Genomic DNA, 55,745 nt, shown 5'->3' with positions numbered 1-55,745 from the left:
GCTGCATAGCCGCATCTGGCAAGGGGGAAAGCTCAAGCCTGCGGCACCGGCTACGGATGGTTGGCAACAGCCGCCCCGGTGCGGAACTGGTCAGAAACAGCACAGTGGCGGGCGGCGGCTCCTCCAGAATTTTCAGCACAGCGTTAGCCGCGCTGCGGTTCATCCATTCCGCGCCATCCACAATAACAACACGCCAGCCCCCTTCGGCTGCCGTCCGGCGCAAAAAAGCGTTAATCGGGCGCACATCATCGGCAACAATTTCCTGCCGGTAGCGTTGCTTTTTTTCATCATACCCGCGCTCCACCACCAGCAGATCGGCATGACTGGCGGCAGAAATACGGCGGGCAACCGGGTTTTCCGCTTCCATGCCACCCAGCAGGATACGGGCCAGGGTAAAAGCAAACGTAGCCTTGCCAACACCGGGCGGCCCGCTCACCAACCAGGCGTGGGGCATACGGCCTTTGGCAAGAGCCCCCCTGAACAATGCCAGTTCAGCCTCATGCCCCTGCAACTGAAGCGAAGCTATGCGGGGGGACAGGCCGGACGCATCAGACATGGGGCAATCTGGGCAAAATTTCCTTCATGATCAGGCTGCTCACGGCCTCCTGACTATGATTGGCGGTTGTAATGCACTTTACGCGCTCAGGCTGCTGATCCGCTATTGCCATAAACCCTGCGGCAATACGGGCGTGGAAGGCTTCATCCGCCTTTTCGTAGCGGTCTGTGGGCACTCCGCGTACGGCCAGCCTCTGCCGTGTGATCTCCCTTGGTGCCTGCAGCAGAAAGGTCATATCCGGCATCAGCCCCAACTGGGCCTGCAACGCGGCAATCAGGTCCAGAATAGCAGGCTGCCCCTCCGCCCGGCCGTAGCCCTGATACGCCATGGTCGAGTCCGTAAAACGGTCACACAGCACAATCTGCCCTTCTGCCAGAGCAGGGCGGATAACCGTATCCACATGGTCAAACCGTGCAGCAAAATGCGTCAGTATCTCGGCACGGAGGGACAGGGGGTTTTTGCCAAACAGCAGTAGCTGCCGCAAGTCTTCCGCACCCGCGGAACCGCCCGGTTCCCGCGTAGCCAGCACCCTATACCCGTGCGATTGCAGGGCATCCCTGAGCAGGCGGAGCTGCGTGGACTTGCCAACGCCCTCCCCGCCCTCAAGCGTTATGAACAGACCAGACTGCATGGCTTAAAGGTGCAGCCGTCGGGCCGCCCGGCCGAGCAGTCCAAGCGCAGGCACCGCCTGCCCTGCCACAAGCGGAATACTGGCTTTTCTACCGCCGGGCAGAACCACGCTCAACTGCCCGACAACCTGCCCTTCGCTCACAGGGGCAATAAGTGGGCTGTCATAGTCTATGGCCACATGCGTGCTGTTCTTCCAGCCATGTGGCAACAGCATCTTGAACTCCTGAGCAGCAACCAGAGGCACGGTCTGGCTCGCCCCCATCCAGACAGGGGCCTGCTCTACAATCTCACCTTTGTTGATGATCTGGGCGGTTTCAAAATTCGCAAATGCCCAGCCCATCAGGCGCTCGCCTTCGCGCCCGCGGGCGCCATCACTCGGCAGGCCGTTAATAGCCATGACAACCCGCCGCCCATCCCGCTCGGAAGAGGCGCACAGACCAAACCCACCAGCATCCGTGTGGCCGGTCTTAAGGCCATCAGCCAGACCTTTGACCACCAGACTGTTGCGATTTTCCTGATGAATTTTGTTAAAGACGAACTCTTTTTCCGAAAAGAAATGATAATATTCGGGAAAATCATGGATCAGGCGCAACGCCAGATACGCCACATCCCGCGCGGACATGTAATGATTTTCCGCAGGCCATCCGGTTGCATTCATGAAGTGCGAATTGGTCAGCCCCAGCTTGGCTGCCGTATCATTCATCAGCGCAACAAACTGTTCCTGAGAACCGGAAATCCCTTCGGAGAGCACAATACACGCATCATTGCCGGACTGGATAACCATGCCCTGAATAAGGTCCTGCACCGCAACGCTCTGCCCCAGCGGGACGAACATTTTGGACCCCTGCATGCGCCACGCGCGCTCGCTAACCGGCAGCATCTGGTCGAGCTTGAGCCGCCCTGCGCGCAGCATGCCAAATGTGACATAAGCCGTCATCATCTTGGTCAGGGAAGAAGGCGGCATGCGCTCATCCGCATTTTTTTCCAGCACGGCAGCACCGCTGCCATAATCCAGAATACAGGCCCAGCGCGCCATTGTATCCACCGGCCCTACGGGCGTGGTGGCTGGCGTTTCGGGCACGGTCGCGGCGGGTGCCTCGGGCGCAGCCGAAGGGGCAGCCCCGTGCCGGGGGCGCGCCACCGCACCCCCTACAAAGCTACCAGAAAAAAGGGCAGCGCCCCCTGCGAGTAAAAACCGTCGAGTCTGCAAAGCTATTCCCTATTCGACGACGATGTGAGAACCATTAAAACCATTTGCCAGCGCCCGCTTAAGGGCTGCGTCTGCGGCACTTATAGTCGCAAACGGCCCCTGACGGACAGCCCACATCATGCTTTGGCCAGACATAACGGGCCTGACCACACCACCATGGCCGCCAGCCTGCATGACCGCAGCGGAGCGGGATGTAAAATCCATTGTCTCTACCCAAAGCATGCCCGGAGCCGCATAACCCTGCGCATAAGCCACCGGCAGATCCACCAGCTTTACGCCGGTGGATTCAGGGGTACTCTCTACCCCACCACCTACGGCCACGACCGAAACACCGCCATTCCCGCCAAGGCTGGACTGAACAACCTGCTCGCGTGGCGCTGCCGCAATTTGCAGGGCAACCCCACCGGGCAGGGTTTCCGCCAACTGGCGGCTGGCAACTTCATCTTCCACAATCCGAACCTGTGCTGGCCCTGCCCCCATGCCAAGCAGATTGGCCGCCTGCGTGGACAAAGCCAGCGCACGGCCCATTTGCGCAGGGCCACGGTCGTTTACCCTTACACGCACCTGCCGCCCGTTTTCCAGATTGGTCACGGTAACAATGGCAGGCAACTGGAGTGTGGGGTGGCTGGCCGTCATTGTGGCCATGCTGCGCACCTCACCATCGGCGGTCAGCTCCCCTTCACGCCCATCCTGACGTATGGCAAGGCCGGTTCCCTGCCAGGCAAACTCCTCCCGCGGGTAAAACCACTGGCCCGGCACATGCCATGCGGCCCCAACCGTATAATGCACATCCGAATGGGGTATAGGTGCCGGAGTACACGACGCCAGCAGCAGACAGCCCCAGAAAACGACTTTTTTCACGTTATGGCATCACCCAGAAGCCCTACGGCCAATGCATAAAAATCTGATGGATTGTACCGTCGGATCACGTTGAAATTGTGGTAAACAATAAAGGCCTCGCCCCCCGGCCCATCAGGGCGGATCACCGCCCCCTCCTGCACGGAGGCATCAAACTCTCCAGCACGGGGCCTTACTCCGTGCTGCTCCCACCATGCAAGCGGTCTTACGTGGTTGCGGCCAAGAAGGGACTGCTCCAGAGCATCGGGCAGTACAACGCCCTCCCCCCATGGTTGCCCGGCCTGCCAGCCACACCGGGCCAGATAGTTGGCAATGGAGGCAAAAACATCGCCCTCATTATGCCAGATATCCGCCCGCCCACCTGCGGGGTAACTGGCCGCGTAACGCATATAGGCACTGGGCATAAACTGCGGCTGTCCCATGGCCCCCGCATAACTGCCGAGCATATGGGCCGGGGCCACTCCGGCCTGTTCCACCACATGGAGCGCCTTGAGCAGTTCGGTGCGGAAAAAGCTGGCGCGGCGGCCATCATACGCCAGCGTTGCCAGCGCATCGATCACCGAGAACTTACCCATGCGGGTGCCATATGCGGATTCCAGCCCCCATATGCCCGCAATGGCGCCCTGAGCAACACCGTAAAGCCGGCTGATCCGCCCCAGCAGCTCTGCGCGCTGCTGAATGGCGGCCAGACCATCATTCAGTTTTTTCTCGCTCAGAACGCGGTCTTTATACTGCGCCCATGTCAGGGTGAATTCCGGCTGGTGCCTGTCCGCCTGCAAAACCTTGGGGTTCGGGACATGCAACGGTGCCAGTGCCTGCGCAACCACGGAGGCAGAAACACCCTGCCCCACAGCTTCCCGCCTGACCCCGGCCAAAAACGCAGCATAGCTGCCGGTCGCACCCTGCGCTGCATTGCGCGCACAAACAGGTGAGGCCACCAGCAAAGCGCCCCCCCCAAGCAAAAGTTTTCTACGTAACATGAGGCACGATCCGCTTTGCAGACGACACAGGCAAACACACTATCCTGCTTTTGCATGCCTGTCAGGCCGTGTTGTCCGCTTTAATCCATGCCAGAACTCCGGCTAACCATATGCAATGCCGGTTTTTATACGCATCTCCCCAAAACTTGACAGGAGACGCTTAAAAGAGCCTGTTGCCGCAGGTTCTGTGCGCAAGCCGGACCATATCTGCCGTGTTGGAGAGCAGGCTCCGTTGTGCTTGACCATTTTCTGGAACTGACTGCCACACAACCTCTTTTGCAGGTTCTGATTGTTATTCTGGCAACTTTTGTGCTGGAGGACGCGGCAACCGTTGTTACGGCTATTCAGGTTCATCTCCATACAATCAGTATTCCCGTGGCCCTGGGCGCCCTGTACGCGGGCATTGTTCTGGGCGATGTGGGGCTTTACGCTCTGGGCGCGTTAGCCGCCAAATGGCCCCCCGCACAGCGTTGGGTTAACGTTCCCTCCGCCCAGACACAGCAGGCATGGCTGAGCAGGAACCTGTTTGTAGTTGTATTTGTCAGCCGTTTTATTCCGGGCACACGCCTGCCCCTTTATACGGCCTGTGGTTTTTTCCGGGCTGGGCTGGCTGTTTTTACGGCAGCCACCTTCTGCGCCACCCTGTTGTGGACAACAGCACTCTTTATGCTCTCCCTGCGTGTGGGGGGAGCGCTTCTGGCCCATCTTGGCGCATGGCGCTGGGTTGGCGTGGCCGGCTTTGTGGCCGCCATCATTCTGGTGGGGCGGCTTGTTGCGCGCACCCAAAAACACAAGATATGACCTTATCCATGCCCCCCTCCCAGCAAGACAAGCAACCTAACCCTCTCTCACTCTTCGAGTTCTGGCCGCGCTGGGTATTTTACACACCCGTTGTGGCTTACTGGATCCTGCTTGGCCTGCGCTACAGGGATGTCACACTCCCCACCGCCGCCAACCCCCGCATAACCACCGGAGGCCTGTGCGGGGAAAAGAAAAGCGACCTGCTGGACATGGCTGGCCCATATGCCACCCAATGGATTGCGCCATACGCAACGTTAACCACTGGCGAGAACGATCTGGCCAAGGCCACGCAGGCCATGCACGCCAAGGAGCTGGCATTCCCTGTTGTTGTCAAACCCGACATCGGGTGCAACGGCACGGGGGTCAAGCTGGTACATACGCAGGAGGAACTGGCACAGGTCTGTGCGTCATTCCCGCGCAATGTGGAACTTGTTATTCAAAAACTGATCACATGGCCGCATGAAGCCGGGCTGTTTTACATCCGCCACCCGGATGAACCGACAGGCCGCCTGACATCCCTGACATACAAGGACATCCCCTTCCTGATCGGTAATGGCAGGAATACCGTTCTGGAACTGCTCAAACAGGACGCCCGCACCAGCAAGGTACTGCATATTTACACCCCACGCCTGCAGCACCGCCTGCACACCATTCCCGAGCAGGGAGAAAGGATTGATCTGGTTTTTGCAGGCAATCACTGCAAAGGGGCGGTTTTTCGCAATGGCATAGCCGACATTACGCCGGAGCTGACTCAGCAGATCGACCAGATTATGCAGGATATTCCCGACTTTTATTTCGGGCGCATTGACCTGAAATTCCGGTGTGAGGAAGACCTCGCCCGCGGCGAGAATTTTGAGATTATAGAAATCAACGGTGTTGGCGCGGAAGCCATCCATATCTGGGATGCCAGAACGACCCTGCGCGAGGCCTATGCAGCACAGTTCCTGCATTACGGCGAAAGCTACCGCATAGGGGCCAAAAACAAGGCCGCAGGCTGGAAACCCACAAACCTGTGGTACGGATTACGCCTGTGGCGCGAACAGAAAAAACTACTGGCGTCCTACCCGCTTAATGACTGAGCGCATCCTGCGCCATTGCAGCCCGATGCTCCTGCGCCAGACGGGAATGACGCCGCCCGTAAAAGCGGTAGCACCCCCACCCACATAGCGCATAAACCGCCAGCAGCAGAGCAGGCACGGGGTCTCCCCCCATAAGGGACAACACCATTTCCCAACAGAGCGGGGCAACCATAAACCCGCAGAACACCATGCCGAGCAACGGCACATACCCAACCCATACGCCGCGCAGCACAAACCCGCCAAACGGCACAACAAAAGCGCGCTTATAGTCCGGAGCCGTATTGCGCATCCATATTACGGTAAAGCAGACAATGCCAAACGCTGTTGCCGTGCCCAGACTGACCAGATCACCAATAATATCAATTGGTAGAACGGCAGTCGCCAGAGCGACCACACTCCCCAGCATGATGCTGCCAAGCCATGGCGTGTGGTAACGCGTGTGCAAACGCGCAAAAACGGAAAACAGCAGGCCATCTTCAGCCATGGCAAAAAAGATTCGGCTCTGGGCATATAACAGACCCATCAGTACCGAACACAGGCCAACGACCGCGCCAATTTTAACAAACAGAGCAAGCCATGGCTGATGCATGGCATTAACCGCAATAGCCAGTGGGTCCGCCACATCCAGCGTCTGCCATGGCACAACACCTATCAGCACGGCAGCCACCACCATATATACCGCCGTGCACACCACCAGTGACAGCACAATCCCCACCGGCACGTCCCGCCTGGGGTTTTTGGCTTCGGCCGCTGCGGTAGAAACGGCCTCAAACCCGACATAAGCAAAAAAGATAACCGACGCCGCCCGGAAAATACCGGGAACACCGTAACGAAAACCACCCTGATACGCCGGAATGAACGGCGTCCAGTAGGCCGGGTGCATTTGCCACACACCCAGAGCCACAAAAACCGCCAGCACACCCACCTTAAGCACCACAATGAGTGAATTGATTTTAAAGGATTCCCGCACACCCACGACCAGAAGCCCGGTCACGATCGCAATGGACAAGGCTCCCAGCAGGTCACATTGCCAATGGCCTGCAATATGCCGGTTAAGCCCCAGCGAAACCACTTCCAGAGTTGTGGTGTGCAAAGCAGGTGGAACATGCACCCCCAGATCTTCCAGCAGACTGGCAGCATACCCTGAAAAACCGGCCGCAACACCCGCGCAGGAAATGCCGTATTCCATCAACAGCAGCCAGCCAACGCCCCATGCCCACCCTTCCCCCATGGATACGTAGGCATACGTGTAGGCTGACCCCGATACCGGCATAACAGATGCCAGCTCCGCATAGGACAGAGCCGTAAAAAGGCAGGCAATACCCGCAATAATAAAAGACAGCAGAATGGAGGGGCCAGCGTAATTGGCAGCGGCAGTCCCGGTCATGACGTAAATGCCCGCACCAATGGTTGAGCCCACGCCCAGCATGGTCAACTGCAATGGTCCTAGCGTTTTTTTCAGGCGCTGCTGCCCGTTTTCCAGCTCTATTCTGGCCAGTGACTTGCGCAGCAAGGGAGCACGCACCCGTTTCATCCCGCCCACCACTTACCGTGCGAAATGGAAGATCAGAAACGCAGTCCCGCCAACCACCATGCAGTACCATGCAAAAGGTGACATCGCCCAACTGTCATGCTTACGGAAATAGCGCATCAGAAAAGCCGTACTCGCCAGAGCAGTTACCCCCGACACAACCGCCGCCAACAGGGCAATATGCATCTGGGCCGGGTCAATGGGGGTATGACGCATTTTAAAGGCTTCGCGCACTGTTGCGGCAATAATAACCGGCTGAGCCATAAGGAACGAAAAACGCGCCGCGGCATCATGGTGCAGTCCGCGCAGCAGCCCCCCGCAAATGGTTGCGCCCGAGCGCGACAGACCGGGGAAAAAGGCAAAGCACTGAAAAAAACCAATAAACAGCGCATCGCGCGATGTCAGGCTGGCCAGATACCGGACATCCTTGCGGACGACACGGTTCCGCAGTTTTTCAACCACCAGCAGCAGTACCCCGTTAAGGAACAGGAATAATGCGGCAGAGGAAGCGGAGCCAAACACACTGCGCAACCAGTGCTCGAACAGACCACCAACAATAACCGCAGGCACAGTTGCCAGACAGATCAGCCACAGGATATGCAGGCTTTCCAGCTGGATACGGTGCCCGAACGCCCCAAACGCCCCTTTGCCCAAGGCCAGCCAGTCCTGCCAGAAAAAAATCAGCAGGGCGACGGATGTCCCCATATGCAGCATGACCAGAAATGGCAGAAAGGTCGGGTCATGCAGATCATACGACCAGTGCAGCAAAGACGGCAGGACAACAGCATGCCCAAGACTGCTGACAGGAAAAAGCTCTGTAGCGCCCTGTAGCAGCGCCATGATAAGTGCCTGAAAAAGGGACATGTAAGTTTAGCGTTCCAAACGGTCTGTTATCTGACTGCTGTCCTTGCACCATGCGCCTAAGTGCTGCAAGGATTTCGTCCTGTTTAACTTTTTGCGCAAGCACACTTTTTGATAAGGGCCTGAGCCAACCATGAGCCGACAAAACCACATAGGCGCTATTATTTGCAGCACTCTGGTTCTGGCTGCGGCAGCAGGGTTTGGCATGTACGCGATCAATACCCAGAAAACACCGGGCAAATCATCCTACGAGCTTACAGCCCGCTTTGTTTCTGCCAACGGTCTGGCACGCGGGGCAGATGTGGATATTGCCGGGGTCAAGGTTGGTCGCGTGTCCAGCATTGTGCTCGACCCTGCCTCCCAGATGGCCATTGTCCGCTTCCGGCTGGATAGCGCACTCCACCTGCCAACCGACAGCACCCTGACCATTGGCAGCGGCACCCTCTCCTCCGAAAATGCGCTGATGATCGAGCCGGGAAAAGCGACAACCCTCGCCCAGACCGGGCAGGTAATGACCCACACACTTGAACCCTCAAGCCTTGAACAGCAGGTAAGCAACTACATTTTTGGCGCGGGCAATCTGGAGCAGTAAGCCAATTGCCTCCAACCAATCAGTTTTTTCAAAAAAATCTGACAAGATGGATTGACGCCCCCCCCGGGAACAGATACATAACCGCCACCAACCAATGGCGGCGTAGCTCAGTGGTAGAGCAGGGGAATCATAATCCCTTGGTCGGAGGTTCAAATCCTTCCGCCGCTACCAAATTCCCTAAAAATCAAAGCGTTAACTTTACCTTTTGGTCAAACAGACCAAACAGGCATTGTTATACCTGTGCGTGGCATCTGCACACGGAAGCACACCTGCTCCACCCTGCTCCACATCCGTGGTCAGCAGGGCGAATGCAGGATAGCGAAGCGCCGGATTAACCTTCGGACAGTTCGGGCTGCGGCTCGCTCGACAGATCCTTGACCTCGGCCACAGCTTCATTCTCGGCTTCTGCCTGATCGTCTTCCTCGTCCTCGGACGCATTGGACGTAACACGCTGCTGGCGGGCAGCCTGCCGTTCTGCACGCTCCTGCTGGCTTTGCTGCGCAGCCTGCGCCATGGCGTTCAGAATACGGAAATAATGTTCGGCATGCTGGAAATAGGCTTCAGCCGCCACGCGGTCACCGCTGCCCGTCGCATCACGGCCGAGCTGGAGATATTTTTCAAAAAGCTGCTGTGCTGTGCCTCTGACCCGTACATCGGGGCCATGACTGTCAAAAACATGATTCCGGTTCATTGGAATCTGGCCATTCAACTGCCTGGACGCTCCATTGCTCCCGTTGGAGCGATGGTGTCTGGTACGCATCCGTTTTACATTCATGGGTTTATCACAGTGCTTTCCTGTTCATGGCACTTTGCATGAAGAAACAGTCCGATACAAAAGGCATGTTCCTGAATGAAGGCCGAATTGTTTTTTCGGAATGGGCTTTTGGCGGCAATCTGTTTTTATTGCCGGAAGAAAGGCCCTTACCGCTCATCCACCGAGGCAGATCTGGCTAATCTGAATACTGCCGCAGGACTGAGCCAGATGACAATAACAACGCACAACCACAAAGCCAACCGGTTTTTTTATATTCCGGCTTATGGCAGCCCTTAACGCAGCACAACACAGCGGGCTATTCCGGCCAGATCGGCCAGTACACGCACCACACCCAACCCGTTCTGGGCGGCTATGTCCCGCAGGGCCTGCTCCTGCCCTATCCCGATTTCAAAAATACCAACCCCGCCATCACGCAGCAACAAAGGTAGTCGGGCACACAGGTCGCGGTAGGCGTCCAGGCCATCACTCCCGCCATCCAATGCCCGCACGGGCTCATGCGCCCTTACCTCTTCCATCAGCCCGTCAAGGTCTGGTGTGGGAATGTAGGGCGGATTGCTGAACACAACATCAAACCGGGTCTGGGGGGCCAGCGCATCTCCCCACCGGGCTGCCATAACCAGCGCACGATCAGCCATATTGCAGCGTCGGGCATTGGCATGGGCCAAACTGGCAGCAGCCGGATTAACATCCACCCCAATACCCCAAGCCTGCCGGTACTCCGCCAGAGCCGCTAACAGAATGCAGCCAGACCCCGTTCCCAAGTCCAGAAACGACAAAGGCGCATTGCGGTCCGGGTGAGCGTCCAGCAGGGCGGTAATCAGGGTTTCCGTGTCCCCCCTTGGCACAAGGGACGCCGGAGAGACTGCCAGATCAAGGCTCCAGAACCCTTTGCTACCCGTAATATAGGCAAACGGCTCGTGCCTTGCCCGGCGGGCAACCCAGCCCAAAAACGGTTCGGTAGCCACCTCTTCACGCGGGGAAAGACCCAACAGCGTCTCGGGCGTTATACCCAGAGCATGCTGCAAGAGCAGACGTGCTTCCCGCCGGGGGTTTTCCACCCCCGCGTCACGCAAAAGTTGCGCACCACTGGCCAGCAGGTCGTGTAGAGACTGGTGGTGTGAGGTTTTTTCTGCTTTGCTCGAACACGTCATTTCAACAAATCACCCGACCCAATATCCATGTCTGTTTCACGCTTTTCATTCACTCTCCCGACCGCTGTGCTGCTGAGCGCCATAAGCCTGCTGGCTGTGGCGGTGCCCTTGCGCCCGGCTCTGGCTGGCGAGTTTACGGTAACGGATGAAAAAGCTGACATGGAAATTTCCGAAGTCTCACGCATTTATCTGGACGGCAAGCTCGTATCCGAGTTCCGGCTTGATGATGCCACGCGTTACAAAACCGTGCGCATCCCTACCCCACTGGGCCGTGTGGACCACACCTATACGTTGTGCGGGGAAATTACCATTCGCACCGCGGATGGCCGGGCAGAAACGCACGAAGTGAGCAGTAGCGGCCTTTTGCACAACCCCGATGGCCACCATTTTGATGCTTTGGGGTCCGACGGATTTAAGGATTTCTTTCTGGTAGACCCACAGGCTCCGCAGGCCGCAGAGCGGCTCCCCGGTCGGGGCGAAGTATGCTCCGCCCCGATTAGCTGAAAACGCTAGAACCCCGCATCCGCCAGAAGAGCGGCCTGCTCTTCCTGCGCAAGCGCATCCACAAACTCATCCAGTTCGCCCAGCATAACGCGATCAATTTTATACAGGGTCAGGTTGATCCGGTGGTCCGTAACCCGCCCTTGCGGAAAGTTGTACGTGCGTATCCGCTCGGACCGATCCCCCGTACCAACCTGAGAGCGCCGGTCCGCCGCACGACTGGCATGAGCCTGCTCCCGCTCGCGCTCGTACAGGCGGGCACGCAGGATCTTCATCGCCTTGGCACGGTTCTTGTGCTGGCTTTTTTCCTCCTGCATGGACACAACAATGTTGGTCGGCAGATGGGTAATCCGCACCGCACTTTCAGTTTTATTAACGTGCTGCCCACCGGCCCCTGACGCCCGAAAAACGTCTATGCGCAGTTCGCTTTCGTTAATGGTTACATCCACCTCTTCCGCCTCTGGCAGGACGGCCACCGTAACCGTGGATGTGTGAATACGCCCCTGCGCTTCTGTTGCAGGAACGCGCTGCACCCTGTGCACACCGGATTCGTATTTAAGCCGCGCAAAAACACTTTTGCCGTTAATTTCGGCAATGCCGCAGCGCAGGCCGCCGAGTTCGCTCTCGTCATAATCCATAACGGTAAAGCGCCACCCCTTGAGGTCCGCATACCGCCGGTACAGATCAAACAATTCAGCCGCAAACAGAGCCGCTTCATCCCCACCAGCGGCGGGGCGCACTTCCAAAATGGCGCTGCGCTCGTCCGCTACGTCCTTGGGGAGCAGTGCCAGCCGCACTTCACGCTGCAACCTTGGCAACTGCTCACGCAGTTCTGCCAGTTCTTCCCCCGCCAGTTCCTGCATTTCCGGGTCGGCCATAAGGGCCTCTGCCTGAGCAATACCCTTTTCTGTTGCACGCAGGCCGTTAATGCAGCTTACAACCGGCTCAATTTCCGCATATTCGCGCGATGCCTGAGTAAAGGCATCCCCACTCAGGCCACTCGCCAGAAGCGCTTCCAGTTCAAGCGCGCGACTGGCAATCCGGTCCAGCCGTTCATCAAGATTCATTACGCAAAAATGCTCCGCGCATCAGAGAGAAGCGTCTGTGTCGCCACTTCGTTTTCCTGCCCGGTTTCCATGCTTTTGACACGGAACACACCGCGGGCCAGTTCATCCTCGCCCAGAAACAGCACATGGCTTGCGTTCTGCTTACCTGCCCGTTCCATACGCTTACGCAGCGAGCCCTTGTAGCCGATTTCGGTCCGCACGCCCTGCTGGCGCAATGCCTGCAAAATCTGGCACACGGCTTTTTCATCCGGCGAGCCTACCGGAATCAGTACCACGGAACGCGGAGCCAAAGGAGCTTCTTCAAGCAGCATGGCAAGGCGTTCCACCCCGGCGGCCCAACCAATTGCGGGCACTTCCGGCCCACCCATCTGCTTGACCAGACCATCATACCGCCCACCGGCCAGCACCGTACCCTGCGAGCCAAGGCGGTTGGTTACAAATTCAAACGTCGTGTGGTTGTAGTAATCCAACCCGCGGACAATGGCAGGGTTAACCGTGTAAGCAATGCCAAAGAGATCGAGCTGGTGGCGCAGTTCCTCCCAGAATGTCCGGGCCTCTGGGGTCAGAAACTCTTCCATCAGGGGCGCGTTGACCACGAGCTCACGATCGCCCTGATCTTTGCTGTCGAGAATACGCAGCGGGTTTTTTTCAAGCCGGATGCGGCTATCTTCAGACAGTCTGGCGCTATGGGCGGAAAAATACGTTACCAGCGCCTGCCGCCACGCATCCCTGCTGGCGGCATCACCCAGCGTATTCAACTCAAGTGTTACGTACTGGGCAACACCCAGTGCTTCAAGCACCGCATAACCCAGAGCAATAGCTTCCGCATCAGCCAGAGGTTCGGCCGCGCCCAGCAGTTCTGCACCAATCTGGTGGAACTGGCGGTAACGCCCTTTTTGTGGCCGCTCATGCCGGAACATGGGCCCCGTATAAAACACCTTCTGGGGGAGTGACTGGGTGAGCGCATTGGTCACCAGCGCACGGCAGACGGCAGCCGTACCTTCTGGCCGCAGGGTCAGGCTATCCCCATCACGGTCATTGAAGGAATACATTTCCTTGGAAACCACGTCCGATGTATCGCCCAAAGAGCGAGAGAATACGCGGGTTTCTTCAAAAATGGGGGTAGACCACTCATCAAACCCGTAGAGCCCGGCAATATGGCGTGCGGTATTGACCACGCGCGCATGGCGGCGTTGCTCTTCTCCAATAAGATCGTGCGTTCCTCTTACGGGCTGAATGCTGCTCACGGCCTGTTTTTCCTGATTGAAGCGGCACCTTGCGGGCTGCTCCCTGATCTTTGTCTATTGGGCAAATAAAACCCGCCACAGCCCCGAACATGCCCGGAGCGCGTGGCGGGTGATAGGCGAACTTAGTTGGCGGACGCCATATCCGGCAGTTCTGGGGTAGCCCCTTCCTGCTTTGCGCGGGCTTCTTCTGCCTCAATGGCAGCCACGCGCTCTTCAACCAGATCAACAACATGGTTGATCATGTCATCCGCAGCAATTGTATGGTCCTGCTTACCGGCGGAATAAACCATGTGGCGGCCAGAACCGCCCCCGGTCACCCCAAGGTCGGTCATAAGGGCTTCACCCGGACCATTGACCACGCAACCGATGATGGAAAGCGTAAGCGGGGTTTTGATATGGGCCAGACGATCTTCAAGAGTCTGCACCGTTTCCACCACATTAAAGCCCTGGCGTGCGCAGGACGGGCAGGAAATAATTTTAACCCCACGGTGCCGCAGGCCAAGGGATTTAAGAATATCCCACCCGACCAGCACTTCTTCTTCCGGGGCGGCAGACAGGGAAACACGCATGGTGTCGCCCACGCCAGCCCAGAGCAGGTTACCCAGCCCGATGGAGGACTTAACCGTACCTGCGCGCTTGCTACCTGCTTCGGTAATGCCAATGTGCAGCGGGTAATCGCACGCATCTGCCAGTTGCTGATAAGCCGCAACAGCCATGAACACGTCCGATGCTTTTACGCTGATCTTGAATTCACGGAAGTCATGATCTTCCAGAATCTTGGCGTGTTCGAGCGCGCTTTCCACCAGTGCTTCGGGGTTGGGCTCACCATACTTTTCCAGAAGGTGCTTTTCCAGCGATCCGGCATTAACGCCAATACGAATGGAACAGCCGTAATCCTTGGCTGCCTGAACCACCTCACGCACACGCTCGGCACTGCCGATATTGCCCGGGTTAATACGCAGGCAGGCAGCCCCGGCCTTGGCGGCCTCAATGGCGCGTTTGTAGTGGAAGTGAATATCGGCCACGATCGGCACGTTCACTTCCCTTACGATTTCCGCCAGTGCTGCCGTGCTATCCTCATCCGGGCAGGAAACACGAACAATATCCACCCCGGCCAGTTCGGCACGACGAATCTGCTCGATGGTCGCCTGTGCATCGCTGGTCAGGGTATTGGTCATGGTCTGGACGGAAATCGGGGCATCACCACCGACGGCTACCTTGCCGACGTGGATCTGCCGAGATTTCCGACGCTCGATATGCTGGTAAGGCCGGTAGCCGCTCATCTTGCATCCTTTTGTCGAAACGACAGTTGGGGGAGGTCTGGCCGCAGTTCGGCGCTGCGGTGTCTCCCGCTCTAGGTTTGGTGCTTTCCTGCCAAAATCAAGTCCGGTTGGCTACACATAAAGCATGGAAAGAGCCATTCAGTGCGCGCCAGCCCCATTCAACTGGCGGGCATTCAGGTCATCCGCACTTGGTTCGGCAGGCGGTGGGGCCTCACGGTGCGGTGGTGGTTTGGCCACATCGAGCGCAGGCTGGGCAACATGCCCTGCCCCATTTTCTGGTGCTACGGGCGCATCAGCCGCAGGCATTGCAACCGTGCTGGTTCTGGTAGGCACAGCCGCCCGGGCAGGTGACGGCACAACCGCTGGTGCTCCTGTGGCATTCACTCCCCCACCGGCCCGGACCTGCTGAACCACTTCCGGCGTTAAGGCAATGTGCCGCAGAACCGCGCCATTCCGCCCCAATGGCGGGGTTGTCATGTCCCCTTGGGCAAAAGCTACGCCGCCTGCATTGCCAACAGTCAGGCTGTACGGCCCGTTATCGACAGGAACAGTCCAGACATCACCGGGTTGCAGAATATGGTCGTACACGACCTTACCGGCCGCATTCCTGACCTGCACCCAGCTTGGAGCCTGCGCCTTGAGCATAAGAGGCGCATCCGCACTGGCACTGGCACTGGCACTGGCACTGGCACTGGCACTGGCCGTTTCTGGCACACTGGCAGCAGGCTGCTCAACCGCAGGAGGTACGGCGGGCGCTTCTCCTGCAACCGGCTTATCCGGTTGTGGTGGCACCGGTGCGTCCACCACACCGGGCGCATTAACTGGTGCGGGTGCATCTGCCCCTGTGGGCACCACTGGGGTGCTCTGTGCCGGTGCAAGCTGGGCCGCCGGCAAGGGAGGAAGCTGCGCCATGTTATGATCGGGCAGGATGGAAGCAACCTGTGGCGAGGGCGCATTCTTTGCACTCTCACCGGGCATCAGGGTTGCAACGGGCGGCACGCGTTCGGGTACAGGTGGAGCATGGCCCACAAAACAATACCACCCCACATAGCTTGCCAGAATAACGGCCAACCCAAGGGAAATGCTAACGGCAGGCGGCAGGCGGCGGTCTGGCGGCGGATCGGGAAAATCCAGATCCGGCTTGCGCGTACCCAGCCGCCCTTCCTGACGATAAAGCTTGAGCATCTGGTCGGGATTGAACCCGAGAGCCTGCCCATATGCCCGCAAAAAGCCCAGAGCATAGACCTCTGCTGGTAATACGCTGGCATTCCCATTTTCCAGCGCTTCCAGATAAACGCTGCGAATCCGCAGCCAGGCCGCAACATCCCCGATGCTCCAGCCAAGCTGCTCGCGGCGTTTACGCAAAGCTTCGCCTACCCCCAGCACCTCCACATCGGGAAGCGGAGGCAAAGGCGAGCCTTGCTCTTGATCGGAACCTTGGGCGTATTCAGCCATCCGCATCCATACGACGTTGTTGACGTACCAAAGCCACAGTCGCCTGTTCCACCAGATCGTCAATGATCTGCGCCACAGGCTGGACTGACGTTACCATACCAACAGACTGGCCTGCCATAACAGACCCCTGTTCAACATCGCCGTCAATAACCGCACGGCGCAGCGCACCAGCCCAGAAATGTTCAATTTCCAGCTGGGCAGCCTCACGCGTGAGTTCCCCCGACTGAAAGCGGCGGATCACATCGGCCTGATGGGTAACAAACTGCCGCCCACCCTCGTTACCAAGGGCACGTACGGGAATAACCGGAAAACGGTCATCCAGCTGCACGGACGTTACGGCATCCCGCGCGGCGGCACGCACGAACGCTTTTTTGAACTTTTCGTGAGCAATGCTTTCTTCCGCCGCAGCAAAGCGGGTCCCCAGCTGCCCACCCGAAGCCCCAAGCTCCAGATAAGACACCAGAGCATCCCCACGCCCCAGACCACCGGCCACAAAAACCGGAACACTCTGGATATGCGGCAGAATTTCCTGCGCCAGAACGGTCAGCGAAACAGGGCCAACATGCCCGCCTGCTTCCGCCCCTTCAATTACCAGCGCGTCCACGCCCATTTTGACCAGACGCTTAGCCAGAACCAACGCCGGAGAGAAGGCAATAACCTTTGCCCCGCCGTCCTTGATGGCCTTGATGGCCGCACCGGGTGGAATGCCACCAGCCAGCACAATATGGCCAACGCCTGCATCCAGACAGACCTGTACCAGCTCGGTCAGCTGCGGGTGCATGGTTATCAGGTTTACGCCAAACGGGCGGTCGGTCAGGGCGCGGGTTGCCTGAATTTCCTCCGCCAGACGCGCAGGTTCCATAGCCCCGCAGGCAATAACGCCAAACCCGCCTGCGTTGGAAATGGCGGACACAAGATTGCGCTCGCTCACCCAGGACATGGCCCCGCCAAGAATGGCGTACTGCGTTCCCAAAAAGTCGGTCCCACGCCGCCACAACGCCTCCAGCCGCTTGCGCGCGCGTTGCAGTTCGGGCTGGGTGGGGGCGTCGGTCACGGCAACCGTGTTGTTCTGCTCAGACATTATCCAGCCCATATGCGGTATGTAGGGCCCGCACGGCAAGCTCTGCGTATTCCGCCGCCACCAGCACCGAAATCTTGATTTCGCTGGTGGAAATGGCCTGAATATTAATGGAGCGTTCCGAAAGTGTGCGGAACATGGTGCTGGCCACACCGGCATGCGAGCGCATACCCGTGCCAACAACACTGATCTTAACAATATCCGGGTCTGTTGCCAGTTCTTCGTACTGCACGGAGTCCCGAACACTTTCCAGCACATTGATCGCCTGCGGCAGGTCGCTCTTGCTGGTTGTGAAGGTCATGTTGGTGGTGCCGTCTGCGCCTGTGCTCTGCACAATCATGTCCACATTCACATGCGCTTCGCTCATGGGGCCAAAAATTGCTGCGGCAATGCCAGGGCGGTCCGGAATGCGCCGGACCGACAGCTTGGCTTCATCACGCGAGTAGGCAATGCCGGTAACCAGTTTCTTTTCCACGATTTCGTCCTCATCCACCACCAAAGACCCGGGAAGGTGCCCTTCCATAACTGCCGGACCATCCGCAAAGCTGGAAAGCACCTGCACCCGCACCCCTTCGCGCATGGCAAGCCCTACGCTGCGGGTTTGCAGCACCTTGGCACCGACTGATGCCAGTTCCAGCATTTCCTCATAGGTAATTTTATCAAGCTTGCGCGCTTTGGGCACAATACGGGGGTCGGTTGTGTAAATCCCGTCCACGTCCGTATAAATATCGCACCGATCCGCCTTGATTGCGGCGGCAAGAGCTACGGCCGAGGTATCGGACCCGCCACGCCCAAGGGTGGAAACACGCCCGTCTGGCGCAACGCCCTGAAAGCCTGCAACAACCGGCACCATACCCTCGGCCATGCAGCCAAGCAGCTTTGTGCCATCAATTGTATCCAGACTGGCCTTGCCATGTGCCGAATCGGTCAGAATGGGAACCTGCCACCCCGCGAACGAGCGTGAGGGCACACCCAGCTTTTGCAGCGCAATGGCCAGCAGGCCGCTGGTCACCTGCTCACCCGTGGCCACGATGGAATCGTATTCCTTGGGGTCATGCAGGGGAGAGAGGGACTGGCAGAAACCGACAAGCCTGTTTGTCTCCCCCGCCATGGCGGAAACGACAACAAGAACATCACATCCTGCGTCTTTCTGTTTTTTGACGCGCTCGGCCACGGCTCGAATACGATCAAGGTCGCCGACAGACGTTCCGCCGAATTTCATGACAATCCGGGGTGCGGAACCGGACATAGCTTTATTCTCCACCAGACAAGCCGCAGAACATGCCACCAGCTCCAGTTCGACCCCAGCTTTGCCAGAAAAGACGAACAGGAATGGTTGCACAGCTTTACAAGGCGCGTCACATAACCTTCCCGGCCCCCTTTCGTCCAGCGGGGAGACCAGCAGGAAAGGATTTTGTTGCATGAACGCCACCACTCCACACGCGTCCTCATCCGTCTCTGATGAAGAAATCGCACGGTTTAGCGCCCTTGCGGAGCAGTGGTGGAATCCTTCCGGCCCCATGCGCCCACTGCACGCCATGAATGCATTGCGCATAGACTGGGCAAGCCGCCACCTGCCCCTGCGTGGCCGCACCACACGCCGCGCAAAAATTCTGGACATCGGATGTGGCGCGGGGCTTGCGAGTGAAGCTCTGGCCAAAGCAGGCTATGACGTGCTGGGGCTGGATGCCTCAGCCAACGGCATTGCCGCCGCCAAGGAGCATCTGGCCACCTGCCCGCTGCCCGAACATGCGGGGCCACTGCACTACCGCAATGGCAGTGCCGAAGACCTTGTGGCTGAAGGCTGCGAGTTTGATGCGGTTGTGGCGTTAGAAATTATCGAGCATGTCACTGATTCTGCGGCATTTATGGACATGCTGGCCCAGCTTGCAGGGCCAAAGGGCACGGTCATTGTTTCCACCATGAACCGCACCCTGCGCTCCCTTGCGGTTGGCAAGATTGGTGCCGAGTATATTCTGCGGCTGCTCCCCGTAGGCACACATGAATGGCGCAAGTTCATCCAGCCATCCGAACTGGGCCAGTATGCCCGTGCGGCGGGCCTGCGCATGACCGCCATAGCAGGCATGGCACCCGGCCCAATGGGCTGGAAGGAAACCCGCGACCTCGGCATCAACTACATCGCGGCGTTTACAAAATACTGATTTTAAAGTTTTTTATGGTCTGGAGGCTTACAGTCACTCCAGACCACCCCCCTATTTGACTGAATCGGGAATTTTGCACACAGGCCCCATGGCTGGGCCATTGTAGCGGGTCCATGTCTGGGTTTCGCCAAAAATAGGCAGCCCTATATAGCCACGCAGCTTGAGCACATCAGGTTGCGCCAGCCAGATTTGAGAATCATAGAGGTGCCCCGTATCGGGGTCCAGAATATGCCCGGCCCAGCGCCCTGCATTACTTTCGCCCATGGGACGAAAATCCGTTAACATCAGCAGGTTACACTCGGATTTGCCATCATGCCCACGGGGTACATCCGTACCATCGTAACGCAGGCCAACCAGATGGCCGCACAGATTTTGCCCGCAGTGGTCAATTTTAAACACGCCGTCATGGTCCTGACTAAGCCAGTACCCCGTTAAGGTGGCAGCGTTCGACACCGGCGGTTCTGCGGCAGATAAAGGTACAGCGTGCGCACCAGCCAGCAAAATCGCCAGCAGGGCAGCAAACCCCACCTTGGCTTTATGCACTGCGCCGCACGTTCCGTTCTTTGTCATATCTGCCTCTCCCTCAAGCGGGCGGCGGTCTGGCTTGCCCGCCTAGCCCTCCAAGATGTGGGGGATCACCTTCTTACCCACCACCCCCATTTGTATATGGTCAGCCCAGACATTCAACTATCCGTATCCCGCACCCAGGGCACGTTTTGGAACGCAACCCCTTCTTCTTCCAGCTCTTCTCTCTGGGACTGGGACATTTCACCGTAAATCCCGCGTTCGGGGGCTTCGCCATAATGAATGCGCAAGGCTTCATCGGCAAATCGGTTGCCCATGTTTTCACAATTCTCTTCAATTGTGCGCCGTACGTCACGCAGGGCACTCAGCATGGCATCCGGCAGGCCGGGGGGCATCTGGCCTGCCGCGGGCGCCGGGGGCGCTGCCATATCTGGTGTGGGGGGGGGATCACTTTGTGGCAAACGCTCAGGCGCACGCCCCACAATGGCCGGAGCCATGGGGGCCTGATCCACACTGGACGTGCCACATTCGGGGCAGTTTAAAAGGTTCTTCTGCCTGAGCATGGCAAATGTACTGCTGTCTTTGTACCAGCCTTCAAACACATGGTCATGGGCGCAACGCAGACGATAGCAGATCATAGTGTATTACCCTAGCAGATACCCTTTGGTCGTTATGAATACTCAGCCTAGCCCAAGCAGGCCATTCAGCTGGCCCGTGCGTTCAAGCCGCATCAAGTCATCACACCCGCCAAGGGCTTTGCCATCCACAAAGGTCTGGGGCACGGTTGTCTGCCCACCGGACAGGTTTATGGCCTCGTCCCGCTCGGGCGTGCCACGTGGGGCGTTGATCTCGGTAAACGGAATTTTTTTGCTCTCCAGCAGGGCAACTGCACGCATGCAGTAGGGGCAACCGGGCTGGGTATAGATTTTGATTTCAGGCATAGATTGTCCTTACTGGTTCCGGGTTATGGATTCAATCAGCTTTTGCCGGGCCATGTTATGGGCTTCATGCGCCTTGTCTAGCCGGGTTGGTCAATATCCACCTCCGGGCGGGCAGGCACGACCCCAGCCACCAGCAGGCTGACACTGCGTGCACCCGCCTGTAACAGGGCATTGGTGCAGGCTGTAGCAGTCGCACCTGTTGTAAGCAGGTCATCGACCAGCACAATATCACGCCCCCGCACCCTGTGTGCACGCGTGCGACGCACACTCATGGCCTGAGCAACCTCATCCCGCCGCGCCTGACGGGAAAAAGACGCCAGAGGCACCGTGGAGCGGACACGAACCAGAGCATCGGGCAGGCAATGCAGGCCGCCCAGTTTGGCCACGCCATGCGCCAGCAATGCTGCCTGATTATAACGCCGCCTGAACAACCGCCAGCGATGCACGGGTACGGGCACCACCAGCGCATCACCACACACAATGTCTTGCCCTATCCGCACCATCTGCTGGGCCAGAAAAGATGTGTTTTCCGTCTGATCGGCATATTTAAGCTTTAAAATCAGCTCTCTTGCCACGCTTTCGTACACAAAGGCCGCACGCGCCTGCCCCCATACGGGAGGATGCCGCTCGCATGCCGGGCACAGATCATTCACTCCCAGCATTGCGGCACTTACCTGCGGTACAGCACACGCCTTGCAAAATGGCGCAACAACAACCCGCACATGCGCAAAACAGGCGGCGCAAAGCAGGCCATGCTGCGCAACATCCGCTCCACAATGCAGGCAGGCGGGCGGGTAAAGAACCCCCAACCCCATTTGCCCAAGGGTGCGCAGTTGCGCCACAGCGCGCGCGCCTAGCATAAACACAGGTTTGTCATGGCTGGCGGCTTGGCAAAAAGTGTGGATACGCGCACATCTGCCTTTATGGATACACCCGTTATTTTTGACCGCAAAGCCGTCAGGCAGCACAGGGACCGTGCGGCACGCAGGCTGGATGGCATTATGCCCGTGCTGGACATTACCGCCGACCTGCTGCTCGACCGACTGGACGATATGGTGCGCAGTTTTTCCGCGGCACTGGATATAGGCGGGCGTGGTGCCATTAGCCCGCGCCTTGCTGTGCGGGGCATTGCCACTACCAGCATGGACCTCTCCCCCAGACTCGTCACCCGCTCCGGAGAAATGCGTGTTTGTGCGGATGAGGAATGGCTGCCGTTTGCCCCGCATAGCTTTGATCTGGTCATTGCCAATCTGTCTCTACACTGGGTGAACGACCTGCCCGGTGTTTTTGCCCAGATCCGGCATGTTCTGCGGCCCGATGGGCTTTTTCTGGCCAGCATGCCCATACTCCCCACATTGCGCCCCCTGCGCACGGCGCTGGAAGCTGCCGAACTGGCAGTGTGCGATGGCGTATCGCCCCGTGTATCGCCTTTTCCCACGCAGCAGAGCTGTGCGCAGCTTATGCAGCGGGCCGGATTTGCCCTACCTGTTATTGATACCGAACGTCTGGACCTGCGCTACCGCTCGCTCAGCGCGCTTATGGCCGACCTGCGTGCTGCGGGTGAGACAAATGCCCTGACCCAGCGTACACGCACCATACCACCACGCATGATGTTTGCTGCTGCCGCAGCCGAGCTGGAAAAAAAGGGGCCAGACAGCTTTGCCATGCCCCTGCATATGGCTGTTTTATCCGGCTGGGCACCGGCTCCAACCCAACCTGTACCCTTACAGCCCGGCCAGTTCCAGCACTCCCTGCATGATGCCCTGAACCCGCAGGAACCACCCGCTTAATCTAGCCCCCACAACCCAACCGGGCCGAGGTTAGCCCCCGGTTACGCTCATATGCCTTTGCGGGCCGGATACAGCACCTGTTTGTCCATCCAGCAGAAAATCATGCCCTACGGGTTTGCGGGCTATGGCCTGCTGTATGGCCACTTCCAGTGCAGCATCTGTTGCCCCCTCGCGCATGAGGTGGCGCAGGTCCACCCCCTCCTCCTGCCCAAGACAGGTATAAAGCTGCCCGGTGCAGGAAAGGCGGACGCGGTTGCAGGTCGCGCAAAAATTGTGGCTCATGGGCGTAATAAAGCCCAGACGCTGCCCGGTTTGCGCCACCCGCACGTAACGCGCGGGCCCTCCGGTCTGGTAGGCCAGAGGTTCTAACGTCCAGCGTTGAGACAGGCTCCGCCGTACCGCGTCGAGCGAGAGGTACTGCGCGGCACGGTCTTCCCCTGTTTCCCCCATCGGCATGGTTTCTATCAGACAGAGGTCGGCCCCGATTTCTCCACACCAGGCGAGCAGGGCATCAAACTCATCATCATTCACACCCGCCATGGCCACGGTGTTAATACGCACGGCCAGCCCTTCCGCACGGGCAGCGCGGATACCTTCCAGCGTTGCGGCTAGCCTGCCACGGCGGGTCAGCTTGGCAAAACGCTGCTCGTCCAGAGAATCCAGACTGACATTCACACGCCGGACCCCAGCCTGTGCCAGAATGGGAGCGTAATGCGCCAACTGGCTGCCATTGGTGGTTAATGTCAGCTCATCCAGCCGCCCCGCCTGCTCTGGGTGGCGCAGCCATGTCCCAAGTTCCTTGAAGAAAAGCCCGATGTCGCGCCGTACAAGAGGCTCCCCCCCCGTAATGCGCAGCCTGCGCACACCGTGAAGCACAAAGACCCGGCTCAGACGCAGAAGTTCCTCAAAATCCAGAACATCCGCCCGTGGCAAAAACGACATCTGTTCGGACATGCAGTACACACACCGCATGTCGCATCTGTCGGTTACAGAAAGACGGAGGTAGGAAATCCGCCTTCCGGCGGGGTCCGTTAAAGAGGACAACATAGGTACACTTTATATCAGAAACCTCGACGGCTTTAAATGCAAAAGAGCACCCCGGCGCAGCAGAAACAGCACCCTGCCCTTAAAAAACATACGGCCCGCTTTAAGCGGGCCGTATGCAGCAGGCAAGTTGAAAAAACGGAGGTTAGTGCCCCGCGTTGTTACCTGAAAAGTCAGGCTTGGAGAGGCCGGAGTGCTCAAGCTGCTCCACCAGAGCATCCTTCAGCCGTTCCAGTCCTGCGCTATCGCGCCCTTCTGCACGGGCAACCAGCACCGCCTGCGTATTGGATGCGCGCAGCAGCCACCAGCCATCGGTTGTGTTAACACGCACGCCATCAATTTCGGACACGTCAGCGCCAGCTTTACGCAGGCGTTCGGCAACTTCCTCAATCACCTTGAACTTGCGGTGGTCATCACAGTCAAAGCGGACTTCCGGCGTGGAAAGCGTTGCAGGCAGGGCCTCACGGAATGCGGCAAGCGATTCTGAGGACCGCGCTACAATGCCAAGCATACGCACACCGGCGTAAAGTGCATCATCAAACCCGTACCATTTATCGGCAAAGAAGATGTGCCCGGACATTTCGCCCGCCAGCGGGGAGCCGGTTTCCGCCATTTTGGACTTGATGAGCGAATGCCCCGTACGCCACATGAGCGGCTTGCCGCCAGCGCGTGCGACCTCATCAAACAGCACCTGACTGGCTTTGACATCAGCAATAATGGTTGCCCCGGAATGGCTTTTGAGCACATCCCGCGCCAGCAGGACCAGAATCTGGTCGCCCCACAAAATCTCGCCCTTATTGTCCACCAGCCCGATTCGGTCTGCATCCCCATCAAAGGCAATGCCCAGATCGGCATGGTTGTCCTTTACCGCGGCAATAAGCTGCTCAAGGTTTTTGGCAACCGTGGGGTCCGGATGGTGGGCAGGGAATGTGCCATCAATGGCGGCATTGAGCACAATATGCTCGCCCGGTAGGGCCGCGACCATTTTTTCCAGCACTTCGCCTGCGGAGCTGTTACCGTTGTCCCAGACAATTTTGAGCTTACGCGTACCGCCGTCATAATCCTTTACAAGGCGTTTGACGTAGTCATCACGCACATCAATCGTGCGCACGGTGCCCTGTTCTGCTGCGACCACATTCCCCTTGGCCGACAGATCCCCAAGTTCACGGATCTGGGCACCAAAGAACGGCTTGCCCGCCAGCATCATTTTAAAGCCATTATAGTTGGGCGGGTTGTGGCTGCCCGTCACCATAATGGCACCATCCGCATTAAGCGTGGCTGATGCATAATACAGCATGGGGGTAGGCCCACGCCCAACGCGGGTTACATCCAGACCACACTCCAGAGCTCCTTTTACAAGGGCTTCTTCCAGCATGGGGGAAGACAGGCGGCCATCATACCCGACCACCAGCGTTTTGCCGCCATTACGGCGGACAAGGCTGCCAAATGTGCGGCCGATGGCAAACGCATCTTCAGCGCTCAGTGTTTTGCCAACAATGCCGCGAATATCGTATTCCCGCAGGCTTGTTGCTTCAAAGTCATGCGCAAAAGACATTAGTTCTGCCCCTCATACTTCTTGAGGAATTCGCGCACGCCTTCGGCCAGTTCAGGGCGTTCGAGCGCAAAGGCGATCTGGGCTTCCAGAAAGCCGAGCTTGTTACCGCAATCGTAACGCACGCCTTCATACCGCAGACCGTTAAACGGCACATGGCCAATGGTTTTGGCCATGGCGTCTGTCAGCTGCACTTCACCGCCGGCACCTTTTTCCAGCTTGGCCAGATGCGGCATGACATCAGGGGTCAGGATATAACGCCCGATAATGGACAGGTTGGACGGCGCATCCTCGGGTTTGGGTTTTTCAACCAGCCCCTTAACTTCCACAAGGCGGCCATCATCCTTGCCAATGTCCAGAATACCGTAGCGGTTGGTATGCTCACGCGGCACTTCGGACACGGCAACCACGTTGCCCCCGGTTTCGTAATAGGCTTCGGCCAGCTGCTTCAGGCAGCCTTTCTGCGACATCACCATGTCGTCCGGCAGCAGGATGGCAAACGGATCGTTGCCAATAAAGGAGCGTGCACACCAGATGGCATGCCCAAGCCCCAGCGGCTCCTGCTGGCGCACGGCAATAAGCGAGCCAGCCTGGATGCTGCTGGGCTCCAGCGCCTCCAGACAATCAACCTTGTTGCGTTCCTTGAGCGTGCTTTCCAGCTCATAGGCAATATCGAAATAGTCGATCAGGGAATCTTTGCCGCGGCCGGTAATCAGGCAGAATTCCTCAATACCTGCGGCGCGTGCTTCATCAATTGCGTACTGGATAAGGGGTTTGTCCACGACCGGCAGCATTTCTTTTGGCATGGCCTTGGTGGCAGGCAAAAAGCGCGTTCCCAGCCCCGCAACTGGCAGGACTGCTTTACGTAAAGGCTTGGGATTGGACACGAATATAACACCTTTAAATCAAGTTAAACCTGAGACCATCCGACCTGACCTGGCCAAAGCATGGAGGCATCCACCCCAATACCCGCCTGCGCCGGAAAAAAGATCAAGGCGGCCGACAGTGCTAGCTGACATTGTGCCTTGTATCCGTGGCCGATTGCATAGTCTTTTTTACATAATCACAACCATGCTTCTACACCGCAACAGACCGCAAAAGAACGGCGTGAATATGACAACTTCCGCCTAATTTGCAGAAAAAACGCGTGCAAACGAAAAAAAACGGCTCAAGGCGTTAGCCTTTTGCCGTCCATAACATAACATTTTGTCATGAAAGAAAATGGTGCGGTCGAGAAGACTCGAACTTCCACGAGGTTTCCCCCACAAGCACCTCAAGCTTGCGCGTCTACCATTCCGCCACGACCGCACGTGACAAACGGTATCAAAAAAAGCGATACCGTGTGTTAGGAAGCCCTATAACCGAACCATAAGCAGGCGGCAATGACCAAAGAACAAATTTTATGGGAAATAAGCAAAAAACTGGTGCCTTACCCTGCGGCCCTGAGCAGAATGGAACAGATTGCCAAAGACATAAGGGCGGGAGAGGCCGCCGAGCGCGTATGGCTGCTTGAACACCCCCCCCTGTACACATCCGGCACATCTGCCAAGGCGGAGGACCTGTTCAACCCTGCGGGATACCCCACCTACCATGCTGGCCGGGGCGGACAGTGGACCTACCACGGGCCGGGCCAACGCACGGCCTACGTCATGCTTGACCTGCAACGCCCCCATGGCAACACCCCCGCGCGCGACCTGCGGGCCTATGTGCAGGCGCTGGAAGCGTGGATTATTACCGCACTCGCCAGTTTTGGCCTGCGTGGAGAAGTGCGGGAAGGCCGGGTGGGCGTGTGGGTTACCAACCCGCAGACAGGGGGAGAAGAAAAAATTGCGGCCATAGGTGTCCGTGTCTCCCGCTGGGTAAGCTGGCATGGCGTAGCCATTAATCTGGCCCCTGCCCTGCCTGACTTTGAGGGCATTGTACCTTGCGGGATTCGGGAATACGGCGTGACCAGTTTTGAAAAACTGGGCATCAAAGTCAGCATGCAGGAGCTGGACCTTGCTCTGGCAGCGGCGTGGCACACCGTATTTGGCAGCACGCCATCTGCCCTGACACCTGTTGAGGTGGCACCTAGTCCAGTCGAATTTGCGTAAGCTTGCGCTGCGCGTCCAGAATGCGCACGTCATACAGGCTTAAAGCGCCCTGTTCGTCCCTGAACCGGAGCGTGATCAACCCCTGCGAGGGATTATCCGCTCTGGTCAGAGAAATCTGGACAAGGCCACGCTGCTGCTGAACGTCGGAAACCATAACCGGGCCAGACAGGCGCACCGGGTTGCTCAACAACATTCCCAACGCACTATGCCCCAGCCCGATATGAGTGACCGACCCATTAGCTGCATCCGTAAACACGGCTGAGCGCTCGGATGCCTTGAGTTCCATCTCATGCGGGGTGGTAAAGCGCATGTCCAGGTAACCGGGGCGGTAGGTGATCAGCCCGCTGCCACTGGCACCATTGGGCCATATTTGCGTAAACGGCGCATCCTGCAGGTTAACCGTGCGGAAATATGCCTCCACCCGGTTGACCGTGGCGTTTTGTGGCCCTCCCCCCACCTGCTGCGTTGCACAGGCGGCAAGCACGAGTGGCGCAAGGGCAAACAGGGAACGACGGCTAAAGACCCCCTTGCTCATACAGTTGCCTCTTCTTCCGCCGGGGTGCGCAGGGTTAGCGCCAGTGCGTGCAGGCCATCGGCCAGTTCGGGGGCCAACAGGTCATGCACCTTGCGTGAGCGTGCAACGCGACTCATGCCTTCAAACACAGGTGAGACAATATAAAGGCGGAAGTGCGTTTCCGTCGCACCGGCATTGGGGCCGCGCGTCTGCTCCACATGGTGGGCATGGCGGTGGCTTTCGTCCTGTATGTCCAATCTGGTCGGAAAAAGCGCTGTTTCCAGCACTTTGCGCACCCGCACGGCGCGCGTGGCACCCGATATGGAGGATGATGTTGGGCCTGAAAGACTGGTCATATGGCAACTCACCTCTTGCGACCAAAGCATTTGCAACGCAAATAACGATGAATGATGAAGCGAAGGAACACCCGTCCCCGCGCGTTTGATCCTGATCCCAACGCGCCGCAGCGCTGCTGCGACATGCCGGACTGCACAAGCCCGGCAGGATACCGCGCGCCCCGCTCCCGCGATAGTCTGAACCAGTATTATTGGTTCTGTCTGGAGCATGTGCGTGAATACAATGCACGATGGGACTATTACAAAGGCATGTCTCCCGGCCAGATAGAAGCACATCTGCGGGCCGATATAAGCTGGGACCGGCCAACATGGACGTTTGGCCAGGGTCCGGGCCAGAGCAAACGCACCATGCCGAACGAAGAAGATATTCTGGACCCGCTGGACATACTGGGCCAGAACCGCCGCGCCCGCGCCGACCGGGCCCGCGCACAGGCCGAGCCACGGATTCCTGCCCATCTGCGCGAACCACTCGCCGTTCTGGGGCTGGACTGGCCGGTTACGCTGGCAAATGCCAAAACGCATTACCGCGCCCTTGCCCGCAAACATCACCCTGATACCAATCAGGGGGACCTTGCGGCTGAGGAACGTCTGAAAAAGATCAACGTTGCCTTTACTATTGTGAAGGCACATCTGCAGACGGAAGAACTCGAAAAAGCAGGCTGATCATGTATCCTGCTCCGGTATGCCCGCCGGTTTTGTTTTGAACCCCTTACGATCAGACGGATAATCATGACGGATTCCAGCCCCCAGACAGCAGCTCTTGATCTTCCGCCCATTTCGGCGGTTTCCGTACCGGATACGGAAGTCAGCGTCCGTGAGGTATTCGGGATCGATTCCGACCTGAAGGTTCCCGCCTTCTCCCTGCGTACCGAGCATGTCCCCCCGATTGATACGGCCTACCTGTTTGACCACGATACAACGCTGGCCATTCTGGCAGGCTTTGCCTTTAACCGCCGCGTTATGGTGCAGGGCTTCCATGGTACGGGCAAATCCTCCCATGTGGAGCAGATTGCAGCGCGCCTGAACTGGCCGTGCATCCGCATCAATCTGGACAGCCACGTTTCGCGCATAGATCTGGTGGGCAAGGATGCCATTGTGGTCAAGGATGGCCAGCAGGTCACCGAGTTCCAGGAAGGGCTGCTGCCATGGTGCCTGCAACGCCCCTGCGCACTGGTGTTTGATGAATACGATGCCGGGCGGCCGGATGTCATGTTCGTTATCCAGCGTATTCTGGAAGTCGAGGGCAAATTGACCCTGCTTGACCAGAACCGCGTCATTACTCCCAACCCGTGGTTCCGCCTGTTTGCCACGGCCAACACCGTGGGGCTGGGTGATACTACTGGCCTGTACCATGGCACCCAGCAGATCAATCAGGGGCAGATGGACCGCTGGAACATTGTGACCTCGCTCAACTACCTGCCCCATGCGCAGGAAGTCGGCATTGTCTGCTCCCGTCTGGGCATTGCGGCAGACGACAAGGCCGAGCGTGAAAAAATTGGCAATATGGTGGCTCTGGCCGGGCTGACGCGCGCAGGGTTCATGGCGGGGGATCTGTCCACCGTCATGTCCCCCCGTTCGGTTATCGCGTGGGCAGAAAATGACCTTATTTTCAAGGATCTGGCCTTTGCCTTCCGCGTAACATTCCTCAACAAGTGTGACGAGGCCGAGCGCGGCATGGTGGCGGAATATTACCAGCGTTGTTTTAACAGCAGCCCCCTGCCCAAGCGCCCTGCCTGACAGAAATAATCTACACAGACAGGGGGCGTTATGGCTGATCAGGCAAACAACACGGGCAACCCGTCCATCCGCCTCTCCCGCGAGGAGGCGGAAAAACGGGCCGATGCCTTTAAACAGGCAACCGAGGCAACGCTACGCGCCCTCGGCGGGCGGAAGGAGACCAATGTCTCCTTCCATAGCGGCAACATGCCCATGGCCCCGATCAGTCTGGGGGAGAAAATTCGCCTCTCCTCCCCCTCCCTCAACTTGAATGAGGAAGAAGCACAGCGCCTGCGTGGTGCGGCAGACGCACAGGCCCTGCGGCTGAAACACCACGATTTTGACCTGCACGCCGCCCGCCGCCCGGCAGACACTATTGCCCGCGAAGTGTATGACGCACTGGAGCAGGCCCGTGTGGAAGCCGTAGGGGCCCGCCACATGAAAGGCGTTGCCGCCAACCTGCGCCACAGGCTGGAGCAGGAAATCCGCGCCGCTGGTCTGGATCATATGACCGATGCCGCCCAGCTTTCCCCCGTTGTAGGGCTGGAACTTCTGGCGCGTGAAAAGCTGACAGGCGAACCCCTGCCCGAATCAGCCCGTGCCATTATGGAGCAGTGGAAGCAGAGCCTGCCCGAAGATGCACTGGCCGCACTGGATACGCTGGCCGCTGACCAGGACAGCCAGAAAGCTTACTCCCGCGCGGCCCGCAAACTGCTGGCCGCCTGCGCGTTAACCGATGACGACTCCCTCTCTGATCAGGAGGAAGAAGACGAAAACTCGGGCAATGCGCCAGACACCAACGAGGATGAAAGCGAACAGCCTCCCCCCGAGCAGGAGGACGAAACCTCGGGCGCGGCACCGGATATGTCCGATGCGGTGTCCGAACCCCAGCTTATGGCGGGCAGTGCGGATGCAGCCGACAACACCCCAGAGGTAGAGCAGGAATCCGGCTCTGCCGAAGGCACGGGGGATGCCGCAGGACCGGGCAACCGTAAAGAGATAGAACCGGGCCAGACCGCCAAAGGCTACCACGCCTACACAACCAGTTTTGATGAAGAAATTCTGGCCGAAAACCTGTGCGACCCCGAGGAACTCTCCCGCCTGCGGCACCAGCTAGACCTGCAATTAGCCACGCTGCACGGGGTTGTCTCTCGTCTGGCCAACCGGCTCCAGCGCCGCCTTATGGCGCAACAGACCCGCTCTTGGTCGTTTGATCTAGAGGAGGGCATGCTGGATGCAGGCAGGCTGTCGCGCATTGTGGTCAATCCACGCCTGTCTCTTTCCTACAAGCAGGAAAAAGATACGGAGTTCCGCGATACAGTGGTCACGCTGCTGATCGACAATTCCGGCTCCATGCGCGGTCGCCCCATTTCCGTTGCCGCATCCTGCGGGGATATTCTGGCACGCACGCTTGAACGCTGCGGAGTAAAAGTGGAAATTCTGGGCTTTACCACCCGTGCTTGGAAAGGCGGGCAAAGCCGCGAACTCTGGGTACAGAACAACAAGCCCGAAAACCCCGGCCGCCTGAACGACCTGCGCCACATTGTTTACAAGGGTGCGGACACACCGTGGCGGCGCGCACGCACCAATCTGGGCCTGATGCTGCGTGAAGGGCTGCTGAAGGAAAACATAGACGGCGAGGCCCTGCTCTGGGCATGGCGACGTATTAAAAGCCGGCCCGAGGCCCGCAAGATTCTTATGGTGATCTCGGACGGCGCTCCGGTGGATGACAGCACACTGTCCGTCAACCCGGCCTCCTATCTGGAGGACCACTTGCGCGAGGTGATCGGCATGATTGAAAACCGCAGCCCGGTGGAACTGAGCGCCATAGGTATTGGCCATGACGTAACCCGCTATTACCAGCGGGCCGTTACCATTACCGATGCGGAGGAACTGGGCGGAACCATGCTCCAGTCCCTTTCCGCCCTGTTTGATGAAAAGCGGATGCGCAAGCGGGCTTAAGCCTGCGGCGCACCCGCCAGTTCTTTCATCATCTTCGCATGCGCCAGACGCACTTCCGTAAAGGAGTGTACGGCGTCAAGCAGAATAGCAATGTCTGCCTTGGTCGTGCGGTGGTTAACCAGTGCCACACGAATAGCCAGCACACCCCCGATCCGGGTGGTGGAGGGCGCGACTACACCGCTCAGTTGCAGGTCCTTGACCAGTTCCCCATTCAAACGGTCAAGGTCCTCCACATCAGGTGCCGCCACACGGAAACACACAACATTCAGCGTTACAGGAGCCAGCAGTTGCAGCTGGGCAGTGGCCTGCACCTGCCGTGCCAGTTCCTGCGCCAGTGCACAGGACTGGGTTACTACCTGCCCCAGCTTTTGGGTACCAAACCCTGCCAGCGCAAACCAGACCTTGAGTGCCCGAAACCCGCGTGAGAGATCCGGCCCCAGATCACAAAACCATGGGGCACCTGCAGCAAGCCCCCTATCCTCGCGTGAGAGATATGCGAGGGATTGCGCAAAAGCTGCCGCCTGCCTGCCCGGCTCACGCACCAGCACGCAGCCTGCATCGTATGGAACCTGTGCCCATTTATGAAAATCAAAGGCCAGACTATCGGCCCGTTCCAGACCAGCAAGCAAAGGGGCCAGGTCAGGTGCAAGCTTGGCCAGCGCACCAAAAGCCCCATCCACATGGAACCAGAGCCCCTCCCGCGCAGCCAGATCGGCCAGTGCATTCAGCGGGTCAATGCTGCCCGTGTCCACCGTTCCTGCCGTACCAACGACCAGAAACGGCTCAAACCCGGCGGCCCTGTCCTGCGCAATCATGCGCTCAAGGGCTGCCATATCCATACGGAATGCGCTGTCCATTGGCACACGGCGCAAGGCCTGCTCGCCCAGTCCTGCCATGTCAAACGCACGGGCTACGCAACCATGTGCGCTCTCACCCGCATAACCCACCAGCCTGCGGCCACCAACACCCTGCTGCCGCAGGTCCTGCCCTCCGCTCACATTGCGGGTGGCGGTCAGGATGGCAATAAAGTTGGCCATGGAGGAGCCGGTTACCAGCAGCCCCGTGGCTTCGGGGGAAAAACCGAACATTTCCGCGGCCCAGCGGATAACCATCCGCTCGACTTCTACAGGTGCGTGGTCACGCCCGCCCAGATTGGCGTTTAGCCCTGCGGCCAGCATATCCGCCAGCATACCCTGTGCGGTGCCCCCCCCATGCACCCAGCCCATAAAGCGTGGGTGCCGGTTGCCCACGGCATAGGGCTGCACGGTTTGTGTGAACTGCTGGTACAGTGCCCCCAGTTCCTGCCCACTGGCAGGGAGCGGGGCATCCCTGAACCCCTCGCGCACAGAAACAGGCATAGGTTGCCAGACGGGGCCTTGCGAGACATGGCGGATATTTTCCAGCATATCATCCAGCATCTGGTGCCCCTGAGCTTTCAGTTCTTCCCAGTCTTCAGGATCCAGACCCGCCACAACCTTGCTCTCCTCTTGCATAATATCAACAAATGCGCCCTTGCCAGACTGCTACGCTGGCGTTGTGGATGCATGATCGTGCTCCTGACTGAGCCGGGCAAACCTGCGGGCCAGCACGGCACAGACAAAAAGCTGAATCTGGTGATACAGCATGAGCGGCAGAACAATAACCCCCACGGAGGCAGGCGGGAACAGAACGTTGGCCATGGGCACACCAGATGCCAACGTTTTTTTGGAGCCGCAGAACACCACGGCAATTTCGTCCTTCAGGGGCAGGCCAATCAGGCGGCCACCAAAAATGGTCAGGCCCAACACGCTGAACAGCAGAACTGAATCCGCAATGGCAATCATGCCCAGCTCGGCCATGGGCAGGCGGTGCCATAGCCCCTGCATGACTGCATCGCTAAAAGCCGCATAAACAACGACCAGAACCGAACCCCGGTCGGAAAAAGACAGGATTTTCTTGTTCCGGTGCGCCCATGCCCCAAGCCATGGCTGCAACACCTGCCCCAGAACAAACGGGAGCAGCAGCTGGTAAACAATATCCAGCGGGTTACCTGTGGCCTGGCCGTGCTGGCTCAGCACCAGCCCCACCAGCACGGGGGTAATAAAAATACCAAACACGTTGGACGCCGTGGCCGCACACACGGCGGCAGGCACGTTACCCCCGGCGATGGAGGTAAACGCAATGGAAGACTGTACCGTGGACGGCAGGCAGCACAGGAACAGCACACCCATCCATATATCCGGCTGCAACAGACCGGGGAACAGGGCATGTGCCGCCAGCCCCAAAAGCGGAAACAGGACAAACGTGCAGCTCAGGATAAGCAGGTGCAGCTTCCATGCCACCATACCATCCAGCACGGCCTTGCGTGACAGGCGCGCACCTTGCAAAAAAAACATGAGCGCAATCAGCCCGACAGACAGCCAGTGAAAAACCGGCACCGCGGCCCCATGGCACGGCACAAGCGTTGCCAGCAGAACAGAGGCCAGCAGCCCCAGCAAAAAGGGGTCAATTTTCAAAAAGCGCACGGTTGGGGCTCTTCCATGATAATCTTGTTGCCTGCAATTTTTACTTACGGCACCTTCATGATGAAATGAAGCAGAACTCTCCTTTTTCCCTCCATCTTCTCGGGGTCGTGAGTCTTTGCACCATCGCCACCGCAGAAACCGCCCTAGCCGCCCCTCCCACCGCATGCGCAACCGTAAGCGCCAGCGCGGAGGAAGACACACCCAAAGGCCTGATTTACCATGACCTGAGCGTACGCGCCCCCAGCGGCACAACCAGCCTGCATGTTAAAAAACTGGTCTTTACCGGTCAGGCATCCAGCCCGGAAGCCACGCAGGATCTGGCGCAGGCAGCATCCCTGCTGCTGGTTTCCGCCATGACCGGGCACCACAATGCAGCTTGCACCCAGTGGCTTATGGAACAGGGCAGACTGGTGACCAGCAGCCTCCAGTCCGGCGGGCATTATGACCTGACATGGAACAACGCCACGGTTGAACAGGGTGCGGCACACGTCAACGCCACAATGGCGCACTACCAGATTCAGGGTGCAGCCACCCCGCGGACCAGTGCCGCAACCCTGAGCATGAGCGGGTTATCCTTCCACAACGTGCTTAACCAGCAACTGCTGCCCACTGCGGCCCATGCGGCGTTTTCGCTCCCCACATCGGAACTGCCGGCACTTATGAGCGCCATAGGCGGGCGGAGTACCGCAGCCCCCGCCGTGCACGCCACCATAAGCAGCTTTGAAGCATCCGAAGGCACGGTCAAGCTCCAGGGGCATGGTCAGGCCACGCTAACAGGGGATGTTGCAGCCACATCCGCCTCCGGACATCTGGAAATTTCCAATCTGGAGGAACTGATAGAAAAAGCCCGCGCTGTACATCAGATGAAACTGGCCGCAGGCCTTGTGCTGGGCAGGCTGGTCAGCCACCGCGCGGGCGAGCAGAATACGTGGGACACCACATGGGAAGGTGGCGTTCTTACAGTTAACGGTTTTCCCCTACCCATCAAATAACCACATCCTCCGCACGGGCTATTCCGTGCGGAGGGCACTGGGCACTCAACTGGTGGGGTGTTCCGTCAGGCCATTTCACGCTCACACAGATTGGCAAGTTCGCGCAGCACCTTACGGGCAAGGTCAATCCGCTGCACGTTGGTCAATTCCCGCACAACAGCCATTTTATGGTCTGGCCGCAGGCGGACCACCCCATCTTTCCAGCGGCCCATCCACTGCACAAGGCCACCGGGGTTGGCAAAGCTGTTGTTGCGGAACTGGAGCACCATACCCTTGGGGCCTGCCTCCACCCGCTCCACGCCCGCCTGCCTGCAAAGTCTTTTAAGATCAACAATATCGAGCAGGTTTTTAACTTCCTCGGGAACCGTGCCAAAACGGTCCACCAGTTCTGCCTCCATAGCCTCCAGCTCAGCATCAGACGCCAGAGCACTGATTCTACGGTAAAGTCCCAGACGCACTGGCAGGTCAGGCACATATGCATCGGGGATAAGAACGGGCAGCCCCATAACAATATTGGGGGTCCAGTCCCGGTCATTTTCCGTACTCCGCCCCTTGTCGCTACGCAGGTCGGCTACGGCGTCTTCCAGCATCTGCTGGTACAACTCAATGCCCACCTCACGCACATGGCCGGACTGCTGGTCCCCCAGCAGGTTGCCCGCACCACGCAGGTCCAGATCGTGCGAGGCCAGCGTAAAGCCAGCGCCCAGTGTGTCGAGCGTCTGCATGACCTCAAGCCGCTTTTCCGCCGAAGCGGACAATGTGTGTGTCTGCGGCCATGTGAGGTACGCGTAGCCACGCTGCTTGCCACGCCCCACGCGCCCACGGAGCTGGTAAAGCTGGCCAAGGCCGAACATATCGGCCCGGTGGATGATCAACGTGTTAACCGCAGGCATATCCAGCCCACTTTCCACAATATTGGTGGAGAGCAGGATGTCGTATTGACCATCGGAGAACTCGGTCATCACCCGTTCCAGCTCCGTGGGAGACAGGCGGCCGTGGGCCTGTACCAGCCGGGCATCGGGCACAATGCTGCTCAGGCGTTCAGCCAACTGGTCCAGGTCTTCAATTCTGGGGGCTACGCAAAAAATCTGCCCGCCGCGGAAGCGCTCACGCTGAATGGCCTCGCGGATTACCACGCTGTCAAACGGCATAATGAAGGTCCGCACGGCAAGGCGGTCCGTAGGCGGCGTTGCAATAAGGCTCATCTCCCGCACACCGGAGAGCGAGAGCTGGAGTGTGCGGGGCAAAGGTGTGGCGGAGAGGGTGAGCACATGCACATCCTCGCGCAGGGCCTTCAGCTTTTCCTTATGCGAGACGCCAAAATGCTGCTCTTCATCAATAATCAGCAGTTCGAGGACTGCGAACTTGATTGTCTTGGCCAGCAGGGCATGGGTGCCGATCACCACATTCACGCTACCATCGGCCAGCCCTTTGCGGACCTCCGTGGCTTCCTTGCCTGTTACCATGCGTGAAAGCTGGGCCACCTTGATGGGGAAGCCCTCAAAACGCGCGGCAAAAGTACGGTAGTGCTGGCGGGCCAGCAGGGTGGTGGGCACAACCACGGCCACCTGCCCGCCGGACATGGCGGCAACAAACGCAGCCCGCAGGGCAACCTCGGTTTTGCCAAAGCCCACATCCCCACACACCAGCCGGTCCATGGGGCGGCCGGAGGACATATCCTCCAGCACATCGGTAATGGCGCGGGACTGGTCCTCTGTTTCCACAAAGGGGAAGCGGGCACAGAACTCGTCCCACATTCCTTCGGGCGGGAGCAGTTCAGGCGCCTCCTTGAGCGCGCGGGCTGCTGCGGTGCGAATAAGCTCACCCGCCATATCGCGGATGCGGCTTTTCATCTGCGATTTACGGTTCTGCCAGGCGACCCCGCCCAGACGGTCGAGCGATACCCCGGCCTGATCCGAGCCAAAACGGCTGAGCAGTTCAATATTTTCTACCGGCAGGTAGAGCTTTTCCCCACCATCATACAACAGGCGCAGGCAGTCATGCGGGGCCACGCCTACGCTCACTGTTTCCAGCCCGTCATACCGGCCTATGCCGTAGTCCTGATGAACAATCAGATCCCCCGCAGACAGTTCACTGGCCTCGGCAATCAGTTCATCCGCGCGGCGGCGGCGGCGTGGCGGGCGGCCTATGCGCTCGCCCAGCAGATCCTGCTCGGACACAAACGCCACATCCTCGGCCACAAACCCGCGTTCCAACCCAAGGGTCAGCAGCCCTACGGGGCCAGCCTTGGCCTTGCTCGCCTGCTCCCATGTCTCAAACGTATCTGTTGCCACACCGTGTTCACGCAGCAGCACGCCAATCCGCTCGCGCGAGCCTTTGCTCCATGCGGCCACATAGGTCCGGCGTTTAACCTGCGCCCACTCCCGCACCTGCTCACCCAGCAGGGTAAACACCTGCTCGCGCTGCGCACCCGGCACAATCTTGGAGAACATTTTGCCCGGTCTGCCGCCCACATCCATGCCCTCCGCGCCATCAGGCTGCGCATAGGGGCTGAATGCCACGGCAGGCAGGCGGGCAATGGAGGCTTCCCACCCTTTAAGGTCCATGTACAGCAGGTGTGGGGGTAACGGGCGGTAAGGTGTTTCCCCCTCCCGCACAGGCATTTTGCGAGCCTGATAATGGTCGGCAATCATATCCAGCCGGGCGGCCAGAACGTCTTCCACCTGATAGTCGAGCGAGAGTGCGGCACCGGGCAGGTAGTCGAACAGGGTTTCCATCTGCTCATGGAACAGAGGCAGCCAGTGTTCGATTCCGGGGTAGCGCCGTCCGTCGGAAATATGTTCGTACAGGGGGTCGGAAGCCGCGGCGGGGCCAAACGCATCCCGCCAGCCGGTGCGGAACAGGGAGATACTGGCCGCATCGAGCGAAAATTCGGATACCGGGCAGAGCACCAGCCCATCCCGCTTTTCGGTCGAGCGCTGGGTGCCGGGGTCGAAGGCGCGGATGTTCTCCACCTCATCCCCAAACAGATCAAGGCGTACAGGCTCGGGCGCACCTGCGGGGTACAGGTCGAAAATACCGCCGCGTGTTGCAAATTCCCCTGCCTCCATCACCGTATCGGTGCGGGTGTAGCCATTGGCGATCAGCAGTTCGATCAGCAGGGACTGGTCGAGACTTTCCCCCGTGCGGATAGTGAGGGACTGGCCCTTGAAGGTCTTGCGCGGAGCCACGCGCTGGATTGCGCCGTTAACCGTGGTCAGCACAAGGCGCGGTTTACCCCCCGAGGGTTCGAGCAGGCGGGTCAGTGTAGCCACCCGTTCGGCCACGATTGTCGGGTTGGGCGAAACCCGGTCGTATGGCAGGCAGTCCCATGCGGGAAAACGCAGCACGTCCACATCGGCCGCAACAAAAGCCAGCGTTTCGGCAAGCCGCGCCATGGAGGCATCGTTGCGGGCTATGTGCAGCAAAGGCCCCTTATGCTCACGCGCGCGCCGGGCAAGCAAAAGGGCATCGTACCCCTCCGGCACGCCCCAAATAGTGGCAATCCGACGGTCTGGTGCTGCACCTGTGTCTGCTGTCATAGGCCCTGTTTCTCTTGTCCTGCCTGCTCTTCCCTTATGGAAAGAAAATTTTATTTTCCGCACCTTGCGCGGCATGCCTCAACCATGCGCCGCAACATGGGGGTTGCTTTTTCCTCCGGCAAGGGCAGACGGCCAAACAGCCAGTCGGTCAGGTCGGGGTCGGGCATTTCGAGTATGGATTCCATATCCGCCAGTTCTGCGGCGTTCAGGCTATCCGCTGTATCCTCCACAAAGCCACCGATCAGAATATCGGTCTCAAACGTGCCGCGATGGTTGGCACGGAACTTGAGCCGCCGGCGGCGGGCCGCCAGAGGTTCTTCCTCCCCGGCAGGTGCATTGGAGGGAAGCGTGTGCGAAGACGTTGTAAAATTGTGTTGCATGGCGTTGCTGTCCTATACCGGGGCTGTTCCTGTCTGTCAGCCTGCAAACAGAGGCCTGTATACCGTCCGTGTCCAGCCCCCCATCCTTCACATCCGCTTCGGTTCCGCAATGGGCAAACGTGCCTGCCCTGCAGGCCCTGACCGCCCCGCTTGACAGCCTGAGCGGCGTTAATGTCGCCCGCTCGCGGCTTTTGGCCAGAATTGCCGGTGGGTCGCGGGTCACGGACCTGCTGTTCTGCCTGCCCGAAAGTGTAACGGACAGGCGGCTGCGCCCATCTGTGGCACAACTCAGGGCTGACACAATTGCAACAGTTTGCGGCACGGTGCAGGACCTGCGCGCCCCTGCCCCGCGCACCCGCCAGCCGTGGCGGGCCACGCTCTCGGACGGGACCGGGCTGCTGGAAATTGCTTTTTTCTCCCCATGGCAGGCCAAACAGGCCACCACCGGAGCGGAGATTGCCGTATCGGGCAAAATCGAACGGTTTGGTGAGCGGCTGTGCATGACCTCGCCCGACTACCTGCTTCCCGCCCGCCAGATTGAACGCGTCCCCCTGCTGGACCCGGTCTGGCCGCTGACTGCGGGCCTGTTTGCCGGGCAGGTCCGCCAGGCCATGACCACAGCGCTGGCCCTGCTCCCCCCGGACCTGCCCGAATGGCATGACCCAGCCCTGATCGCACAAAAAAACTGGCCCGATTTTGTCACCGCTCTCACATGGATGCACAGGCCAGACAGTATTCCCGACAGCCACACAGGCACCAACTGGCAGGCAGAGCGCTCCCGCGCACAGACCCGTCTGGCCTGTGACGAACTCCTGGCCGACCAGCTTGCCATGCGCATTGCCCAGCAGGCCACCCGTAGCCGCCCCGGCCGTAGCATGCAGGGCAATGGGCACCTGCAACAGCAGGCTCTTGCCGCCTTTGGGCACCCACTCACACACGGGCAGGCGCATGTACTGCGCCAGATAGAGGCCGATATGGCCGCCCCCCACCGCATGAGCAGGCTCCTGCAAGGTGATGTGGGGGCAGGCAAAACACTGGTTGCCCTGCTGGCCATGCTCCGGGCGGTGGAGGCTGGCGCGCAGGCCGCCATTATGGCTCCGACCGAAATTCTGGCCCGCCAGCATGCTGCAACTTTTACGCGCCTGTCCCCCGTGCCGGTTGCGTTTTTATGCAGTTCGGTCAAAGGCAAGGCCCGCAAGCAGGCTCTGGCAGATATGGCGGATGGCACTGCCAAGCTGGTGGTCGGCACCCATGCACTGGTGCAGGAGAGCGTAAAATTTGCAGATCTCGGGCTGGCCGTAGTGGATGAGCAGCACCGCTTTGGCGTGGACCAACGCCTGACACTGGTAGAAAAAGGCCACAAGGCGGATATGCTGGTCATGACCGCAACCCCCATACCACGCACCCTGCTGCTCACCCAGTTTGGGGATATGCAGGTCAGCCGTCTGGAGGGGAAACCATCTGGCCGCAAGCCTATCCGCACCTCCCTGCACAGCCTGAACACCATGGACGATGTGCTGGACGGCATTAGCCGCGCCCTTGATGCCGGGGCACAGATATTCTGGGTCTGCCCGCTTGTGTCCGAGAGCGAAGCGCTCGACATTGCGGCAGCCGAAGCTCGGCAGGCCGCTCTGATCGACCGGTTTGGTGATCTGGTGGGCATCGCCCACGGGCGGCAGGACACAAACACGCGCGAACAAGCCTTGCAGGATTTTGCCAATGGCCGCACCCGTATTCTGGTCGCCACAACCGTAATCGAAGTCGGGGTGGATGTGCCCAGTGCAACCATCATGGTCATTGAGCATGCTGAACGCTTTGGCCTTGCCCAGCTCCACCAGTTGCGCGGGCGCGTGGGCCGGGGGGCCAAGGCCTCTTACTGCCTGATGCTGCATGATGCCGGGCTGGGGCAGACAGCCCGCCGCAGGCTGGCCTGCCTGCGCGAGACGGAAGATGGCTTTTTGATCGCGGATGAGGACTTTCGCCTACGTGGCGGGGGGGAAGCGACAGGCCGCAGGCAGTCGGGCCTACCCGAATACCGCATGGCCCCGGAAATTCTGGTTGACCTGCTGCTCGACACCGCCCACGCCGAAGCCCAGCGTATTCTGCCTGACACAGGAGCCAGACCAACCGGCACCTACCGGCTCCCGGCCTCGGCCCGTGTGCTGCTTACCCTTTTTGGCAAGGCGGATGCCTCCCGCATTTTTAGCGGCGGTTAAGGCGCACCCACCGCGCGAGCAAGCGGTGCGCCACCGCGGGCATCACACGCCTGTGGTGGCCTCCAGCCATGCCCGGACCTGCCCTTCCGGGTCAGCGTGCTGGGTAAAGGCGGATACGGCCGAAACGCAATCTGCCCCGGCGGCAAGGCACACCGGCGCACGCTCCAGCGTTATGCCGCCAATGGCAACCAGTGGCATGGTGCCGATACGCTGCTTCCACTCACGCAGTTTGTCCACACCTTGCGGGCCAAACGCCATTTTTTTGAGCCGGGTTTCCCATATCGGCCCCAGCGCCACATAGTCGGGAGTCAGGCCCAGAGCACGCTCCAGTTCCTCCGGGCAATGCGTGCTTATGCCCACGCGCAGGCCTGCTTTGCGAATAGCCGGCATGTCTGCCGTATCCAGATCTTCCTGCCCCAGATGGATGTAGGAAATTCCCTCCTCCAGCGCGATCTGCCAAAAGTCGTTCAGCACCAGACAAACGTCATGCTCTGCCGCATATGTGCGCGCCAGACGCACCTGTGCGCGCAGTTCCTCCTCCGGCAGGTCCTTGAGCCGTAGCTGAATAAAACGCGCACCCGCAGCGCCAAGGCGCTTGACCCACTGGGCGTGATCCACAACCGGGTAGAACTTCTGTGGTAGTGCGCTCATCCCAAAAATGCCTTTCCTGCAACGGGGGTGGATGGGGCAGCCATATCGCGCGCTTCCATCGGGTCGGCCATACGGGCCAGCATACCGGCCTGCACAGCCAGACCAAAAGCCTGCGCCATGCGCACAGGGTCCCCCGCCTTGGCTACGGCGGTGTTGATCAGCACGGCATCATACCCCAGTTCCAACGCCTGAGCAGCGTGGGAGGGCACACCAATACCTGCATCCACCACCAGCGGCACGAAGGGAAAATGTGCCCGCATGGCCCGCAGGCCAAACAGGTTGTTCAGCCCCTTGCCCGAGCCTATGGGCGCCCCCCACGGCATAAGCACCTCGCACCCTGCGGCCAGCAAACGCTCGGCCACCACAAGGTCTTCCGTGGTGTAAGGGAAAACCTTAAAGCCTTCCTCGTTCAAAATCCGTGCGGCTTCCACCAGCCCGAACACGTCGGGCTGGAGTGTATCGGCCTCACCGATCACCTCAAGCTTGATCCAGTCCGTGCCAAACACCTCGCGCGCCATATGTGCGGTTGTTACGGCCTCCTTGACCGTGTGGCACCCTGCCGTGTTGGGCAGAACGGGCACACCCAGCTCATGCACCAAAGACCAGAACGCCTGCCCGGCCCGCTCCCCCGCGGACTCGCGGCGCAGGGATACGGTCAACACCCCCGGACGCGCGGCCAGAACGGCATCGCGCAGGATTTCGGGGGATGGGTACTGCGCTGTGCCCAGCATAAGGGCGGAGGAGAGTGCCTGCCCGTAAAATAACGCCGTCATGCTTTTTACCCCCCCTGCATGGGGGCGACAATTTCCACCCGCGCACCGGCTGCGAGTGCTGCACGCTCGCGCTCGGTTTTTGGCACAAACTGCCCATTCAGCGCGGTGGCAATCCGCGCCCCGGCGTATCCCAGCTCATCAATCAGCCCTGCCAGGGTTGTGGCGGACACGTCCTGTGCCTCGTCATTGACGGTTATTTTCATCGGGCATTACTCCTTGGGGTTTAGGACCCAAAAACCAGATCTGCGGCCTCCCGTGCCCGAGCGGGGGAGAGCAGAAAACCATGGCGGTACATGCCATTAACATAAATATGCTGCCCCTGCCGCACCACACGGGGCATGTTATCGGGGTAGGATGGGCGCAGGCCTGTTCCCATTTCCAGAATTTCCGCTTCGGCAAAGCCGGGGTGCAGGGTCCATGCGGAATTGAGCAGCTCCATCATGGAGCGTACGGTCATGCCGCCTGCATTCTCGCTTTCCACCATGGTCGCACCGACCATGAACACATGGTTATCACGCGGCACAATGTAAACCGGAATACGCGGGTGCAGCATGCGTACGGGCCGGTGCAGAATAACATCCGGGCAATGGAGCAGCAGCATTTCGCCACGAACACCGCGCAGGTGGTCGAGCTGATCCCTTACCCTCAGACCCGTGCAGTCCACCACCCAGTCAAACCCGGCCTCATCCGGGGCTGGCTCGGGGGCCACCAGAACCTGCCCTCCCATCTGCTCCAGCGCATGGGCCAGTGCAGGCAGGGCCTTGCGTGGGTCCACATGCCCTTCATCCGCAAAAAACAGGCCTTTTTGAAAACGCCCGGCAAGGTCCGGCTCCAGCCGTGCAATGTCAGCCTCACCCACGGTTTCGTAGTGCGAGGTACGCCGCCCGAAGCGGGCCAGTTCACCCACATCACGCGCGGGGGCCAGCACCAGACTGCCCTGCCGCACAACACCGGGAACATGGGTTGCCCACCAGTCCACCGAATCGACCGACTGGGCAGTAACTTCCGCCGGGGCCGATTCCGCCTCACACCATGGGGCCAGCATGCCGCCCGCCATCCACGATGCACCAGCCCCTACCCGCTCCGCGCAGTCATACAGGGTTACAACCCCGCCACGCTCCGCGAGTGTTACGGCGGCGGTCAGCCCCGCCACACCAGCACCTTTTACCAGAATGCGCGGTTTGCCGTTCATAAGCCCTGCTTTCCACTTCCTGACTGATATGCGCGCCTTAATGCGATACCTGCGTGTTATAACATACCCCGCGTAACTTTTAGCGCACCGGTCCAGCGTCTGCCATTCACAAAAAACGAACCAGCAGCACCATAAGCAGACAACACTCCGTAACCGCCGTTACAATCCAGCGCACACCCATATAACCCGGCGGCACCCAGCCGCGCCGCCATGCCGCGCGCTCGGCCACGGCAACAAGCGCGAATGCAACTATCAACACGGCAATCCCGCCCAATGGTTGCCACATAAACCCCGTGCAGGCTGCAACCCAGCCCAGCAGGGCGGGCACAACACCCGCCAGCAGACGCACATGGTCCGTGCGTGAAGCAGATGCCACAATAATGGTGCGTTCCATCTCCAGCGCCTGCCCCCAGTGCACTGCACCAATAAAGGAAAGGGAGATGGCCCCGTAAAACAGTTCGGCCATGAGCAGGTTGGGCACGGGAATGCGGGAATCGTAAAACACTATGGCGCATGTGCATAAGACATAGGGCACAACCCCTGCCAGCATCAGAACCACACCCAGAAACGGAAGCTTCTTCATAGGGGAACAGACACCCTTTTCTCTGTATTTTCTTGTTCTCAGTGTTGACAGAAAAGCCCAAGACGCTGCCACTAGCAACCGCGTGGGGGAAAAGCTCCATGCAGGTTGCGTCATAGATCAAGAATAAGAAACGACGGCACCGGCCCCAGCCAGTGCCACTGACAAGCAGGAACAAACACCATGAGCGCCATTGTTGACATTATCGCCCGTGAAATTCTGGATAGCCGTGGCAACCCCACCGTGGAAGTGGACGTGGAACTGGCATCCGGTGCCAAAGGCCGCGCGGCTGTTCCCTCTGGCGCGTCAACCGGCGCACATGAAGCCGTGGAACTGCGCGATGGTGATGCACGGCGCTATGGTGGCAAAGGCGTGCTCCGCGCCATTGAAAACATTGAGAGCGAAATCCTGCCCACCTTGCAGGGTGCAGAATCCTCTGACCAGATCGACATCGACAACGCCATGATTGATCTGGATGGCACACCCAACAAAAGCCGCATGGGGGCCAACGCCATTCTGGGTGTCTCACTCGCTGTGGCCAAGGCAACGGCGGCAGAGCAGGAAGTGCCCCTGTACCGCTATGTTGGCGGGTCTTTTGCCCACATCCTGCCTGTTCCCATGATGAACATTGTCAACGGTGGCCAGCACGCGGACAACCCGATCGACATTCAGGAATTCATGATCCAGCCCGTGGGTGCGCCAACCGTTGCGGACGCCATTCGCTGGGGGTCTGAAATTTTTGCCCAGCTCAAAAAAGCGCTGAGCGCTGCCGGCCTGAACACCAATGTTGGTGATGAAGGTGGCTTTGCCCCGGCCCTTAAATCTGCTGATGAGGCACTGGGCTTTATTACCCGCGCCGTGGAAGCCGCAGGCTACCGCCCCGGGCAGGACGTAACCTTTGCACTGGACTGCGCCAGCACGGAATTCTTCAAAAACGGCCAGTACGTCATGGAAGGCGAAGGCAAGAGCCTCGATTCCGCAGGCATGGCCGCTTATCTGGAAGATCTGGTAAACCGCTACCCGATTGTTTCCATTGAAGACGGCATGGCCGAAGATGACTGGGAAGGCTGGGCACTGCTGACGCAAACACTGGGCAAAAAAGTGCAGCTCGTCGGCGATGACCTGTTTGTAACCAACCCCGAACGCCTCAGCCGCGGGATCAAGGCTGGCATTGCCAACTCCCTGCTGGTCAAGGTCAACCAGATTGGCACACTGACCGAAACCCTTCAGGCTGTGGAAATGGCTCACCGGGCCGGCTACACCGCCGTTATGAGCCACCGCTCGGGTGAGACGGAAGATTCCACCATTGCCGACCTGGCCGTTGCAACCAACTGCGGGCAGATCAAAACCGGCTCGCTCTCCCGCTCCGACCGGACGGCCAAATACAACCAGCTCATCCGTATTGAGCAGGAACTGGTTACAGCCGCCCAGTATGCAGGCCGTACGATCCTTAAAAACAGCTAAAAACTGTGGCGCGGGCAGCCTGTTCTGCCCCTGTGCCACGTCAGATCAGGCCGGTCCCTTGTGGGGCCGGCTTTTTTTGTATGCAACGCCCTTCCCCATCTGGCGTAACATGGGCTACAGATTACTCTGTATTCATGTCTCTTGGTAACCACGACTCTGGCAAGGAGCTGACCAAAAGTGCAGATTGGCCGTTTCTTTCGCCGCGTTGTACGCGCCGTGGTGCCACCTTTGGCGTTTTTAAGCATTGCCGGTTACTTTGGCTGGAACGCCACACAGGGCGACCACGGCATGCAGGCCTACCAGCAGCAGCTTGGCCTGCTTGAACAGGCCAAACAGGCCCGTACAGATGCGCAGGCCGAACAGAACGCATGGAAGCGCCGCGTCAATGGCCTGCGTGAAAACACGCTGGATACAGATATTCTGGATGAACGCGCCCGTGCCATGCTGAACATGGCTAACCGCAATGATGTGGTTATCCCCTACGATCGGCGCGATCCGCTTTTTTAAGCCGACCCAACATATATTCAAGCCGGGTTAACCGGGCGTGAGCCTGTATGCCCGCATAAAAAAACGGCGCTCGATGGCGCCGTTTTTTTATAAGATACCGATCTGGCCAGAATTACTTAATTTTGGCTTCACGGAATACGACGTGCTTGCGTGCAACCGGGTCGTACTTCTTCAGTTCCATTTTACCCGTGTGAGCGCGGGCATTTTTCTTGGTCACATAGAAGTAACCGGTGTCAGCCGTCGAGACGAGACGGATCTTGATGACGTTGGTCTTGGCCATGACTTCCTCAGCAGAACATATTTACAGAGCCGGTCCATACGGCTCCGGCGGTGTTCAAGTTGCGGCAAAATGCGCATACAAAGGCAAAAGGTCAAGCTTTCTTACATCAATATGGCGCCACGGACGCCAAAAGGAGACGAATTCATGCTGGATGTGGCAACCGCGCGGGCCAGAATTCTGGAAAATCTGCTGCCGTGCGGGCAGGAAACCGTCGCCCTGAGTGCTGCATGCGGCCGCATTCTGGCCCAGGACGTGCATGCACGCAGGGCCAACCCACCGGTCTGTGTATCTGCAATGGACGGATACGCCGTAAGGGCGGCAGATACCCGGCCCGGCGCTGTATTGCAGATTATAGACGAGGCCCCCGCAGGCAGACCGTCTGCCCGCACCGTGGCTGCGGGTGAGTGTATCCGGCTGTTTACGGGAAGCCAGATACCTGCCGGGGCGGATGCCATTATTATTCAGGAAAACACCCAGCGAGCAGGCCAGCAGATCACGCTAACGCAGGCTGCCACGGCAGGGCAGTTTATTCGCCGGCAGGGGCAGGACTTTGCCCAAGGTGCCGTGCTGTTGAGCGCAGGCAGCAGACTCGGCCCGCGGGATATAGGCCTGGCAGCCGCTGGCGGGCTGGTCTGGCTACCAGTGTTCCGCCGCCCCCGTGTGGGGATTCTGGCTACGGGGGACGAAATTCTCCTGCCCGGTGACACTGCCCCGCCTGATGGTATTTTCAATTCAGCATCCTTCATGCTGGCAGCCCTGCTGGGGCAGAACGGGGCAGACTCCATTGTGCTGCCCGTTGCGCGTGACAACGCCACATCGCTCTCCAACGCATTTGCTCATACCCGTGATCTGGACATGCTGATCACCATTGGCGGCGCCAGTGTAGGCGCTTACGATCTGGTGCGCCCGACGCTGGAAAAAGCCGGGCTTGTCCAGAACTTCTGGAAAATTGCCATGCGTCCGGGCAAGCCGCTCATGTCTGGCACACTCCACGGCATGCCTGTGCTTGGCCTGCCCGGCAACCCCGTGGCAGCACTGGTTTGCAGTCTGGTATTTGTGCTGCCAGCCCTGCACAAGCTCATGGGCATTGCCGTGGCCGACACCATGCAAACACAGTCCGCACTCCTGGGTGCAGATGTGCCCGAAAATGACCAACGGCAGGATTTTTTGCGCGCCACACTCCAGACCACGCAGGAAGGCCAGCTTGTTGCTACCCCGTTTGGGCCGCAGGATTCTGCACAGCTGAACATTCTGTCCAAAAGTCAGGCGCTGATTATACGCCCTCCCCACGACCCCGCCCAAAAAGCAGGCACAGCGTGCCAGATTATGCCCCTGCCCTGATTTTGATTTTGATATTGACAAAAACAAGAACTTACATAGAACAAACCATAAGATTGATGTTCCATTACAAACAGACAGCTCGAGGTGCGACATGCTGACCCGAAAACAGCACAAGCTTCTTCTTTTTATTGATTCGCACCTCAAGCAGACCGGCTTTTCCCCCTCTTTTGACGAAATGCGTGAGGCCATGGGCCTGCGCTCCAAGTCCGGCATCCACCGCCTGATTTCGGGGCTGGAAGAACGCGGCTTTCTGCGCCGCCACCACCACCGCGCCCGCGCGCTGGAAGTCATCCAGCTCCCCGAAATGGAGGAGGAACTGCCAACCAACGTCATCCGTGGCAGTTTTACCCGGCAAAAGCAGGACCCAATTAAAATCCCGCTTTATGGCCGCATTGCTGCCGGGCTGCCGATTGAAGCACTGGCAGATACGTCCAACTCCCTCTCCATCCCCGCGGACATGCTGGGGTCGGGGGATTATTACGCGCTGGAAGTGGCCGGGGATTCCATGATCGAAGCCGGGATTCTGGATGGCGATCAGGTCATTATCAAAAAATCGGATCAGGCCGAAAACGGGCAGATTATCGTCGCCCTGATTGACGGGCAGGAAGTCACGCTCAAACGCCTGCGCCGCAAAGGCAACATGATTGCCCTTGAGCCCGCCAATGCCCGCTACGAAACCCGCATTGTTCCCGCTGAACGGCTGGTTATTCAAGGCCATCTGGCCGGTTTGATCCGCCAGTACTAATCACCAAAGGCCACGCCTGATTAGGACGTGGCCATTGTGCTTTTCCTGCCTGTAAACACTCACATGCCGTTATGGCCTTGTGCAAACGGCCTCCCACGCCGGGAATGTGGCCGCCGCTTCTGTCACGGAAGCGGGGGACAGTGCAGGCATATGCCCCACTTCTGCCAAAATACGGACCTTGCCCACTTGCGCAATGGTGCGGCTATTAGCCGGATTAGGCGGGCCATTCAGCACAACCCCCGCCACTGCTACGCCCCGGCTACGCAATGCCTGTAGGCTGAGCAGTGTATGGTTGAGTGTGCCCAACCCGCTGCGGGCCACCAGCACAACCGGCAGCCCCCATATTGCGGCCAGGTCCAGCATCATCAATTCATCCGTTGCGGGGACCATCACCCCACCAGCACCTTCCACCACCAGCAGCCTGCCATCCTCGACTTTAGGCAACGCAAGCTGGGCGCGGCTTACATGCGCGCCCTCCGCCTCGGCTGCAGCCTGAGGGGAAAGCGAAGCCTGAAACGCCCCAGCGGGTGGCAAACACTCAACCCCCTGCGCAAGATGGGCAACGGTGGTGGTATCTCCTGCTTCATCTGCCAGACCACTTTGCAGGGGTTTCCAGTATATGGCCTGCCACCGCCGGACCAGACAGGCGGAAACAAGGGTTTTACCCACCCCCGTATCCGTGCCTGTAACAAACACCCCCGCAACCGGCGGCTTGCGAAAACAGCCATAGGCCAGTTGCCACGTTATGGCGGCCCCGGAGTGGTCCAGCCTACGCGCAACCCGCCGGAGCGCAGCCGCCCCCATTGGTTTACGCCCGGCCTGCGGAACAGAAGCCCCCGTTGCCTTGAGGTGCCTGACAAACCCCAGACCGGAGCCAAAAGCCTGCACACAGCTCTCGCTCTCCCACAGACCTGCGAACAGCCATGGCGTCCATGCCTGTATCTGCCCGGCCTGCGGGTAATGCGGTGTGGCGGGTTGCACACCTTCGCTCGCACAGGCGGCTTTCCACTCCGCGAATGTCCCGTCCAGCAGGGTAGAAACCGCCAGCACGCCACCCGGAGCCAAAAGCCCACCCAGCCGCTCCATCACCTGCTCAGGCTGCTCCAGCCATTGCATGACCAGATTACCGCAGACCACATCAAACGGGCCTTCAACCGTGGGGTTGGCGGCGTCCATAAGTTTGAACTCTGCCCGCGGGATGGCGCGACGGATGGCGCGTTCGAGCATTTGCGGGGCAAAATCGGTTGCGACAATCTGTGCTTCCGGCCAGTTCCGGGCCAACAGTTCAGTCAGCAGGCCGGTGCCACACCCTATTTCCAGAATACGGGTGGGTTTTCTGCCGTCCAGCGCACGGACAAGCCGTGCGGCAAGGTTGTGGGCGGCAAGGCGTTGCAGCGTTGCGGCACCATCATACCCTTCGGCTCGGTCAAAGCTGCGGCGTATCCGCTCCCTGTGCTGCGGGTCTGTCATTGTACGTCCTGTTCCATTGTCCTGCGCACAGCCTGTAGGAACGTCACACAGGCTGACACATCTGTTTGCGGGAGCAGGTGCCCGCCGTCCACCCACTGCACGGCTGCGCACCCGGCAAAACTCTGCTCCGTCATGGCCGGGATGGCTAGCGGGTCCTGCCGGGCAGCCAGAATATCGTATTGCCCGGCCTTGGCTGCCAGTGCGGGCCGGGCATCGCCTGCCAGCAGCAGGTCCAGCCCGTCGCGCAGATTAGGTACACATGGCACCTTGCTGGAGCCAGATGCGCCACAAAGGTTGTAAAAATCGGCCAGAACCTTTTCCGGCGTGTTTGACAGTCCTTTGAGCATACGCTGCAAAACCCGGGCAGGCACTCCAGAGGCAAAGCTCTCCCGCGCAGCAAAGGCGGCAAAAGCGTTAATCCCCACCAACCGATCCGTGGGGGAGAGCGCCATATGCTCAGCCAGCCACAAAAAACCCAGCGAGTGCCCAATTCCCAGCAATGCCTCCCCCGGCACCTGCACGGCCTGCAATAATTGCGCAGCAAGCATTGGGGATGCGGGAGTTGAACCTTCCAGAAAACCGAGGTCCAGAATCAGCGCATCCGTCCACCCCAGAGCATCTACCACCGGTACCCAGAACTCCGGACCAAACCCCCAGCCGTGCACAAATACGGGCTTAACCGGGTTCATGCGCCCAAAGCTCCACGCTCCTGCAAAATGCCATTTTGCGCCGCAGCACTGATAATGGCGGTAGCCAGAGCGTGCATCTGCTCCTGCGTATGGTGAGCGTGAAAAACAACCCGCAGGCGGCAGCCACCCGGCGGCACCGTTGGCGGGCGAATGGCAACCGCCAGAAAACCAGCCTGTTCAACAGCCTGCGCCAGTGCGAGCGCCGTTTGCTCCGCCCCCACCACAACGGGAACAATCTGGGTCGTGGAAGGGCCAACCTCCAGCCCGGCCTGCCCCATGCGCTGCCTGAACCCACAGGCAAGCTCCGCCACATGTGTGCGGGCCTCTTCCATATCGGGCAGAAGGTCCAGTGCAGCATCCACCGCCCCAAGCACCATGGCCGAAGGTGCCGTGGAATAAATAAAGCCAGAGGCCGTGTTATCCAGCCAACGGCACACAGCATCGGATGCCGCGACAAAGGCCCCCATTCCGCCCAGCGCCTTGCTGAAAGTTCCAACAACAAGGTCCGCCTGCCCATTGGCAAGCCCCTTGCCCTGCGTGCCCAGAATACCCGTGGCGTGGGCCTCATCCACACACAAAAAGGCATTGTGCCGCTGGGTTATGGCACGAAGTTGGGCCATATCTGCCCGGTCCCCGTCCATGCTGAACACGCTCTCGGTCAGGACAATTTTCAGCCCTGCCCCTGCATCCTGCGCCAGAAGAGTATCCAGATGCGCCATATCGTTATGTCTGAAGCGTTTGGGCGTTACCCCTGCGGCAGCACACCCATGGTAAAGGCTGGCATGGATGAACTTGTCCGCCACAATAACGGCCCGCGCCCCCATAACTTGAGCAGAAAAACGGGCAAGAGCAGGCACCACGGATGCATTGGCCTGCCAGCCGGAGGAAAATATGCGGGCCGCTTCCATGCCTTTAAGCGTAGCCAGCCGCTGCTCCAGCGCCATGGTCTGGGGTGGAGTGCCCGTAACAAGGCGTGAAGCCCCGCTCCCGCTCCCTTCTGCCTGCCCCCATGCAATGGCCCGCTCAAGCAGACGCGGGTGGGTGCGCAGCCCCAGATAATCATTGGACGAAAAATCAACCAGAACAGCACCCGTATCGGGGCGCTGCAAAAGGCCGGGGCCTGCCGCATGCCATTGTTTGCAGGAGCGCATACGCCCCTGCTCCGCAAAACCGGCCAGCCCCTGCTGGAAAAGATTGTCAAACCGCGTCATGACATCTGTGGTGCCGGAGCCAGCCCTCCGGGTCAATCATCTACAGGAACACCACAGCATGTCCGCACCCGCCTCCATGCCCGACTGGTACCAGCAGGGCCTGCCCCATATCTGGCTTCCTTACAGCCAGATGCAAACAGCCTCCCCGCCTCTGGCGGCACGGAGCACGCAGGGCAGCCACATTACCCTGACCGATGGACGCGTGCTGGTAGATGGTGTTGCCGCATGGTGGACGGCCTGCCACGGCTATAACCATCCCCATATCCGCCAGGCTGTTACGGAGCAGCTCGGGACCATGCCCCATGTGATGTTTGGTGGCATGGTGCATGAACCCGCCTTGCGCCTTGCCAGCAGATTATGCGCGCTACTGCCCGGCGATCTGGAGCGGGTATTTTTTACCGATTCCGGCTCGGTCGCGGTGGAAGTCGCCATGAAAATGGCCATCCAGTACCGGCTGAACAGGGGCGAACGCCAGCGCACCCGATTACTGGCTTTTCGGGGCGGCTACCACGGGGACACACTGGCCACCATGGCCATATGTGACCCCGAGGAAGGCATGCACCACCTGTACGGCCCCGCACTGACCGAGCACGTTATAGCCCCCCTGCCAGTAGATGCCCCCAGCACGCAGGCTTTTATGGTGCTCCTAGCACGCCATGCGCATGAACTGGCGGGGATTATCATGGAACCGCTGGTGCAGGGGGCCGGGGGCATGCTTTTCCATGCGCCAGAAGTCCTGCGCACAGTCCGCAAAGCAGCAGACCGTTATGACGTACTGCTGATTCTGGACGAAATTTTTACAGGGTTTGGCCGTACCGGCACCCTGTTTGCCTGCGAGCAGGCCGGCATTACGCCAGACATCATCACCCTGTCCAAAGCCCTTACGGGCGGCACCATGGCCCTGGCCGCGACCGTTGCACGGCGGCATGTGTTTGAGGCATTCCTGTCCGATAACCCCGAGCATGCCCTGATGCATGGCCCCACCTTTATGGCCAACCCGCTGGCCTGCGCCTGCGCCAATGCGGCCCTTGACCTGTTTGAAACAGAACCACGGCTGGAACAGGTTGCCGCGATCAATGCGATCATGACCGAAGCACTGGAACCATGCCGCACGCTCCCCGGTGTGCGGGACGTGCGCACACTTGGTGCCATTGGCGTTGTGGAGCTGGAAACACTGGGCAACCCGGACAGGCTACGCCAGAAGCTGATAGCACACGGCGCGTGGATACGGCCTTTCAGGAATATTGTGTACCTGACCCCGGCCTTTACCATAACCGAGGCAGACCTGCGGTTCCTGTGCCGCACAATCCATACCGTGCTGGCAGAATAAGCCCGGCTTATACGCCGGACAGGAAGGGGCACGCTCAGGCGGTCGGGTTATTCATCCATGCGCGGGCGGCCTCTTCATCCGTCTCGCGCGCATCGACCCAGATAGTACGGCCATCGTCATATTCTTCGCGCTTCCAGAATGGTGCGCCGGTTTTTAGCCTGTCGATCAAAAAGGAGGTGGCCGTAAGTGCCGCCCCCCGGTGCGCAGCCCCGGCCCCAACAAAAACAATGCCCGCCCCTACCTCCAGCCGCCCTACGCGGTGGATTACGGTGCAGCCTGTCAGGTCAAACCGTGCCAGTGCTTCCTGCGCCAGCGCATGCAGGGTTGCTTCGGTCATACCCGGATAGTGTTCAAGCATCATGGCGCGGAGTCCCTGCCCGCCACGCACCTGCCCGACAAACAGCCCCACCCCACCTGTCAGGGGAGAAAGCGCACTCAGGCGCTCAGTCTCCACCCCTACGTCAAACGGAGCGGCCTGCACCGCAACATGCACCACCATGGCCCGCTCAGCCCCCCGTCATGGGTGGGAAAAAGGCAACTTCATCCCCCGGCGTAACCAGTTGCTCAAATGTGCTGAGTGTTCTGTTCACGGCAACGCGTAGTTTGGGCTGGTCCGCCAATGCCTGTGCAATGGTGGGGTTTGCCCCTTCAATCTGGGTACGCAGGGCGGCAACCGTGACCCCGGATGCGGGTATGGCCACGCTCAGGCTTTCCTGACCGATCTGCTCACGAAGTGCTGCAAAAAACAAAACTGTTACCCGGTCTGCCATAATCCGCCTTACCAACCTTTTACTTTACCAGCAGATCTTGCGCACCGCTTGCGCTGCGGAACCTGCCTGACATCAATGCACAGGCAGCCTCAGGCGGCTGGGTGTGCCAATGGTGCTGATGGAACCATCCGAATGAACAAGGGTTGTTGTGCCATCCCCATTGGGAATTTCAATAGGTGCAGGCACGGGTTTGCCTGCGTTTGCGGGTTGCGTACTGGTGTGCCCCAGTTCTGGTGCAGCGTACCGGGTCGGGCTGACAACCCCTTTATGGATGCTCTCCTGCTCGCCCAGACTGATTTCCTGCCCATCTGGCAGTTGTGGGCCTGTTGCTGGCAGTTCTGCCCCTGTCTGGCTGCTCATGCGGCCTTTGGCGACATCTTCCAGCGTTGGCAGCGGGTCTGGCGGGCCGGGCCATATATTGCCCCCTTGGGGCAGAATAGGCACCTCCTTGGTGGCCTGCCCCTGCACACGCCGCATGTTCAGGTCCGAACCAGCCGGTGCATTGGGGTTTTCACCGGGTAGGGAGATGGTGTCGGACATGACTTTTTCAAAGCCAGCACATCCGCTCATCATCACGCACACTCCAAGAAGAGCGGCTTTTCGCATACCCAGACTCCGCATTCCGCCAGTATTGTCTGCCATAGGACCAATGCTGCCCATTCTGGCGCAAAGGCTACTACAGATCGACGTGCTGCAAACCCTTGGTCAGATAATCCCAGCCGGTAATCATTGTGAGCACACCGGCAATCCAGAGCAGTATCGCACCAATCAGGGCAACGGGCAGCCAGGGAATACCCA

59 protein-coding genes and 2 tRNA genes (2 of these 61 cut by a window edge) are annotated in these 55,745 nt (G+C 59.2%); 19 read left to right on the top strand and 42 right to left on the bottom strand.

What is annotated here, in order from left to right:
- The 5 genes in view from HK20_RS04630 to HK20_RS04610 are tightly spaced (at most 3 nt apart) and all read right to left on the bottom strand, a layout consistent with a single transcriptional unit that may run on beyond the window.
- On the bottom strand, positions 1-556 hold the 5' portion of the coding sequence (locus HK20_RS04630) for a DNA polymerase III subunit delta' (protein WP_086645913.1). The gene continues 404 nt to the left of window position 1, outside the view; 556 of the gene's 960 nt are visible here — the first part of the coding sequence; its start codon is at positions 554-556; its stop codon lies beyond the left edge, outside the window.
- Complete coding sequence (tmk, locus tag HK20_RS04625; protein ID WP_086645912.1) at positions 549-1,187, bottom strand: dTMP kinase; 639 nt, start codon at positions 1,185-1,187, stop codon at positions 549-551. Before tmk ends, HK20_RS04630 begins: the two co-directional genes overlap by 8 nt.
- Positions 1,188-1,190: 3 nt before the next feature.
- Positions 1,191-2,402 carry a D-alanyl-D-alanine carboxypeptidase family protein gene (locus HK20_RS04620; RefSeq protein ID WP_278741851.1) on the bottom strand — a complete coding sequence of 404 codons (1,212 nt, stop codon included), beginning with the start codon at positions 2,400-2,402 and terminating at the stop codon, positions 1,191-1,193.
- A 3-nt stretch (positions 2,403-2,405) separates the two neighbouring features.
- Positions 2,406-3,257: an RlpA-like double-psi beta-barrel domain-containing protein gene (locus HK20_RS04615; RefSeq protein ID WP_086645910.1), complete on the bottom strand. Its 852-nt coding sequence runs from the start codon at positions 3,255-3,257 to the stop codon at positions 2,406-2,408.
- Positions 3,254-4,234 carry a lytic transglycosylase domain-containing protein gene (locus tag HK20_RS04610; protein ID WP_086645909.1) on the bottom strand — a complete coding sequence of 327 codons (981 nt, stop codon included), beginning with the start codon at positions 4,232-4,234 and terminating at the stop codon, positions 3,254-3,256. The genes HK20_RS04615 and HK20_RS04610 overlap by 4 nt, the downstream gene beginning before the upstream one ends.
- Before the next feature lie 234 nt (positions 4,235-4,468).
- Between HK20_RS04610 and HK20_RS04605 the strand changes: the two genes are divergently transcribed.
- Together HK20_RS04605 and HK20_RS04600 are read left to right on the top strand one after the other, a co-directional pair.
- Positions 4,469-5,035, top strand: coding sequence for a DedA family protein (locus tag HK20_RS04605; protein ID WP_086645908.1), 567 nt, complete (start codon positions 4,469-4,471; stop codon positions 5,033-5,035).
- Positions 5,036-5,043: 8 nt separating this feature from the next.
- Complete coding sequence (locus HK20_RS04600; protein WP_086646057.1) at positions 5,044-6,114, top strand: ATP-grasp domain-containing protein; 1,071 nt, start codon at positions 5,044-5,046, stop codon at positions 6,112-6,114.
- On the opposite strand, the gene HK20_RS04595 is transcribed toward HK20_RS04600, so the two are convergent.
- Together HK20_RS04595 and HK20_RS04590 are read right to left on the bottom strand one after the other, a co-directional pair.
- Positions 6,104-7,648 carry an amino acid permease gene (locus tag HK20_RS04595; protein WP_086645907.1) on the bottom strand — a complete coding sequence of 515 codons (1,545 nt, stop codon included), beginning with the start codon at positions 7,646-7,648 and terminating at the stop codon, positions 6,104-6,106. The two genes, HK20_RS04600 and HK20_RS04595, sit on opposite strands and share 11 nt — an antisense overlap.
- Before the next feature lie 12 nt (positions 7,649-7,660).
- The gene (locus tag HK20_RS04590) at positions 7,661-8,509 is read right to left on the bottom strand and encodes an undecaprenyl-diphosphate phosphatase (protein WP_086645906.1); all 849 of its coding nucleotides are present in this window, start codon (positions 8,507-8,509) and stop codon (positions 7,661-7,663) included.
- 130 nt (positions 8,510-8,639) lie between these two features.
- Here HK20_RS04590 and HK20_RS04585 point away from each other — a divergent pair, with 130 nt between their 5' ends.
- The gene (locus HK20_RS04585) at positions 8,640-9,098 is read left to right on the top strand and encodes an MlaD family protein (protein WP_086645905.1); all 459 of its coding nucleotides are present in this window, start codon (positions 8,640-8,642) and stop codon (positions 9,096-9,098) included.
- Positions 9,099-9,194: 96 nt separating this feature from the next.
- A tRNA-Met gene (locus HK20_RS04580) sits at positions 9,195-9,269 on the top strand.
- 160 nt (positions 9,270-9,429) lie between these two features.
- Here the strand turns inward: HK20_RS04580 and HK20_RS04575 are convergent.
- A complete protein-coding gene (locus tag HK20_RS04575) occupies positions 9,430-9,873 on the bottom strand; it encodes a DUF4167 domain-containing protein (protein WP_086645904.1) in 444 nt (147 codons plus the stop codon).
- A 38-nt stretch (positions 9,874-9,911) separates the two neighbouring features.
- Here HK20_RS04575 and HK20_RS13060 point away from each other — a divergent pair, with 38 nt between their 5' ends.
- Complete coding sequence (locus tag HK20_RS13060) at positions 9,912-10,052, top strand: hypothetical protein (protein ID WP_165924879.1); 141 nt, start codon at positions 9,912-9,914, stop codon at positions 10,050-10,052.
- A 93-nt stretch (positions 10,053-10,145) separates the two neighbouring features.
- On the opposite strand, the gene prmC is transcribed toward HK20_RS13060, so the two are convergent.
- Entirely contained in the window at positions 10,146-11,024 is an 879-nt protein-coding gene (gene prmC, locus HK20_RS04565) for a peptide chain release factor N(5)-glutamine methyltransferase (protein ID WP_086645902.1), read from the bottom strand.
- A 159-nt stretch (positions 11,025-11,183) separates the two neighbouring features.
- On the opposite strand from prmC, the gene HK20_RS04560 reads away from it, so the two are divergent.
- Entirely contained in the window at positions 11,184-11,528 is a 345-nt protein-coding gene (locus tag HK20_RS04560; RefSeq protein ID WP_369823025.1) for a hypothetical protein, read from the top strand.
- Positions 11,529-11,533: 5 nt separating this feature from the next.
- On the opposite strand, the gene prfA is transcribed toward HK20_RS04560, so the two are convergent.
- The 6 genes from prfA to HK20_RS04530 form a co-directional block, all read right to left on the bottom strand.
- On the bottom strand, positions 11,534-12,592 hold the full coding sequence (gene prfA / locus HK20_RS04555; RefSeq protein ID WP_086645900.1) for a peptide chain release factor 1: 1,059 nt from the start codon (positions 12,590-12,592) through the stop codon (positions 11,534-11,536).
- Entirely contained in the window at positions 12,592-13,839 is a 1,248-nt protein-coding gene (hisS, locus tag HK20_RS04550; RefSeq protein ID WP_086645899.1) for a histidine--tRNA ligase, read from the bottom strand. Before hisS ends, prfA begins: the two co-directional genes overlap by 1 nt.
- A 122-nt stretch (positions 13,840-13,961) precedes the next feature.
- Positions 13,962-15,122 carry a flavodoxin-dependent (E)-4-hydroxy-3-methylbut-2-enyl-diphosphate synthase gene (ispG, locus tag HK20_RS04545; RefSeq protein WP_086645898.1) on the bottom strand — a complete coding sequence of 387 codons (1,161 nt, stop codon included), beginning with the start codon at positions 15,120-15,122 and terminating at the stop codon, positions 13,962-13,964.
- Between the two features lie 138 nt (positions 15,123-15,260).
- Positions 15,261-16,532 (bottom strand): RodZ domain-containing protein, encoded by a 1,272-nt coding sequence (locus tag HK20_RS04540; protein WP_233129076.1) that lies wholly within the window; start codon positions 16,530-16,532, stop codon positions 15,261-15,263.
- Between the two features lie 37 nt (positions 16,533-16,569).
- Positions 16,570-17,658: a nitronate monooxygenase family protein gene (locus tag HK20_RS04535; RefSeq protein WP_086646056.1), complete on the bottom strand. Its 1,089-nt coding sequence runs from the start codon at positions 17,656-17,658 to the stop codon at positions 16,570-16,572.
- Positions 17,651-18,904, bottom strand: a complete 1,254-nt coding sequence (locus HK20_RS04530; protein ID WP_086645896.1) for an aspartate kinase — start codon at positions 18,902-18,904, stop codon at positions 17,651-17,653. Before HK20_RS04530 ends, HK20_RS04535 begins: the two co-directional genes overlap by 8 nt.
- 172 nt (positions 18,905-19,076) lie before the next feature.
- On the opposite strand from HK20_RS04530, the gene ubiG reads away from it, so the two are divergent.
- Positions 19,077-19,817: a bifunctional 2-polyprenyl-6-hydroxyphenol methylase/3-demethylubiquinol 3-O-methyltransferase UbiG gene (gene ubiG / locus HK20_RS04525; RefSeq protein WP_086645895.1), complete on the top strand. Its 741-nt coding sequence runs from the start codon at positions 19,077-19,079 to the stop codon at positions 19,815-19,817.
- 51 nt (positions 19,818-19,868) lie between these two features.
- Here ubiG and HK20_RS04520 read toward each other — a convergent pair whose 3' ends face one another.
- The 4 genes from HK20_RS04520 to HK20_RS04505 all read right to left on the bottom strand — a co-directional run bounded on the left by HK20_RS04520 (position 19,869) and on the right by HK20_RS04505 (position 22,143).
- Positions 19,869-20,387 (bottom strand): DUF2147 domain-containing protein, encoded by a 519-nt coding sequence (locus tag HK20_RS04520; protein ID WP_086645894.1) that lies wholly within the window; start codon positions 20,385-20,387, stop codon positions 19,869-19,871.
- A gap of 113 nt (positions 20,388-20,500) precedes the next feature.
- A complete protein-coding gene (locus HK20_RS04515; protein ID WP_086645893.1) occupies positions 20,501-20,980 on the bottom strand; it encodes a DUF1178 family protein in 480 nt (159 codons plus the stop codon).
- A 42-nt stretch (positions 20,981-21,022) separates the two neighbouring features.
- Positions 21,023-21,283 carry a glutaredoxin 3 gene (gene grxC, locus HK20_RS04510; RefSeq protein WP_086645892.1) on the bottom strand — a complete coding sequence of 87 codons (261 nt, stop codon included), beginning with the start codon at positions 21,281-21,283 and terminating at the stop codon, positions 21,023-21,025.
- A 77-nt stretch (positions 21,284-21,360) separates the two neighbouring features.
- Positions 21,361-22,143, bottom strand: coding sequence for a double zinc ribbon domain-containing protein (locus HK20_RS04505; RefSeq protein WP_086645891.1), 783 nt, complete (start codon positions 22,141-22,143; stop codon positions 21,361-21,363).
- Positions 22,144-22,206: 63 nt separating this feature from the next.
- Here HK20_RS04505 and HK20_RS04500 point away from each other — a divergent pair, with 63 nt between their 5' ends.
- Complete coding sequence (locus tag HK20_RS04500) at positions 22,207-23,073, top strand: methyltransferase domain-containing protein (protein WP_086646055.1); 867 nt, start codon at positions 22,207-22,209, stop codon at positions 23,071-23,073.
- Positions 23,074-23,103: 30 nt separating this feature from the next.
- Here HK20_RS04500 and moaA read toward each other — a convergent pair whose 3' ends face one another.
- The 4 genes from moaA to HK20_RS04480 form a co-directional block, all read right to left on the bottom strand.
- Positions 23,104-24,120 carry a GTP 3',8-cyclase MoaA gene (moaA, locus tag HK20_RS04495; protein WP_086645890.1) on the bottom strand — a complete coding sequence of 339 codons (1,017 nt, stop codon included), beginning with the start codon at positions 24,118-24,120 and terminating at the stop codon, positions 23,104-23,106.
- Between the two features lie 142 nt (positions 24,121-24,262).
- On the bottom strand, positions 24,263-25,672 hold the full coding sequence (pgmG, locus tag HK20_RS04490) for a phosphoglucomutase/phosphomannomutase PgmG (protein WP_086645889.1): 1,410 nt from the start codon (positions 25,670-25,672) through the stop codon (positions 24,263-24,265).
- Positions 25,672-26,556: a UTP--glucose-1-phosphate uridylyltransferase GalU gene (galU, locus tag HK20_RS04485; protein ID WP_086645888.1), complete on the bottom strand. Its 885-nt coding sequence runs from the start codon at positions 26,554-26,556 to the stop codon at positions 25,672-25,674. The genes pgmG and galU overlap by 1 nt, the downstream gene beginning before the upstream one ends.
- A 335-nt stretch (positions 26,557-26,891) precedes the next feature.
- Positions 26,892-26,977 (bottom strand) — tRNA-Leu (locus tag HK20_RS04480).
- A 74-nt stretch (positions 26,978-27,051) separates the two neighbouring features.
- Here HK20_RS04480 and lipB point away from each other — a divergent pair.
- The gene (gene lipB, locus HK20_RS04475; protein WP_086645887.1) at positions 27,052-27,762 is read left to right on the top strand and encodes a lipoyl(octanoyl) transferase LipB; all 711 of its coding nucleotides are present in this window, start codon (positions 27,052-27,054) and stop codon (positions 27,760-27,762) included.
- On the opposite strand, the gene HK20_RS04470 is transcribed toward lipB, so the two are convergent.
- Both HK20_RS04470 and HK20_RS04465 read right to left on the bottom strand, forming a co-directional pair.
- Positions 27,740-28,297 (bottom strand): hypothetical protein, encoded by a 558-nt coding sequence (locus HK20_RS04470; protein WP_086645886.1) that lies wholly within the window; start codon positions 28,295-28,297, stop codon positions 27,740-27,742. The genes lipB and HK20_RS04470 overlap by 23 nt on opposite strands.
- A complete protein-coding gene (locus tag HK20_RS04465) occupies positions 28,294-28,632 on the bottom strand; it encodes a BolA family transcriptional regulator (RefSeq protein ID WP_086645885.1) in 339 nt (112 codons plus the stop codon). Before HK20_RS04465 ends, HK20_RS04470 begins: the two co-directional genes overlap by 4 nt.
- 51 nt (positions 28,633-28,683) lie before the next feature.
- Between HK20_RS04465 and HK20_RS04460 the strand changes: the two genes are divergently transcribed.
- From HK20_RS04460 to cobT, 3 genes are all read left to right on the top strand, one after another.
- Entirely contained in the window at positions 28,684-29,295 is a 612-nt protein-coding gene (locus HK20_RS04460) for a J domain-containing protein (protein WP_086645884.1), read from the top strand.
- A 66-nt stretch (positions 29,296-29,361) separates the two neighbouring features.
- On the top strand, positions 29,362-30,369 hold the full coding sequence (locus tag HK20_RS04455; protein WP_086645883.1) for an AAA family ATPase: 1,008 nt from the start codon (positions 29,362-29,364) through the stop codon (positions 30,367-30,369).
- A gap of 30 nt (positions 30,370-30,399) precedes the next feature.
- Positions 30,400-32,310, top strand: a complete 1,911-nt coding sequence (gene cobT / locus HK20_RS04450) for a cobaltochelatase subunit CobT (protein WP_086645882.1) — start codon at positions 30,400-30,402, stop codon at positions 32,308-32,310.
- Here cobT and HK20_RS04445 read toward each other — a convergent pair.
- Together HK20_RS04445 and HK20_RS04440 are read right to left on the bottom strand one after the other, a co-directional pair.
- Positions 32,307-33,782, bottom strand: coding sequence for a pyridoxal-dependent decarboxylase (locus HK20_RS04445; protein ID WP_198943880.1), 1,476 nt, complete (start codon positions 33,780-33,782; stop codon positions 32,307-32,309). The two genes, cobT and HK20_RS04445, sit on opposite strands and share 4 nt — an antisense overlap.
- Positions 33,783-33,833: 51 nt before the next feature.
- Complete coding sequence (locus tag HK20_RS04440; RefSeq protein WP_086645880.1) at positions 33,834-34,814, bottom strand: bile acid:sodium symporter family protein; 981 nt, start codon at positions 34,812-34,814, stop codon at positions 33,834-33,836.
- Positions 34,815-34,879: 65 nt separating this feature from the next.
- Here HK20_RS04440 and HK20_RS04435 point away from each other — a divergent pair, with 65 nt between their 5' ends.
- Positions 34,880-35,806: a hypothetical protein gene (locus HK20_RS04435; protein ID WP_198943879.1), complete on the top strand. Its 927-nt coding sequence runs from the start codon at positions 34,880-34,882 to the stop codon at positions 35,804-35,806.
- A 65-nt stretch (positions 35,807-35,871) separates the two neighbouring features.
- Here the strand turns inward: HK20_RS04435 and mfd are convergent, their stop codons facing one another.
- A complete protein-coding gene (gene mfd, locus HK20_RS04430; RefSeq protein WP_086645879.1) occupies positions 35,872-39,348 on the bottom strand; it encodes a transcription-repair coupling factor in 3,477 nt (1,158 codons plus the stop codon).
- A 50-nt stretch (positions 39,349-39,398) separates the two neighbouring features.
- Entirely contained in the window at positions 39,399-39,728 is a 330-nt protein-coding gene (locus HK20_RS04425; protein WP_086645878.1) for a succinate dehydrogenase assembly factor 2, read from the bottom strand.
- Positions 39,729-39,796: 68 nt separating this feature from the next.
- Between HK20_RS04425 and recG the strand changes: the two genes are divergently transcribed.
- On the top strand, positions 39,797-41,944 hold the full coding sequence (gene recG, locus HK20_RS04420) for an ATP-dependent DNA helicase RecG (RefSeq protein WP_086645877.1): 2,148 nt from the start codon (positions 39,797-39,799) through the stop codon (positions 41,942-41,944).
- Between the two features lie 42 nt (positions 41,945-41,986).
- On the opposite strand, the gene HK20_RS04415 is transcribed toward recG, so the two are convergent.
- The 5 genes from HK20_RS04415 to HK20_RS04395 all read right to left on the bottom strand — a co-directional run bounded on the left by HK20_RS04415 (position 41,987) and on the right by HK20_RS04395 (position 45,143).
- A complete protein-coding gene (locus HK20_RS04415) occupies positions 41,987-42,595 on the bottom strand; it encodes a thiamine phosphate synthase (protein WP_086645876.1) in 609 nt (202 codons plus the stop codon).
- The gene (locus HK20_RS04410) at positions 42,592-43,368 is read right to left on the bottom strand and encodes a thiazole synthase (protein WP_086645875.1); all 777 of its coding nucleotides are present in this window, start codon (positions 43,366-43,368) and stop codon (positions 42,592-42,594) included. The genes HK20_RS04415 and HK20_RS04410 overlap by 4 nt, the downstream gene beginning before the upstream one ends.
- 5 nt (positions 43,369-43,373) lie before the next feature.
- Positions 43,374-43,571 (bottom strand): sulfur carrier protein ThiS, encoded by a 198-nt coding sequence (gene thiS, locus HK20_RS04405; RefSeq protein WP_086645874.1) that lies wholly within the window; start codon positions 43,569-43,571, stop codon positions 43,374-43,376.
- 20 nt (positions 43,572-43,591) lie between these two features.
- Positions 43,592-44,560, bottom strand: a complete 969-nt coding sequence (gene thiO, locus HK20_RS04400) for a glycine oxidase ThiO (protein ID WP_086645873.1) — start codon at positions 44,558-44,560, stop codon at positions 43,592-43,594.
- Positions 44,561-44,666: 106 nt separating this feature from the next.
- On the bottom strand, positions 44,667-45,143 hold the full coding sequence (locus HK20_RS04395) for a DUF3429 domain-containing protein (RefSeq protein ID WP_086645872.1): 477 nt from the start codon (positions 45,141-45,143) through the stop codon (positions 44,667-44,669).
- 180 nt (positions 45,144-45,323) lie between these two features.
- Between HK20_RS04395 and eno the strand changes: the two genes are divergently transcribed.
- Entirely contained in the window at positions 45,324-46,604 is a 1,281-nt protein-coding gene (eno, locus tag HK20_RS04390) for a phosphopyruvate hydratase (RefSeq protein ID WP_086645871.1), read from the top strand.
- A gap of 177 nt (positions 46,605-46,781) precedes the next feature.
- On the top strand, positions 46,782-47,111 hold the full coding sequence (locus HK20_RS04385) for a septum formation initiator family protein (protein WP_086645870.1): 330 nt from the start codon (positions 46,782-46,784) through the stop codon (positions 47,109-47,111).
- A gap of 112 nt (positions 47,112-47,223) precedes the next feature.
- Here HK20_RS04385 and rpmG read toward each other — a convergent pair whose 3' ends face one another.
- Positions 47,224-47,391: a 50S ribosomal protein L33 gene (gene rpmG, locus HK20_RS04380; protein WP_003623017.1), complete on the bottom strand. Its 168-nt coding sequence runs from the start codon at positions 47,389-47,391 to the stop codon at positions 47,224-47,226.
- Between the two features lie 69 nt (positions 47,392-47,460).
- Between rpmG and glp the strand changes: the two genes are divergently transcribed.
- Together glp and lexA are read left to right on the top strand one after the other, a co-directional pair.
- Positions 47,461-48,732 carry a gephyrin-like molybdotransferase Glp gene (gene glp, locus HK20_RS04375; RefSeq protein ID WP_086645869.1) on the top strand — a complete coding sequence of 424 codons (1,272 nt, stop codon included), beginning with the start codon at positions 47,461-47,463 and terminating at the stop codon, positions 48,730-48,732.
- Positions 48,733-48,823: 91 nt separating this feature from the next.
- Entirely contained in the window at positions 48,824-49,477 is a 654-nt protein-coding gene (lexA, locus tag HK20_RS04370) for a transcriptional repressor LexA (RefSeq protein ID WP_086645868.1), read from the top strand.
- A 69-nt stretch (positions 49,478-49,546) separates the two neighbouring features.
- Here lexA and bioD read toward each other — a convergent pair whose 3' ends face one another.
- From bioD to HK20_RS04355, 3 genes are read right to left on the bottom strand one after another with little or no spacing between them, the layout of a single operon-like run.
- Positions 49,547-50,947: a dethiobiotin synthase gene (gene bioD, locus HK20_RS04365; RefSeq protein WP_086645867.1), complete on the bottom strand. Its 1,401-nt coding sequence runs from the start codon at positions 50,945-50,947 to the stop codon at positions 49,547-49,549.
- Positions 50,944-51,636: an alpha/beta fold hydrolase gene (locus HK20_RS04360; RefSeq protein WP_086645866.1), complete on the bottom strand. Its 693-nt coding sequence runs from the start codon at positions 51,634-51,636 to the stop codon at positions 50,944-50,946. The genes bioD and HK20_RS04360 overlap by 4 nt, the downstream gene beginning before the upstream one ends.
- Positions 51,633-52,847, bottom strand: coding sequence for an 8-amino-7-oxononanoate synthase (locus HK20_RS04355; RefSeq protein WP_086645865.1), 1,215 nt, complete (start codon positions 52,845-52,847; stop codon positions 51,633-51,635). Before HK20_RS04355 ends, HK20_RS04360 begins: the two co-directional genes overlap by 4 nt.
- Positions 52,848-52,905: 58 nt before the next feature.
- On the opposite strand from HK20_RS04355, the gene HK20_RS04350 reads away from it, so the two are divergent.
- Positions 52,906-54,177, top strand: coding sequence for an adenosylmethionine--8-amino-7-oxononanoate transaminase (locus HK20_RS04350; RefSeq protein ID WP_086646053.1), 1,272 nt, complete (start codon positions 52,906-52,908; stop codon positions 54,175-54,177).
- 34 nt (positions 54,178-54,211) lie between these two features.
- Here HK20_RS04350 and HK20_RS04345 read toward each other — a convergent pair whose 3' ends face one another.
- The 4 genes from HK20_RS04345 to pgsA all read right to left on the bottom strand — a co-directional run.
- Positions 54,212-54,676, bottom strand: a complete 465-nt coding sequence (locus tag HK20_RS04345) for a molybdenum cofactor biosynthesis protein MoaE (RefSeq protein WP_086645864.1) — start codon at positions 54,674-54,676, stop codon at positions 54,212-54,214.
- Positions 54,677-54,683: 7 nt separating this feature from the next.
- A complete protein-coding gene (gene moaD, locus HK20_RS04340; RefSeq protein WP_086645863.1) occupies positions 54,684-54,947 on the bottom strand; it encodes a molybdopterin converting factor subunit 1 in 264 nt (87 codons plus the stop codon).
- Positions 54,948-55,019: 72 nt separating this feature from the next.
- On the bottom strand, positions 55,020-55,553 hold the full coding sequence (locus HK20_RS04335; protein WP_086646052.1) for a hypothetical protein: 534 nt from the start codon (positions 55,551-55,553) through the stop codon (positions 55,020-55,022).
- A gap of 70 nt (positions 55,554-55,623) precedes the next feature.
- On the bottom strand, positions 55,624-55,745 hold the 3' portion of the coding sequence (gene pgsA / locus HK20_RS04330; protein ID WP_086645862.1) for a CDP-diacylglycerol--glycerol-3-phosphate 3-phosphatidyltransferase. 448 nt of this gene lie beyond the right edge of the window; 122 of the gene's 570 nt are visible here — the last part of the coding sequence; its start codon lies off the right edge, out of view — the gene reads right to left on this strand; the stop codon is at positions 55,624-55,626.

Origin of the sequence: Acetobacter sp. DsW_54 (assembly GCF_002153575.1) — a bacterium.
Taxonomy (GTDB): Bacteria; Pseudomonadota; Alphaproteobacteria; order Acetobacterales; family Acetobacteraceae; genus Acetobacter; species Acetobacter fabarum.
The sequence above is the reverse complement of the archived record's forward strand: the minus strand, read 5'-3'. Positions and strand labels throughout refer to the sequence as shown.

Coding starts and splice junctions, on each gene's coding strand:
- tmk (WP_086645912.1), bottom strand. CDS start 1,187: ATGCAGTCTGGTCTGTTCATAACGCTTGAGGGCGGGGAGGGCGTTGGC.
- HK20_RS04610 (WP_086645909.1), bottom strand. CDS start 4,234: ATGTTACGTAGAAAACTTTTGCTTGGGGGGGGCGCTTTGCTGGTGGCC.
- HK20_RS04600 (WP_086646057.1), top strand. CDS start 5,044: ATGCCCCCCTCCCAGCAAGACAAGCAACCTAACCCTCTCTCACTCTTC.
- HK20_RS04595 (WP_086645907.1), bottom strand. CDS start 7,648: ATGAAACGGGTGCGTGCTCCCTTGCTGCGCAAGTCACTGGCCAGAATA.
- HK20_RS04590 (WP_086645906.1), bottom strand. CDS start 8,509: ATGTCCCTTTTTCAGGCACTTATCATGGCGCTGCTACAGGGCGCTACA.
- HK20_RS04585 (WP_086645905.1), top strand. CDS start 8,640: ATGAGCCGACAAAACCACATAGGCGCTATTATTTGCAGCACTCTGGTT.
- HK20_RS04575 (WP_086645904.1), bottom strand. CDS start 9,873: ATGAATGTAAAACGGATGCGTACCAGACACCATCGCTCCAACGGGAGC.
- HK20_RS13060 (WP_165924879.1), top strand. CDS start 9,912: ATGAAGAAACAGTCCGATACAAAAGGCATGTTCCTGAATGAAGGCCGA.
- prmC (WP_086645902.1), bottom strand. CDS start 11,024: ATGACGTGTTCGAGCAAAGCAGAAAAAACCTCACACCACCAGTCTCTA.
- HK20_RS04560 (WP_369823025.1), top strand. CDS start 11,184: ATGGAAATTTCCGAAGTCTCACGCATTTATCTGGACGGCAAGCTCGTA.
- prfA (WP_086645900.1), bottom strand. CDS start 12,592: ATGAATCTTGATGAACGGCTGGACCGGATTGCCAGTCGCGCGCTTGAA.
- ispG (WP_086645898.1), bottom strand. CDS start 15,122: ATGAGCGGCTACCGGCCTTACCAGCATATCGAGCGTCGGAAATCTCGG.
- HK20_RS04535 (WP_086646056.1), bottom strand. CDS start 17,658: ATGTCTGAGCAGAACAACACGGTTGCCGTGACCGACGCCCCCACCCAG.
- HK20_RS04530 (WP_086645896.1), bottom strand. CDS start 18,904: ATGTCCGGTTCCGCACCCCGGATTGTCATGAAATTCGGCGGAACGTCT.
- ubiG (WP_086645895.1), top strand. CDS start 19,077: ATGAACGCCACCACTCCACACGCGTCCTCATCCGTCTCTGATGAAGAA.
- HK20_RS04520 (WP_086645894.1), bottom strand. CDS start 20,387: ATGACAAAGAACGGAACGTGCGGCGCAGTGCATAAAGCCAAGGTGGGG.
- HK20_RS04515 (WP_086645893.1), bottom strand. CDS start 20,980: ATGATCTGCTATCGTCTGCGTTGCGCCCATGACCATGTGTTTGAAGGC.
- grxC (WP_086645892.1), bottom strand. CDS start 21,283: ATGCCTGAAATCAAAATCTATACCCAGCCCGGTTGCCCCTACTGCATG.
- HK20_RS04505 (WP_086645891.1), bottom strand. CDS start 22,143: ATGCTAGGCGCGCGCGCTGTGGCGCAACTGCGCACCCTTGGGCAAATG.
- HK20_RS04500 (WP_086646055.1), top strand. CDS start 22,207: ATGGATACACCCGTTATTTTTGACCGCAAAGCCGTCAGGCAGCACAGG.
- moaA (WP_086645890.1), bottom strand. CDS start 24,120: ATGTTGTCCTCTTTAACGGACCCCGCCGGAAGGCGGATTTCCTACCTC.
- pgmG (WP_086645889.1), bottom strand. CDS start 25,672: ATGTCTTTTGCGCATGACTTTGAAGCAACAAGCCTGCGGGAATACGAT.
- lipB (WP_086645887.1), top strand. CDS start 27,052: ATGACCAAAGAACAAATTTTATGGGAAATAAGCAAAAAACTGGTGCCT.
- HK20_RS04470 (WP_086645886.1), bottom strand. CDS start 28,297: ATGAGCAAGGGGGTCTTTAGCCGTCGTTCCCTGTTTGCCCTTGCGCCA.
- HK20_RS04465 (WP_086645885.1), bottom strand. CDS start 28,632: ATGACCAGTCTTTCAGGCCCAACATCATCCTCCATATCGGGTGCCACG.
- HK20_RS04460 (WP_086645884.1), top strand. CDS start 28,684: ATGATGAAGCGAAGGAACACCCGTCCCCGCGCGTTTGATCCTGATCCC.
- HK20_RS04455 (WP_086645883.1), top strand. CDS start 29,362: ATGACGGATTCCAGCCCCCAGACAGCAGCTCTTGATCTTCCGCCCATT.
- cobT (WP_086645882.1), top strand. CDS start 30,400: ATGGCTGATCAGGCAAACAACACGGGCAACCCGTCCATCCGCCTCTCC.
- HK20_RS04435 (WP_198943879.1), top strand. CDS start 34,880: ATGAAGCAGAACTCTCCTTTTTCCCTCCATCTTCTCGGGGTCGTGAGT.
- mfd (WP_086645879.1), bottom strand. CDS start 39,348: ATGACAGCAGACACAGGTGCAGCACCAGACCGTCGGATTGCCACTATT.
- HK20_RS04425 (WP_086645878.1), bottom strand. CDS start 39,728: ATGCAACACAATTTTACAACGTCTTCGCACACGCTTCCCTCCAATGCA.
- HK20_RS04415 (WP_086645876.1), bottom strand. CDS start 42,595: ATGAGCGCACTACCACAGAAGTTCTACCCGGTTGTGGATCACGCCCAG.
- HK20_RS04410 (WP_086645875.1), bottom strand. CDS start 43,368: ATGACGGCGTTATTTTACGGGCAGGCACTCTCCTCCGCCCTTATGCTG.
- thiS (WP_086645874.1), bottom strand. CDS start 43,571: ATGAAAATAACCGTCAATGACGAGGCACAGGACGTGTCCGCCACAACC.
- thiO (WP_086645873.1), bottom strand. CDS start 44,560: ATGAACGGCAAACCGCGCATTCTGGTAAAAGGTGCTGGTGTGGCGGGG.
- HK20_RS04395 (WP_086645872.1), bottom strand. CDS start 45,143: ATGAAGAAGCTTCCGTTTCTGGGTGTGGTTCTGATGCTGGCAGGGGTT.
- eno (WP_086645871.1), top strand. CDS start 45,324: ATGAGCGCCATTGTTGACATTATCGCCCGTGAAATTCTGGATAGCCGT.
- rpmG (WP_003623017.1), bottom strand. CDS start 47,391: ATGGCCAAGACCAACGTCATCAAGATCCGTCTCGTCTCGACGGCTGAC.
- glp (WP_086645869.1), top strand. CDS start 47,461: ATGCGCATACAAAGGCAAAAGGTCAAGCTTTCTTACATCAATATGGCG.
- lexA (WP_086645868.1), top strand. CDS start 48,824: ATGCTGACCCGAAAACAGCACAAGCTTCTTCTTTTTATTGATTCGCAC.
- bioD (WP_086645867.1), bottom strand. CDS start 50,947: ATGACAGACCCGCAGCACAGGGAGCGGATACGCCGCAGCTTTGACCGA.
- HK20_RS04360 (WP_086645866.1), bottom strand. CDS start 51,636: ATGAACCCGGTTAAGCCCGTATTTGTGCACGGCTGGGGGTTTGGTCCG.
- HK20_RS04355 (WP_086645865.1), bottom strand. CDS start 52,847: ATGACGCGGTTTGACAATCTTTTCCAGCAGGGGCTGGCCGGTTTTGCG.
- HK20_RS04350 (WP_086646053.1), top strand. CDS start 52,906: ATGTCCGCACCCGCCTCCATGCCCGACTGGTACCAGCAGGGCCTGCCC.
- HK20_RS04345 (WP_086645864.1), bottom strand. CDS start 54,676: ATGGTGGTGCATGTTGCGGTGCAGGCCGCTCCGTTTGACGTAGGGGTG.
- moaD (WP_086645863.1), bottom strand. CDS start 54,947: ATGGCAGACCGGGTAACAGTTTTGTTTTTTGCAGCACTTCGTGAGCAG.
- HK20_RS04335 (WP_086646052.1), bottom strand. CDS start 55,553: ATGCGAAAAGCCGCTCTTCTTGGAGTGTGCGTGATGATGAGCGGATGT.